The 56,505-nt window shown below is 51.1% G+C and carries 56 protein-coding genes (1 of these 56 only partly in view); 26 read left to right on the top strand and 30 right to left on the bottom strand.

What is annotated here, in order from left to right; genetic code table 11:
- The 3 genes from plsX to yceD form a co-directional block, all read right to left on the bottom strand.
- On the bottom strand, nt 1–49 hold the 5' end (the start) of the coding sequence (gene plsX, locus BS640_RS09065; RefSeq protein WP_084912421.1) for a phosphate acyltransferase PlsX. The gene continues 998 nt to the left of window position 1, outside the view; the window shows 49 of its 1,047 coding nt (coding positions 1–49); the start codon lies at nt 47–49; the stop codon falls past the left edge of the window.
- A 64-nt stretch (nt 50–113) separates the two neighbouring features.
- Nucleotides 114–281 (bottom strand): 50S ribosomal protein L32, encoded by a 168-nt coding sequence (gene rpmF / locus BS640_RS09060; RefSeq protein ID WP_002210931.1) that lies wholly within the window; start codon nt 279–281, stop codon nt 114–116.
- 12 nt (nt 282–293) lie between these two features.
- Complete coding sequence (gene yceD, locus BS640_RS09055) at nt 294–818, bottom strand: 23S rRNA accumulation protein YceD (protein ID WP_017493514.1); 525 nt, start codon at nt 816–818, stop codon at nt 294–296.
- Between the two features lie 141 nt (nt 819–959).
- On the opposite strand from yceD, the gene BS640_RS09050 reads away from it, so the two are divergent.
- Nucleotides 960–1,565, top strand: a complete 606-nt coding sequence (locus BS640_RS09050) for a Maf family protein (RefSeq protein ID WP_086005829.1) — start codon at nt 960–962, stop codon at nt 1,563–1,565.
- 45 nt (nt 1,566–1,610) lie between these two features.
- On the opposite strand, the gene rluC is transcribed toward BS640_RS09050, so the two are convergent.
- On the bottom strand, nt 1,611–2,567 hold the full coding sequence (gene rluC / locus BS640_RS09045; protein ID WP_017493516.1) for a 23S rRNA pseudouridine(955/2504/2580) synthase RluC: 957 nt from the start codon (nt 2,565–2,567) through the stop codon (nt 1,611–1,613).
- Nucleotides 2,568–3,173: 606 nt separating this feature from the next.
- On the opposite strand from rluC, the gene rne reads away from it, so the two are divergent.
- A complete protein-coding gene (rne, locus tag BS640_RS09040) occupies nt 3,174–6,716 on the top strand; it encodes a ribonuclease E (RefSeq protein WP_084912420.1) in 3,543 nt (1,180 codons plus the stop codon).
- A gap of 73 nt (nt 6,717–6,789) precedes the next feature.
- Here rne and BS640_RS09035 read toward each other — a convergent pair whose 3' ends face one another.
- Nucleotides 6,790–7,077, bottom strand: coding sequence for a putative quinol monooxygenase (locus tag BS640_RS09035; RefSeq protein ID WP_017493519.1), 288 nt, complete (start codon nt 7,075–7,077; stop codon nt 6,790–6,792).
- Between the two features lie 226 nt (nt 7,078–7,303).
- On the opposite strand from BS640_RS09035, the gene pyrC reads away from it, so the two are divergent.
- The 5 genes from pyrC (at nt 7,304) to BS640_RS09010 (ending at nt 11,402) form a co-directional block, all read left to right on the top strand.
- On the top strand, nt 7,304–8,353 hold the full coding sequence (pyrC, locus tag BS640_RS09030) for a dihydroorotase (protein WP_084912419.1): 1,050 nt from the start codon (nt 7,304–7,306) through the stop codon (nt 8,351–8,353).
- Between the two features lie 118 nt (nt 8,354–8,471).
- Nucleotides 8,472–8,729: a DNA damage-inducible protein I gene (gene dinI / locus BS640_RS09025; RefSeq protein ID WP_017493522.1), complete on the top strand. Its 258-nt coding sequence runs from the start codon at nt 8,472–8,474 to the stop codon at nt 8,727–8,729.
- A gap of 253 nt (nt 8,730–8,982) precedes the next feature.
- Nucleotides 8,983–9,237 carry a biofilm formation regulator BssS gene (gene bssS / locus BS640_RS09020; protein WP_017493523.1) on the top strand — a complete coding sequence of 85 codons (255 nt, stop codon included), beginning with the start codon at nt 8,983–8,985 and terminating at the stop codon, nt 9,235–9,237.
- 141 nt (nt 9,238–9,378) lie between these two features.
- Nucleotides 9,379–10,494: an N-methyl-L-tryptophan oxidase gene (gene solA / locus BS640_RS09015; RefSeq protein WP_017493524.1), complete on the top strand. Its 1,116-nt coding sequence runs from the start codon at nt 9,379–9,381 to the stop codon at nt 10,492–10,494.
- A gap of 248 nt (nt 10,495–10,742) precedes the next feature.
- The gene (locus BS640_RS09010; protein ID WP_017493525.1) at nt 10,743–11,402 is read left to right on the top strand and encodes a LuxR C-terminal-related transcriptional regulator; all 660 of its coding nucleotides are present in this window, start codon (nt 10,743–10,745) and stop codon (nt 11,400–11,402) included.
- A 131-nt stretch (nt 11,403–11,533) separates the two neighbouring features.
- On the opposite strand, the gene proP is transcribed toward BS640_RS09010, so the two are convergent.
- Complete coding sequence (proP, locus tag BS640_RS09005; protein ID WP_084912418.1) at nt 11,534–13,027, bottom strand: glycine betaine/L-proline transporter ProP; 1,494 nt, start codon at nt 13,025–13,027, stop codon at nt 11,534–11,536.
- A 653-nt stretch (nt 13,028–13,680) separates the two neighbouring features.
- On the bottom strand, nt 13,681–14,748 hold the full coding sequence (gene trhO / locus BS640_RS09000; RefSeq protein WP_084912417.1) for an oxygen-dependent tRNA uridine(34) hydroxylase TrhO: 1,068 nt from the start codon (nt 14,746–14,748) through the stop codon (nt 13,681–13,683).
- Between the two features lie 149 nt (nt 14,749–14,897).
- Here trhO and BS640_RS08995 point away from each other — a divergent pair, with 149 nt between their 5' ends.
- From BS640_RS08995 to mdtG, 4 genes are all read left to right on the top strand, one after another.
- Complete coding sequence (locus tag BS640_RS08995) at nt 14,898–15,995, top strand: NADH:flavin oxidoreductase/NADH oxidase (protein WP_017493528.1); 1,098 nt, start codon at nt 14,898–14,900, stop codon at nt 15,993–15,995.
- 522 nt (nt 15,996–16,517) lie between these two features.
- Nucleotides 16,518–17,438, top strand: coding sequence for a Kdo(2)-lipid IV(A) acyltransferase (locus BS640_RS08990; protein WP_017493159.1), 921 nt, complete (start codon nt 16,518–16,520; stop codon nt 17,436–17,438).
- A 231-nt stretch (nt 17,439–17,669) separates the two neighbouring features.
- On the top strand, nt 17,670–18,104 hold the full coding sequence (locus tag BS640_RS08985) for a DoxX family protein (protein ID WP_017493158.1): 435 nt from the start codon (nt 17,670–17,672) through the stop codon (nt 18,102–18,104).
- A 247-nt stretch (nt 18,105–18,351) separates the two neighbouring features.
- Nucleotides 18,352–19,590: a multidrug efflux MFS transporter MdtG gene (gene mdtG, locus BS640_RS08980; protein WP_017493157.1), complete on the top strand. Its 1,239-nt coding sequence runs from the start codon at nt 18,352–18,354 to the stop codon at nt 19,588–19,590.
- 41 nt (nt 19,591–19,631) lie between these two features.
- Here mdtG and BS640_RS08975 read toward each other — a convergent pair whose 3' ends face one another.
- Nucleotides 19,632–20,036 (bottom strand): hypothetical protein, encoded by a 405-nt coding sequence (locus BS640_RS08975; protein ID WP_017493156.1) that lies wholly within the window; start codon nt 20,034–20,036, stop codon nt 19,632–19,634.
- Nucleotides 20,037–20,265: 229 nt separating this feature from the next.
- Between BS640_RS08975 and BS640_RS08970 the strand changes: the two genes are divergently transcribed.
- The 3 genes from BS640_RS08970 to BS640_RS08960 all read left to right on the top strand — a co-directional run bounded on the left by BS640_RS08970 (nt 20,266) and on the right by BS640_RS08960 (nt 22,190).
- Nucleotides 20,266–20,871: a GNAT family N-acetyltransferase gene (locus BS640_RS08970; RefSeq protein WP_017493155.1), complete on the top strand. Its 606-nt coding sequence runs from the start codon at nt 20,266–20,268 to the stop codon at nt 20,869–20,871.
- 3 nt (nt 20,872–20,874) lie between these two features.
- Nucleotides 20,875–21,666, top strand: a complete 792-nt coding sequence (locus BS640_RS08965) for a hypothetical protein (RefSeq protein WP_017493154.1) — start codon at nt 20,875–20,877, stop codon at nt 21,664–21,666.
- A 119-nt stretch (nt 21,667–21,785) separates the two neighbouring features.
- Nucleotides 21,786–22,190: a MysB family protein gene (locus BS640_RS08960; protein ID WP_017493153.1), complete on the top strand. Its 405-nt coding sequence runs from the start codon at nt 21,786–21,788 to the stop codon at nt 22,188–22,190.
- 42 nt (nt 22,191–22,232) lie between these two features.
- Here the strand turns inward: BS640_RS08960 and BS640_RS08955 are convergent, their stop codons facing one another.
- A complete protein-coding gene (locus BS640_RS08955) occupies nt 22,233–22,478 on the bottom strand; it encodes a YceK/YidQ family lipoprotein (RefSeq protein ID WP_017493152.1) in 246 nt (81 codons plus the stop codon).
- 281 nt (nt 22,479–22,759) lie between these two features.
- Between BS640_RS08955 and opgB the strand changes: the two genes are divergently transcribed.
- Complete coding sequence (gene opgB / locus BS640_RS08950; RefSeq protein WP_017493151.1) at nt 22,760–24,643, top strand: phosphatidylglycerol--membrane-oligosaccharide glycerophosphotransferase; 1,884 nt, start codon at nt 22,760–22,762, stop codon at nt 24,641–24,643.
- A gap of 60 nt (nt 24,644–24,703) precedes the next feature.
- On the opposite strand, the gene mdoH is transcribed toward opgB, so the two are convergent.
- Nucleotides 24,704–27,289 carry a glucans biosynthesis glucosyltransferase MdoH gene (mdoH, locus tag BS640_RS08945; RefSeq protein ID WP_017493150.1) on the bottom strand — a complete coding sequence of 862 codons (2,586 nt, stop codon included), beginning with the start codon at nt 27,287–27,289 and terminating at the stop codon, nt 24,704–24,706.
- Nucleotides 27,282–28,817, bottom strand: coding sequence for a glucan biosynthesis protein G (locus BS640_RS08940; RefSeq protein WP_026110708.1), 1,536 nt, complete (start codon nt 28,815–28,817; stop codon nt 27,282–27,284). The genes mdoH and BS640_RS08940 overlap by 8 nt, the downstream gene beginning before the upstream one ends.
- 321 nt (nt 28,818–29,138) lie before the next feature.
- On the opposite strand from BS640_RS08940, the gene mdoC reads away from it, so the two are divergent.
- Nucleotides 29,139–30,326: a glucans biosynthesis protein MdoC gene (gene mdoC / locus BS640_RS08935; RefSeq protein ID WP_026110707.1), complete on the top strand. Its 1,188-nt coding sequence runs from the start codon at nt 29,139–29,141 to the stop codon at nt 30,324–30,326.
- 76 nt (nt 30,327–30,402) lie between these two features.
- Here mdoC and BS640_RS08930 read toward each other — a convergent pair whose 3' ends face one another.
- Nucleotides 30,403–31,437 (bottom strand): HlyD family secretion protein, encoded by a 1,035-nt coding sequence (locus BS640_RS08930; RefSeq protein ID WP_084912416.1) that lies wholly within the window; start codon nt 31,435–31,437, stop codon nt 30,403–30,405.
- A 56-nt stretch (nt 31,438–31,493) separates the two neighbouring features.
- Nucleotides 31,494–33,104: an MFS transporter gene (locus BS640_RS08925; protein WP_139802799.1), complete on the bottom strand. Its 1,611-nt coding sequence runs from the start codon at nt 33,102–33,104 to the stop codon at nt 31,494–31,496.
- Nucleotides 33,105–33,280: 176 nt separating this feature from the next.
- Between BS640_RS08925 and BS640_RS08920 the strand changes: the two genes are divergently transcribed.
- Nucleotides 33,281–34,060 (top strand): IclR family transcriptional regulator, encoded by a 780-nt coding sequence (locus BS640_RS08920; protein WP_084912415.1) that lies wholly within the window; start codon nt 33,281–33,283, stop codon nt 34,058–34,060.
- 38 nt (nt 34,061–34,098) lie between these two features.
- Nucleotides 34,099–34,545 (top strand): universal stress protein, encoded by a 447-nt coding sequence (locus tag BS640_RS08915; protein WP_017493144.1) that lies wholly within the window; start codon nt 34,099–34,101, stop codon nt 34,543–34,545.
- Between the two features lie 144 nt (nt 34,546–34,689).
- On the opposite strand, the gene BS640_RS08910 is transcribed toward BS640_RS08915, so the two are convergent.
- The gene (locus BS640_RS08910) at nt 34,690–35,043 is read right to left on the bottom strand and encodes a DUF2502 domain-containing protein (protein WP_017493143.1); all 354 of its coding nucleotides are present in this window, start codon (nt 35,041–35,043) and stop codon (nt 34,690–34,692) included.
- 329 nt (nt 35,044–35,372) lie between these two features.
- A complete protein-coding gene (locus BS640_RS22055; RefSeq protein WP_158086751.1) occupies nt 35,373–35,549 on the bottom strand; it encodes a hypothetical protein in 177 nt (58 codons plus the stop codon).
- 178 nt (nt 35,550–35,727) lie between these two features.
- Between BS640_RS22055 and BS640_RS08905 the strand changes: the two genes are divergently transcribed.
- Entirely contained in the window at nt 35,728–35,940 is a 213-nt protein-coding gene (locus BS640_RS08905) for a YccJ family protein (protein ID WP_009637785.1), read from the top strand.
- A gap of 32 nt (nt 35,941–35,972) precedes the next feature.
- On the opposite strand, the gene BS640_RS08900 is transcribed toward BS640_RS08905, so the two are convergent.
- The 3 genes from BS640_RS08900 to BS640_RS08890 all read right to left on the bottom strand — a co-directional run bounded on the left by BS640_RS08900 (nt 35,973) and on the right by BS640_RS08890 (nt 37,172).
- Nucleotides 35,973–36,233 carry a hypothetical protein gene (locus BS640_RS08900; protein WP_017493141.1) on the bottom strand — a complete coding sequence of 87 codons (261 nt, stop codon included), beginning with the start codon at nt 36,231–36,233 and terminating at the stop codon, nt 35,973–35,975.
- 35 nt (nt 36,234–36,268) lie between these two features.
- Nucleotides 36,269–36,547: a hypothetical protein gene (locus BS640_RS08895; RefSeq protein WP_017493140.1), complete on the bottom strand. Its 279-nt coding sequence runs from the start codon at nt 36,545–36,547 to the stop codon at nt 36,269–36,271.
- Nucleotides 36,548–36,665: 118 nt separating this feature from the next.
- A complete protein-coding gene (locus BS640_RS08890) occupies nt 36,666–37,172 on the bottom strand; it encodes a YlaC family protein (RefSeq protein ID WP_017493139.1) in 507 nt (168 codons plus the stop codon).
- Nucleotides 37,173–37,382: 210 nt separating this feature from the next.
- Here BS640_RS08890 and BS640_RS08885 point away from each other — a divergent pair, with 210 nt between their 5' ends.
- Nucleotides 37,383–37,853: a GyrI-like domain-containing protein gene (locus BS640_RS08885; protein ID WP_225741564.1), complete on the top strand. Its 471-nt coding sequence runs from the start codon at nt 37,383–37,385 to the stop codon at nt 37,851–37,853.
- Nucleotides 37,854–37,928: 75 nt separating this feature from the next.
- Here the strand turns inward: BS640_RS08885 and deoR are convergent, their stop codons facing one another.
- Both deoR and BS640_RS08875 read right to left on the bottom strand, forming a co-directional pair.
- Complete coding sequence (gene deoR / locus BS640_RS08880; protein ID WP_084912413.1) at nt 37,929–38,696, bottom strand: DNA-binding transcriptional repressor DeoR; 768 nt, start codon at nt 38,694–38,696, stop codon at nt 37,929–37,931.
- Between the two features lie 71 nt (nt 38,697–38,767).
- Nucleotides 38,768–39,427, bottom strand: a complete 660-nt coding sequence (locus tag BS640_RS08875; RefSeq protein ID WP_084912412.1) for a metallophosphoesterase — start codon at nt 39,425–39,427, stop codon at nt 38,768–38,770.
- A 289-nt stretch (nt 39,428–39,716) separates the two neighbouring features.
- Between BS640_RS08875 and BS640_RS08870 the strand changes: the two genes are divergently transcribed.
- The 6 genes from BS640_RS08870 to BS640_RS08845 all read left to right on the top strand — a co-directional run bounded on the left by BS640_RS08870 (nt 39,717) and on the right by BS640_RS08845 (nt 45,270).
- Nucleotides 39,717–40,211 carry a P-loop nucleotide/nucleoside kinase family protein gene (locus BS640_RS08870; RefSeq protein ID WP_084912411.1) on the top strand — a complete coding sequence of 165 codons (495 nt, stop codon included), beginning with the start codon at nt 39,717–39,719 and terminating at the stop codon, nt 40,209–40,211.
- 106 nt (nt 40,212–40,317) lie between these two features.
- A complete protein-coding gene (locus BS640_RS08865; protein ID WP_017494437.1) occupies nt 40,318–40,590 on the top strand; it encodes a hypothetical protein in 273 nt (90 codons plus the stop codon).
- Between the two features lie 204 nt (nt 40,591–40,794).
- On the top strand, nt 40,795–41,412 hold the full coding sequence (locus BS640_RS08860; protein ID WP_084912410.1) for a cupin domain-containing protein: 618 nt from the start codon (nt 40,795–40,797) through the stop codon (nt 41,410–41,412).
- Nucleotides 41,413–41,488: 76 nt separating this feature from the next.
- The gene (locus BS640_RS08855) at nt 41,489–42,238 is read left to right on the top strand and encodes an NADPH-dependent F420 reductase (RefSeq protein ID WP_017490456.1); all 750 of its coding nucleotides are present in this window, start codon (nt 41,489–41,491) and stop codon (nt 42,236–42,238) included.
- Nucleotides 42,239–42,268: 30 nt separating this feature from the next.
- On the top strand, nt 42,269–43,585 hold the full coding sequence (locus BS640_RS08850) for an NTP/NDP exchange transporter (RefSeq protein ID WP_084912409.1): 1,317 nt from the start codon (nt 42,269–42,271) through the stop codon (nt 43,583–43,585).
- Nucleotides 43,586–43,842: 257 nt separating this feature from the next.
- A complete protein-coding gene (locus BS640_RS08845) occupies nt 43,843–45,270 on the top strand; it encodes an MFS transporter (protein ID WP_017490458.1) in 1,428 nt (475 codons plus the stop codon).
- 62 nt (nt 45,271–45,332) lie between these two features.
- On the opposite strand, the gene BS640_RS08840 is transcribed toward BS640_RS08845, so the two are convergent.
- The 10 genes from BS640_RS08840 to BS640_RS08800 form a co-directional block, all read right to left on the bottom strand.
- Nucleotides 45,333–47,384: an FUSC family protein gene (locus BS640_RS08840; RefSeq protein ID WP_017490459.1), complete on the bottom strand. Its 2,052-nt coding sequence runs from the start codon at nt 47,382–47,384 to the stop codon at nt 45,333–45,335.
- A 221-nt stretch (nt 47,385–47,605) separates the two neighbouring features.
- Complete coding sequence (gene shiA, locus BS640_RS08835) at nt 47,606–48,922, bottom strand: shikimate transporter (RefSeq protein ID WP_017490460.1); 1,317 nt, start codon at nt 48,920–48,922, stop codon at nt 47,606–47,608.
- 231 nt (nt 48,923–49,153) lie between these two features.
- Nucleotides 49,154–51,223 (bottom strand): FUSC family protein, encoded by a 2,070-nt coding sequence (locus BS640_RS08830; protein WP_084912408.1) that lies wholly within the window; start codon nt 51,221–51,223, stop codon nt 49,154–49,156.
- A 180-nt stretch (nt 51,224–51,403) separates the two neighbouring features.
- Nucleotides 51,404–53,404: an Ig-like domain-containing protein gene (locus BS640_RS08825; RefSeq protein WP_020480213.1), complete on the bottom strand. Its 2,001-nt coding sequence runs from the start codon at nt 53,402–53,404 to the stop codon at nt 51,404–51,406.
- Between the two features lie 65 nt (nt 53,405–53,469).
- The gene (gene lysC, locus BS640_RS22190; protein ID WP_206600922.1) at nt 53,470–53,643 is read right to left on the bottom strand and encodes an Rz1-like lysis system protein LysC; all 174 of its coding nucleotides are present in this window, start codon (nt 53,641–53,643) and stop codon (nt 53,470–53,472) included.
- Nucleotides 53,644–53,650: 7 nt separating this feature from the next.
- Nucleotides 53,651–54,004, bottom strand: a complete 354-nt coding sequence (locus BS640_RS22185) for a hypothetical protein (protein ID WP_241528172.1) — start codon at nt 54,002–54,004, stop codon at nt 53,651–53,653.
- Nucleotides 54,001–54,495 (bottom strand): lysozyme, encoded by a 495-nt coding sequence (locus BS640_RS08815; RefSeq protein WP_017490463.1) that lies wholly within the window; start codon nt 54,493–54,495, stop codon nt 54,001–54,003. Before BS640_RS08815 ends, BS640_RS22185 begins: the two co-directional genes overlap by 4 nt.
- Nucleotides 54,495–54,800, bottom strand: a complete 306-nt coding sequence (locus tag BS640_RS08810) for a hypothetical protein (RefSeq protein ID WP_017490464.1) — start codon at nt 54,798–54,800, stop codon at nt 54,495–54,497. The genes BS640_RS08815 and BS640_RS08810 overlap by 1 nt, the downstream gene beginning before the upstream one ends.
- A gap of 354 nt (nt 54,801–55,154) precedes the next feature.
- The gene (locus BS640_RS08805; RefSeq protein ID WP_158086750.1) at nt 55,155–55,730 is read right to left on the bottom strand and encodes an Ig-like domain-containing protein; all 576 of its coding nucleotides are present in this window, start codon (nt 55,728–55,730) and stop codon (nt 55,155–55,157) included.
- Between the two features lie 213 nt (nt 55,731–55,943).
- Nucleotides 55,944–56,375 carry an antiterminator Q family protein gene (locus tag BS640_RS08800; RefSeq protein WP_017490465.1) on the bottom strand — a complete coding sequence of 144 codons (432 nt, stop codon included), beginning with the start codon at nt 56,373–56,375 and terminating at the stop codon, nt 55,944–55,946.
- Between the last annotated feature and the right edge of the window lie 130 nt (nt 56,376–56,505).

The raw sequence follows: 56,505 nt of genomic DNA, 5'->3' as shown, positions 1-56,505 counted from the left end.
GACCGAAGTCCCCGCCCATAACGTCTAACGCGATGGTCAAACGTTTCAAGGTATCGCCTTGCTATTACTTAACAAGTTTAAAGTTATCAAGTAAATAGTTAGCAAGTAAGAAATCAGCCGATAACCTTGCGACCGCGGTAGAAACCGTCGGCAGTGATATGGTGACGCAGGTGAGTCTCGCCAGAAGTTTTGTCCACAGACAAAGTGGCGGTGGTCAGAGCATCGTGTGAACGACGCATGCCACGTTTAGAACGGGTTGGTTTATTCTGTTGTACGGCCATGGACCTTACTCCTCAATTACTTTTCTTTAAACTCGCTAATACGGAAAACGGATTCGGTTTCTCGGCCTCAGGAGGCAATTTGCCAAATACCATTTCCGCGTCGGACACTTCACAGTGTTCAGATTCATGTACCGGAACGACAGGCAGTGAAAGAATAATTTCGTCTTCAATCATTGCCAGCAGATCAACTTCGCCAAAATCGTCGACTTCGATCGGCTCGTACGCTTCCGGTAATGCCTCAGCCTGCTCATCGTTCTTAACAGGACTAAAACAATATGTTGTGTGAACCTGATGCTCAAACGTCTTGCCACATCTCTGACATTCCAGAGTAACAGTAACATCTGAATGACCTTTAATTACGGCCAGACGTTGATTGTCGATATCAAACGACAAAGAGGTTTGTACATCTGAATCCACACTGACCACTGATGCGGCAACTCGCGTCACTTGTTCGGCGTCGTAGACTCCAATGTAGTCTAAACGCTTTTGGGCGGTACGAACGGCATCAACGGCCAGGGGTAATTTTACCTTTTGCATAGGGCGCGCATATTAACTTTGTAACGACGTAGAGTCAAAGAAAAAGGGCATTTTACTGCGCCTTTCACCAATATTCGCTTCCTCAGCGGCGGACAGTTTAAAATGTGTGATTCAATAACGCTATGCTTTGTGAAAAAAATTATGCAAACAATGCCACAAAAAAGGATCCTTCTGGCCTCCACCTCGGCCTATCGTCGCGCAATCCTTGAGAAAACTACGCTGAAATTCGACTGGGCGGCGCCAAACATCGACGAGACGCCGCTTGCCGGAGAGTCTGCCGTCTCTCTGGTGATGCGTCTTTCCGAGCAAAAAGCCCGTGCGCTGGCGGAAAAACATCCCGGTTACCTTATCATAGGATCGGATCAGGTCTGTGTTATCGAAGAAACGATCCTCGGTAAACCTCACAATTTTGACAATGCGTGTCGCCAGCTCAGCATGGCGAGCGGCAAAAAGGTGCGCTTTTATACCGGCCTGAGCCTGGTCGATGCCGACAGCGGTCAGGCTCAGACGCTGTGCGAAACTTTCGACGTGCATTTTCGCGCCCTTTCAGAACAGGAGATTGCCGGATACGTTCAGCTTGAACAACCTTATGACTGCGCGGGAAGCTTTAAATGTGAGGGGCTGGGGATTAGCCTGTTCGATAAGCTCGACGGCCGCGACCCGAATACCTTGATTGGCCTGCCGCTGATTACCCTGCTCGCCCTGCTGCGCGACCACGGCATCAATCCCCTGACCCCAACGGCATAAAAAAAGCGCCCGCAGGCGCTTAATTTTTTGAGCAGAAGGCGGTGATTACTTCACGCCTTTACGCAGCTTGGTCAACGCGTTGCGCAATTTAGGCTCCAGAGGGGCCTCAATTCTTACTGTTTCACCGGTTGCCGGATGCTCGAACCGCAGCGCGGCGGCATGCAGGAACAGGCGATTAATGCCGCTTCCTGCCAGCTGGGCGTCAAACTCGCGGTCACCGTAGCGGTCATCATAGGCGATGGGATGACCGGCATACTGAGTGTGCACGCGAATCTGGTGCGTACGGCCGGTGACCGGGCTGGCCTTCACCAGGGTGGCAAAGGCGTATTTTTCTTCAATCTTGAAGCGCGTCTCGGAAGGTTTGCCTTCGCTATTGACGCGAACGATACGCTCACCGCTCTGCAAGATGTTCTTTAATAAAGGGGCCTGTACAACTTTACAGTGTGACTGCCACTCGCCGCGCACCAGCGCCAGGTAATCCTTTTGCATGGTTTTCATGCGCAGCTGTTCGTGCAGGGAGCGCAGCGCCGAACGCTTTTTCGCGACCAGCAGCACGCCGGAGGTGTCACGGTCGAGGCGATGAACCAACTCCAGGAAACGCGCATCCGGACGCAGCGCGCGCAGTCCTTCAATCACGCCAAAGCTTAATCCACTGCCGCCGTGCACAGCGGTGCCGGAAGGCTTATTAAGGATAAGGAGGTGATCGTCTTCAAACAGAATGCAGTGCTCAAGCGCGGCAACCTTGTCCAGCTTGGCTGAAACCGGCGCCTCTTCTTTCTCGGCAACCCGCACCGGAGGAACGCGAACCTCGTCCCCGGCCAATAATTTATATTCCGGCTTGATTCGCTTCTTGTTCACACGAACTTCGCCTTTTCGCAAAATGCGATAAATCATGCTTTTCGGCACGCCTTTGAGGAAGGTGCGCAAAAAGTTATCAATTCTCTGACCGGCTTCTTCTTCGGTGATGGGGATTAATTGTACAGTTGGATTCTCAGTTTTCATTGGCCATGATTCTAGATGATTCTAAATATTGAGGGCGGGGTTCGCGCCGCTGATTTTTCTGTGCTTAACTCTAAGTTTACCAGCAACTGTGAAGGAATACTTAAAACAGGCAATTTAATCGGTGAATAAAGGCGGTGCTAAAGCGCACAAAGGTGCCAAATAACTTTAGCTTCCCCTAAAAGTCACCTTGCTATCTCAGTGCCAGCAATGGAATAATGGATTCACTTCCGCGTTGATTCTCTTGAACTTAGGGAAAACGCTGGAATTATAGATTTGCCTGATGACACAAAAACGCAGCAATGGCGTAAGACGTAATGTGAAATCAAGCAATTAGCGGGCTGCGGGTTGCAGCTTGGCCGGCAAATGGAATGAGATCTGGCTACATAAAATCAGAGGCTATTCCCCTACTAAAAGTACTGCTTTCACCACGCTGTGGTTATTAACCCGGCAAAAGCAGTCTTACCGAAAATAATGCGCCCCTATGCAGGCGACAACCGGGAGGTTGACGACTATGCGAGAAGACTCGGGGCCAACGGTTTAATCCGGCCATAGAGGTTATTTTGCCCGCAGTTCTGACAATAATGCAAAAATAACGAGTAAGTTAAGATGAAAAGAATGTTGATTAACGCAACTCAGCAAGAAGAGTTGCGCGTTGCTCTTGTAGATGGACAGCGGCTTTACGATCTGGATATTGAAAGTCCTGGACACGAGCAGAAAAAAGCCAATATTTACAAAGGTAAAATCACCCGCATAGAGCCAAGCCTTGAAGCAGCGTTTGTTGATTATGGTGCGGAAAGACATGGTTTTCTCCCTCTCAAAGAAATCGCCCGCGAATACTTCCCCAGCAATTATTCCTCTCATGGCCGTCCAAACATCAAAGATGTTCTGCGCGAAGGTCAGGAAGTTATTGTTCAGGTAGATAAAGAAGAACGTGGTAACAAAGGTGCAGCGCTGACGACTTTCATCAGCCTGGCCGGCAGCTATTTAGTGTTAATGCCTAATAATCCGCGCGCTGGGGGTATTTCCCGCCGGATTGAAGGCGATGACCGTACCGAACTGAAAGAAGCCCTCTCTTCACTGCAACTCCCTGACGGCATGGGCCTCATCGTGCGTACCGCCGGTGTAGGTAAATCCGCAGAGGCCCTGCAGTGGGACCTGAGCTTCCGCCTGAAACACTGGGATGCCATCAAGAAAGCCGCTGAAGGCCGCCCTGCTCCATTCCTGATCCACCAGGAAAGCAACGTGATTGTCCGCGCATTCCGCGACTATCTGCGTCCTGACATCGGCGAAATCCTGATCGACAACCCAAAGGTTCTCGAACTGGCGAAAGAGCACATTGCAGCACTGGGTCGTCCTGACTTCAGCAGCAAAATCAAGCCATACGTGGGCGAAATTCCGCTGTTCAGTCATTACCAGATTGAATCGCAGATTGAATCTGCCTTCCAGCGTGAAGTTCGTCTGCCTTCCGGCGGTTCAATCGTTATCGACACCACCGAAGCACTGACCGCTATCGACATCAACTCCGCACGTGCAACACGCGGGGGTGACATCGAAGAAACGGCGTTCAACACCAACCTTGAAGCAGCCGACGAAATTGCCCGTCAGCTGCGTCTGCGTGACCTCGGTGGCCTGATCGTTATCGACTACATCGATATGACCCCGGTTCGCCACCAGCGTGAAGTTGAAAACCGCCTGCGTGATGCTGTTCGCCAAGACCGTGCACGTATCCAGATTGGCCGTATTTCTCGTTTCGGTTTGCTGGAAATGTCGCGTCAGCGCCTCAGCCCGTCACTCGGTGAGTCTACGCACCACGTTTGCCCACGCTGTAGCGGTACCGGGACCATTCGTGACAACGAGTCGCTTTCACTGTCTATTCTTCGTTTGATCGAAGAAGAGGCGCTGAAAGAAAACACCAAAGAAGTTCACGCTATCGTGCCAGTGCCGATTGCCTCTTACCTGCTTAACGAAAAACGTGAGTCGGTGAATGCCATCGAGAAGCGTCAAGGCGGCGTGCGTGCGGTTATCGTGCCAAACGACCAGATGCATACCCCGCACTACCACGTAATGCGTGTGCGTAAGGGCGAAGAGTCTTCAACGCTGAGCTACCTGTTGCCTCAGCTGCATGAAGCCGAAATGCTGCAACCTTCCGAGGACCCACCTTCAGAGCGCAAGCGTCCTGAGCAACCTGCTCTGGCGACCTTCGCTCTGCCGGTAGAAGCACCTCCTGCTTACGAGCAGCCAGTGGCAGCACCGCAGCCTGTACAAACTCGCACCACGGCGGTTAACACGGCTCCTGTGGCAGCGGCTCCTGCGGCAAAAACCGGCTTTATGGGCAAACTGCTTGGCGGCCTGAAGAATCTGTTCGGTTCAACGCCAGAGCCTGAAGCTAAACCGGCTGTGGTTGAAGAAGTTAAAGCACAGCCAGAAGCTACCGAGACTGAAAATCGTCGTAACAACGATCGTCGTAATCAACGCCGTCAGGGCACCCGTCGCAATGGTGAACGCGGCGAGCGCAATGAGCGTAGCGGTGAACGTGGCGAGCGTAACGGTGAACGTAATAATCGTAATGAACGCAGCGATCGTAACGAACGTTCTGACCGCACCGAGGGTCGCACCGACCGTACCGAGCGCAATGACCGCAACGAAAGCCGCAGCGAGCCGCGTGAAGAGAATCGTCGTAACCGTCGTAATCAAGAGCCTGTTGCGGTTGAAGCCGTTGCTCAGGACGTTGAAAACGTCGTTAACCGCGAAGAACAGCAGCAGCCTCGTCGCGAACGTGGAGATCGCTCACGCCGTCGCAATGAAGACAAACGCAAAAATCAGCCGGAAGATAAAGCGGCTGAAAACATCGTCGTGGAAGAAGTTGCCGCAGCGCCAGCACCGGTTGCCGCCGTTGAAGACCAGGACGAGCGCATGCCGTCTCAGCGTCGCCAGCGTCGTCAACTGACCCAGAAGATTCGTTTCGAGTCTGAAGTGGATCAGGACGTTGAAGATGCAGCACAGATGCTTATCACCGGTGTTAAACCGGCCGAGCGTCCAGCTGAACCTAAAGCGGCCGAACCGGCACTGAATGATGCAGCGAACGACGTGGACTCCGAAGATGCGCAGGGTGATAACACCCGTGAAAACGGTATGCCACGCCGCTCTCGTCGTTCTCCTCGCCACCTGCGCGTCAGCGGTCAACGCCGTCGTCGCTACCGCGATGAGCGTTACCCGACTCAGTCCCCAATGCCATTGGCCGGTGCATTCGTGTCGCCAGAAATGGCTTCAGGCAAAGTGTGGATCTCCTATCCTGTCGTTCAAGCTGTCGATGCCGTTCAGAACGTTGAGCAGGAAGCAGCGGCAGCGGACGTTGCCGTCCAGGCCGCAGTATTGACCGAGCAGGTTGTTATCGCCCAGGAAAATACCCCAGCGCCTGCACAAGTGACCCCGGTTGCCGAAGTGAAGCCGACGCCGGTAGAATCTGCGCCAGCCGTTGAAACTCACGTTCCGACCTCTACCCTGACGTTTGCAGAAGCGCAGGAAGTGATCGAGCAAGAAGTCGAAGCGACTAAGGCCTTCGTTGCCGCTGAACCCCACGTCGTAGAACCGACGACCCTCGAAGCGACCGATGCAGAAGTCCCTGCACCGACGCCAACCGAGCCAGTGGTTGTTGAACCTGCCGCCGTGGAAGCCGCCGCCGAAGAGCCTGCCGTTGTTGAGCCAGCAAGGTCTGAGCCTGTTGCAACCGCAGAGGCAGAAGTCGTCAAGCCAGCCGCAGTAGAACCGGTTGCCGAACCTGTCGTAGAATCTGCGAAAGTTGAAGAAGCGCCGGTTGAAGCTGTTAAACCGCAGGTAGAAGACGCGGTTAAACTCGAAGTTGCAGGTATTGAAGCGACAGAAGCTCAGGCTCCTGCTATTGAGATTCCGGCAGCGCCAGCCTCTGTTGCACCGGTTCCAGCGTCAACCGCAGACGACCAGCCACGCTTTAAGCATCACGCCAGTGCGCCGATGACTAAAGCCCCTGCTGCCGCCTACGTTGCAGAGCCAGCACGCTTCAGCGATTGGGTTCGCCCGGCATACGATTTCGAAGGTAAAGGGTCTGCCGGTGGCCACGCCGCCGCCAGCACCTCGACGGCACCGGCTACCAAGCCGGAAATGCCGCAGTAATATCGCGTTATCGTTAACACTAAAAACCCGCCAATGGCGGGTTTTTTTATGTCTGAGGATTGCCGTTGACAGATCAGGCAAACAGTTTCAGTTTCTTGATTTCAATCTTCTCGAGTTTGCCTTCAATCTGGCTCACAAAGTGTTTGAAGTGCGCGCTCTGCTCGTGCTGAGCAATGGCCTCATCGGAGCGCCAGCGCTCATAGAAAACGAAATTGTTTGGGTTATCAATCTCTCGATGCAAATCGTACTGTAGGCACCCTAGCTCTTCGCGGCTGGCGCTGACGACGGCCAGCAGTGCGGTGGTAACCTCTTCAATAAATTCCGGTTTAACGGTCAGTGGGGCAACGATTCTGATTTCCATAGTTTCAACTCCTGTATGATAAATTTAGCTTCTTAGCGCGTAGCGAAGTGCAAGACTTCTAATAATTGAGGACCACTATGCTCCCCGGCCCCTACTGATTTCAATGTTAGCTTAACAAACTGATGCATCCTTAGCAGTTTGCGCTTATCCTTGTACCCCGCCGATAATGCTCCCATTACTGCACCTGTTTTGAACGTCCTGTCTCTCAATGCCGGAGTTTTGTAACATGACCGCAACACCGCAAGTTTTGAAAATACGCCGCCCAGATGACTGGCATATCCACCTGCGTGACGACGCTGTGCTGAATACGGTTCTGCCGTATACCAGTGAAGTTTTTGGTCGCGCGATAGTGATGCCAAACCTGACGCCGCCGATCACCACCGTCGACGCCGCTATTGCCTATCGCACTCGCATCGAAGCCGCTATTCCTGCCGGTCACGCGTTTACTCCACTCCTGACCTGCTACCTGACCGATTCTCTGGACCCGAACGAAGTTTCTCGTGGTTTCGAGGAAGGCGTATTTACCGCCGCGAAACTTTACCCAGCCAATGCCACCACTAACTCCAGCCACGGCGTGACCAACGTCAAAGGGATTTATCCGGTGCTGGAACGCATGCAGAAGATTGGCATGCCTCTGCTTATTCACGGCGAAGTGACCCATGCAGACGTTGACATCTTTGACCGTGAAGCGCGTTTCATCGATGAAGTGATGGATCCTATCCGTCGTCAGTTCCCGCAGCTGAAAGTGGTTTTTGAACACATCACCACCAAAGAAGCCGCGCAGTATGTAAAGGAAGGCAACGAGTTCCTGGGCGCGACCATCACGCCTCAGCACCTGATGTTTAACCGTAACCATATGCTGGTGGGCGGTATACGTCCTCACCTGTTCTGCCTGCCGATTCTGAAGCGTAACGTTCACCAACAGGCGCTGCGTGAAGTTATCGCCAGCGGTAACAAACGTTTCTTCCTGGGCACTGACTCTGCGCCTCACGCCAAGCATCTGAAAGAGTCCAGCTGTGGCTGCGCGGGCTGTTTCAACGCCCCGCTCGCGCTCTCTGCCTATGCGACCGTATTTGAAGAGATGAACGCCCTGCAACACTTTGAAGCCTTCTGCTCTGAGAACGGCCCTAACTTCTACGGCCTGCCGTTGAACGAAGGCACCGTTGAACTGACCCGCACACCCGTGACTCAACCGGAAACCATTCCGCTGGGCAATGATTCGATCGTGCCATTCCTTGCCGGTCAAACGCTTAACTGGAAAGTCACCGCCTGCTAAGCCTCGCGATACTCTTTTAACGGGGAGACTGACCTCTTCCCGTTTTTTATTCGCTCTCTATTGCTCTTCCAAAATTAACTGTATATATTCACAGTATAAATTATACGGAGGGAGTGTTATGCGTATTGAAGTCTGTATCGACAGGACAAAACCTTTGCCGGTTGGCGCTCTAGAAGCGCTATCAGCTGAACTGAGCAAGCGGGTCAATAAACAATTTTCCGAGACGGATAATAGCGTACACGTCCGCTATGCCGGGGCAAACAACCTGTCGGTACTGGGCGGCGCAAAGACCGATAAAGATATTATTGAAGAAATTCTGCAGGAAACCTGGGAGAGTGCCGACGACTGGTTCTCGGCCGAAGGCCAGGATTTCTAACCCTACAAATTAATAACAATCAGGCCGCACAGGCCAGTTAAGACTTTGCCGGGCGTCGCTGTCCGGCTTTTTTATTTGTCCCCTTCCTGAACAAAATGCCTACAAATTGTACTCAAATTTTTTTTACCTCTAAATAAGGGATTTCTATCGATAAAATCAAATATATGCTTATACTTATATTGCTCACTTGATAATGAGCCGCATTGATCCTCGTTAGTCACTCATGATAGTCACTACAAAATAAGGGGTCTATATGGACAGAAATGATGAAGTTATTCAGACACACCCGCTTGTTGGTTGGGACATTAGTACAGTAGATTCGTACGACGCCATGATGATACGTCTTCATTACCTGTCTTCTAAAGACCAAACGCCAGAGGATGCTCAGGTAGATAGAACCCTATGGTTAACTACCGACGTTGCAAGGCAACTGATCAATATCCTTGAAGCTGGCATAGAAAAGATCGAATCGCACGAGTATGAGTACATTGATCAACGTAAACATTAATCTTCACACCTTAGTCTAAGGCACCTGCGAGCTCTCTCGCGGTGCCTTTTTTAATGCCTGCTTCTGCCTTGCCATCCGCTAGCAAAACTCACTATCATGCCCTGTCCCCTATTTAATTTTTTGTCGAGGAACCGTCGTCTGATGGATTATGACTTAATTGTGGTTGGCAGTGGTTCAGTGGGCGCTGCCGCAGGTTTTTATGCAACGCGTGCCGGGCTGAAAGTACTGATGATCGACAGCGCCATGCCGCCGCATAAAGAAGGTAGCCACCACGGCGAAACGCGAATTATTCGTCACGCCTATGGCGAAGGTGCCCGCTATGTTCCCCTTGTGCTTCGTGCACAGGCACTGTGGAACGAACTCGCAATGCTGACCGGCGAAGAGATTTTTCGTTCCTGTGGCGTGATCAACATTGGTCCGCAGGGTTCAGAATTTATTGCCAACGTGAAAGCCAGCGCAGTAGAGTTCAACCTTAATACACAGTCTCTGAGCGCTGAACAGATCCGCCATAAATGGCCGCAGCTCAACGTTCCTGAAGGTTATAGCGGCGTTTTCGAACCTGATTCCGGCTACCTTTACTGTGAGAAAGCTATCGAAGGTTACATCAAGCTAGCGCGAGATGCCGGATGTGCCCAGCTGTTTAACTGCCCGGTAGACAGTATTCGCTACGAAGGTGATATGGCTATCGTCAGCACCCTCGACGGTGAATACCGGGCGCGTAAGCTGGCATTGACCGCAGGAACCTGGGTAAAAAAACTGCTGCCAGACCTGCCGATGACGCCAATGCGTAAAGTTTTCGCCTGGCATCAGGCCGACGGGCGCTACAGTGAAGAGAACAACTTTCCGGCGTTTACTGTGGAAACCGAGGCCGGCGATCAGTTTTACGGCTTCCCGGCGGTTAAAGACAGCCTGAAACTCGGCAAGCACAACGGCGGTCAGCCTATCGACTCACCCAAGCAACGCACGCCGTTTGGTGCGGTCGCAGAAGACGGTCCGGAAGTCTTTGGTTTCCTGCGTCAATTCTTACCGGGTGTCGGCGTCTGCCTTTATGGCGCATCATGCACCTATGATGTCACTGTCGACGAAGATTTCATCATTGATAACGTGCCGGGACACGACAATACGTTGGTAATTTCCGGACTCAGCGGCCACGGCTTCAAATTTGCCAGCGCGTTGGGTGAAACCGTATCGTTGTTTGCTCAAGGTCTCGCGCCTAAAGCCGATCTCACGCCGTTCTCCCTGTCACGTTTTAAATAATTATTCACTACAGACGAATTATTCGCCGAAGAGAACGTCGGCGAATAATGTCTCCAAGCTTCAGCATTTCTTTATGAAGTAATTCCCCAATCAATACAAATTAAGATACTCATATCCTTCGTCAATAATCTGTCTCTTTTTTATTCGCAAATTTGACAGCGGCTATTATAAAAACATATCCTCAGCGCTCAGGATCACATGGAGTGGTCGTTATATTTATTTAAAGAATAAAAACAAGGATGTTATTGATGAAAATATTGATTATAGAACCCTGCGGCTTTATGCGCCTCGGGATGCTTTCTGTTCTCGCGGACCATAAAGATATTAACGTCACTGGCGTTGAAAATATTGAAGAGGGATTAATTCAGGCCGAGAAGATTAAGCCAAATATAATATTGGTGAATATGACCAGCCACTGCCACTGTACGGAAACCGACAGCGTGGTCAGCAATTTCCTGAGACTAAGGGTAACGAGCAAGATCTATTGCTATCTGGATGCCAATTACCCCGATCACGATGAACCCATCATGATTGCCGAAAACTTCCTGATCCTTCGAAAACATCAGGTTAATGCCATACTGAACAAAATTATCTCTCATACTTTGTCAAAGACCCCCGCCACGCTGTGTACACAGCCTTTCTCCATCTTCAGCGATCAGGAAGTCCTGGTGATCGGCGACTGGATGGCAGAGATGCCCAACTATCGGATAGCCAGAAAACTCAATATCAGCGACAGAACGGTGTATGTCCACAAACGCCACATCACGCAAAAGATTAAGGTCAGAAATCGTCTTGAATTTTGCTTCGTATATAATCTCATCAAATATTTCCACTGGCCAATGAACCCCCTTGCGCTGCGCCCATTAAGCCGAAAAATTAAAGCCGATATTATGACACTGATGCGTTGAATATTAAGAAGACCGACAGCCCAGTTATTTATATATTCTTAACGAAACACATTTTTATGCAGAAAAAAAGAGGCCACCTTGTCGGTAGCCTCTTATTAAATTTCATCTAACTTATTGTGATCGCCAGATGATTATGACGTTGGGGTATTATTTCCCAGGTTTGCCTTTTCTTCTTCACGTTTCTTTTTACGCAAATGCAGTTTCTTAAGTAGCTTTTTCGCTTCTTCTTTAGTTTCAACCGCGGGTGCCGAACCAATCAGAGGCTTACGCGCCGTCTCTTTCAACGAGAACACGGTAATAGCGCCAATCAACGCCGCCCCCATCAGATAGTAAGCAGGAACCATAACATTGCCGGTTTCTGATACCAACCATGAGGTCACCAGCGGTGTCGTACCACCAAACAGTGAAACCGAAATGTTAAAGCCAATTGCCAATGCGCTGTAACGCGTGTTGGTGGTAAACAGTGCTGGCAACGCCGCAGGCATGGTGCCTGAGAAGAAGGTATGCAGAATACCCAGGAGCATCAGACCACAGAACACACCCACCATTCCGCCATGACCAATCAACATCAGCGAAGGAATAGACAGAACAATCAAACCAATGGCACCGGCCAGCAGCACAGGTTTACGACCCAGACGGTCATTCCAGAAGCCCAGAACCAGCGTCAGTGGCATCATGATAAACATTACCACCATGATAAGCATCAGGCCGCTCAACTCGCTCAGACCCAGTACGCTAGTCAGATAGCTCGGCATATAAGAGGTCAGCATGTAGTTTGACACGTTGAACAGCAGCACCAGACCAATACACTGAAGCATCGGGCGCCAGTATTTACGCAGCATCTCGAACAGTGTTTGTTGAGGTTTGTTGTGCTCGATCTCTTCCTGCTTCTCCATGTGTTTCTGGAACGCAGGGGTCTCTTCAAGTTTCAAACGAATATACAGACCAAACAGACCTAACGGCGCGGCGATGAAGAACGGGATGCGCCAGCCCCAGGCAAGCAGCTGATCGTTAGACATATAGGCCGTCAGACCAGTCACCAGACCCGCCCCCAGCAGATACCCCCCGAAGGTACCGAACTCCAGCCAGCTGCCCATAAAGCCACGGCGTTTATCCGTTGAATATTCAGCAATGAAGGTCGCAGCGCCGCCATACTCACCACCGGTCGAGAATCCCTGCACCAGTCGTGCCACCAGCAGCAATATAGGTGCAGCGATACCGATACTTGAGTAACCCGGTATCAGGCCGATACTAAAAGTACCGGCCGCCATCATGATCATGGTAAAGGCCAGTACCTTCTGACGACCGATTTTGTCGCCCAGCGGACCAAACACCATGCCGCCCAAAGGACGAACCAGGAAGGCCGCGGCGAAGGTCGCGAAGGTCGCGATAAGCTGTGCCGATGCACTGCCGCTTGGGAAGAAGACGTGCCCAATGGTCACCGCAAGGAAGCTGTACACCCCGAAGTCGAACCACTCCATGGCGTTACCTAATGCCGCAGCGCCCACTGCGCGGTTCAGCATTTTTCTGTCTACAATGGTGATATCGTCGAGCGTCAGCTCGGGCTTGTTGCGCTTACGCCAGAATTTGATGTGCGAAGTATGAGATTCTGTTGAATCTTTCATAAAATTACCTCAGATGTTGCCTAAATTATTATCAGTGCAGCACCATAGCTTTCGCTTCCCTGGTAGATTGGTCTGCTCATTCCTGATGAACAAACATGATGCGAGAGCTATGCAGCTGCGTTTATTATTCACTTTTTTTTATGCCATTTACGGCATTAAAATTCGTGCCACTATTAATAATAAAACGCTTATTTACTTATCTTTAACCTATACAAGATTTTGTTCTTGGTCAAGTTTACTGTATATACCGACATGTGATTGGGGTGTAAACCCAGGATGAAAATACAAAACAAATATCAATAACTCACTGATATAAATAAACAATAAAAACAATGTCTGCACATGCTTATGTCACTTTATGCTTTACTTACAGTCAAGTATAGAACAGCAAAATTCAGGTCTTAAAAAAAATTCATCCTGACAAAAAAATGACATTTCCCTGATTTTTTCGGCAGATAAAAACACTACCTCGATAGGTTTGATGAGGAGAAAATTTCGCTTATGTCAGCGATGATTGTTGGCAAAAGATAAGCAACAACGCAGGTATTAAAATGGAGCTAACAGCGTGGACATCAGGAAGATGATAAGGGGATATATCAGAAAGGCTAAGCCTGCGGCACAAGGCCAGCAGGCTTAAGGTCAAACCTCGTTAATCACTCTTGAGAGGCTGAGTCCTTTGGTTCGGGAATGTGCATGGTAGTCTGCAATAATCCTTTGGATTTATTGAAGATTTTGTTGCCATTCTCACGACCGGCACGCAGTGCACGCTGCTGCTCAGGCGGCAGCTTGAGCTCAGTTTGGCAGATTTCGCTACAGCAACCGTCAAACTTAGCGGCGCAGGCCGGGCATTGGATGAACAGCAAATGACAGCCGTCATTCAGGCAATTGGTGTGATTGTCACATTCAGCACCGCACTGATGGCAGTTGGCAATCACGTCATCGGAGATGCGTTCGCCCATGCGCTCATCGAAGACGAAGTTTTTGCCTTTGAACTTCACCGGCAAGCCCTGCTCTTTCGCACGGCGCGCGTATTCGATAATCCCGCCTTCGACGTGATAAACATTTTTAAAACCGTTATGCAGCATATAGGCGCTGGCCTTTTCACAGCGGATACCGCCGGTACAATACATAACAATTTTCTTTTCTTTATCTTCCTTCAGCATATCGACGGCCATTGGCAGCTGATCGCGGAAGGTATCGGAAGGAATTTCGATCGCGTTGTCAAAGTGACCCACTTCGTATTCGTAGTGGTTACGCATGTCGACAAACAGGGTGTCGGGATCGTCAATCATCGCGTTGACCTGTTCCGCCTTGAGGTATTCACCCACGTTGGAAGGGTCAAAGGTTTCATCATCAATACCGTCGGCCACAATGCGCTCACGCACTTTGAAACGCAGTACCCAGAATGATTTACCGTCGTCTTCAAGCGCGATATTCAGACGAATATTGTTGAACGCGGGATGACACTCAAACAAATGCTGTTTAAAAGCTTCAAACTGGCTTTGTGGAACGCTTATCTGCGCATTGATGCCTTCTTTAGCCACATAAATGCGGCCAAAAACATTTAATTTAACCAGTTCAAGGTAGAGCCGATCGCGAAATGCTTTAGGATCATCGAGATGGAAGTATTTATAAAAAGAAACTGTGGTACGCGGCTCGGTTTCAGCCAGCATGCGCGCCTTCAGTTCCTCGTTAGAAATTCGGTTATGTAACACTGGCATGGTGTACTTTCCTGTCTTTCGTTGAGGCTATTCTAAGCAGAGTAAAAATAAAACCGCACTATCATACATGAAACAGCTATCAGGATTAAAGCTTCGGTTAACGCCGGTTTCGCGCATACTACATTAACCTAATCTTACTCGAGGCAACTATGAGCAAGCTATTTGAGAGCATCACGCTGGGTTCACTGACGCTGGAAAACCGCATCGTCATTGCCCCTATGTGCCAGTATTCAGCAGAACACGGTAAGGCCACCTCGTGGCATCACGCCCATCTCGGTCAACTTTCGTTTTCCGGCGCGGGCCTGCTTATTCTCGAAGCCACTGCCGTTGAGGCCGTGGGCCGTATCTCTCCCCAGGATCTTGGCCTGTGGAACGATGAAACTGAAGAGGCGCTGGCGAGCCTGGTGACCTCTTTGCGAGACAACAGCGATATGCCGCTGGGTATTCAGCTCGGCCACGCCGGGCGCAAAGCTTCCTGCTACGCGCCATGGGAAGGCGGAAATCAAATCAGCGCCAAGCTGGGCGGCTGGCAGACTGTTGCCCCTTCTGCAGTAGGCTTCGCCGAGAGCGACGCTGCCCCAGAAGCGATGTCACTGGAAAGAATCGAGCAGTTCAAAAAGGCCTTCGTCGAGAGCGCCAAACGCGCGAATAAGCTGGGCTTTGACCTTATTGAACTGCACGGCGCGCACGGTTATCTGCTGCACCAGTTCCTCTCACCGCTTTCCAACAAACGCACCGACCAATACGGGGGTTCTCTGGAAAACCGCGTACGTCTGCTGCTGGAAATCTATCAGGAAGTGCGTAAGGTCTTCTCCAATGACAAACCGATTGGCGTGCGTATTTCTGCCAGCGACTGGGTTGAGGGCGGCTGGGACATCGAGCAGTCTATCGAGCTGGCAAAAGCGTTAGAAAAACTGGGCTGCGCCTACATCCACGTTTCCAGCGGTGGGCTGTCAACCCAGCAGAAGATTCCGGTGGGTCCGAACTATCAGGTGCCTTTCGCAGAAAGCATCAAGAAGGCCGTCAATATCCCGGTGATCGCCGTCGGTTTAATCACCGAAGCCGAACAGGCAGAAGCGATTATCGGCACCGGTCAGGCAGACATGATAGCTCTGGCACGTGGGATCCTCTATGACCCACGTTGGCCTTGGCATGCGGCGGCCAAACTGGGGGCCAAGGTAAGCGCGCCTAAACAGTACTGGCGCAGCGAACCTCACAGCGTTAAGGGTCTGTTCAACGCCAAATAAGATTTTGGTTAATCGAGGGACGCCATCGCGATGGCGTCCCTTTTAGTCACGATGGCGTCTCTCCCTTCGCTAAATCTGCCCTGTTACACTTTTATTACTGGTTAACATGCCAACAGAATTGACAAAGTCGGGTTCTCTATCAATATTCAATTCGCTAGTATCAGCGAGCTAAACCCCATTTGTTTAATGCGACTAAATCATCTGCTGTTCAGAAAAAATTAAGACTTCAAGCATAAAATTCAGACGTTTTAAGGAGATATCAGGGCTTAATCCTTCATAAATGAGGTTTTAATGCCGTCTTTTTTCACCTTGGTTAAAAAAAGTGTCACAATAAACGACTTTGTTTAGGAAATTTTATCCCCTGTAATCATGCCAATTTACTTAAGCAGGCGATTTCCTTAACTAGCGGCTAGCAGACTGTATCCCGTTATTAGGTCGTAGAATCTCTGGGATTCCTATTACCTGATACCGTCTGGACAGAGCTTATATTTTCCTACTTCAAAACTATGACGCAGAGATTTTATGACTCAGGTACCCACCTTTAACCGTTCGTTGTTGCATCCCCGTTACTGGCCTACCTGGATTGGTCTGGGACTGTTGTATTTACTGGTACTTTTGCCTTATCCACTGATTTATAAAATGGGATGTGGGATTGGCCGTTTTTCGATGCGTTTTGTAAAACGCCGCAGCTGTATCGCCCAGCGCAACCTCGAGTTGTGCTTCCCTGATATGCCGCAAAGCCAGCGCGACCAACTGGTGGTGAAAAACTTCGAATCCGTGGGTATGGGCCTGTTTGAGACCGGCATGGCCTGGTTCTGGCCGGACTGGCGCATCGAGCGCTGGTTTAAGGTCAGCGGGCTTGAGCACATCCAAAAGGCCCGTGATAACCAGCAGGGCGTACTGCTTATCGGCGTACACTTCCTGACACTTGAGCTTGGCGCACGCATCTTCGGGATCCATAACCCCGGCATCGGCGTTTATCGTCCGCACGACAACAAGCTGATGGATTGGGTACAAACCAAGGGCCGCATGCGCTCCAACAAAGCGATGCTGGATCGCAAAGATCTGAAAGGAATGATTCGTAGCCTGAAGCAGGGCGACATCATCTGGTATGCGCCTGACCACGACTATGGTCCGCGCGCCAGCGTGTTTGTGCCATTCTTCGCGGTGGACAAAGCGGCAACCACGACAGGCACCTATCTGTTGGCCCGCATGGGTAAACCGGCGATTATCCCTTTCACTCCGCGTCGTTTGCCGGGTGGAAAAGGCTACGAGCTGCTGCTGCATCCAGCGGTGGAAAACTTCCCACTGGAGGACGAAGTTGTCGCAGCAACCTACATGAATAAAGTCGTGGAAAACGAGATAAAACTCGCGCCAGAGCAGTACATGTGGCTGCACCGTCGCTTCAAGACGCGCCCCGAAGGCGAGCCTTCACTGTATTAATTAATTTTCATAATCTATCTCCACTCTCTGGCATCACTCTTGATGCCAGAGAGCAAACCTCTTCAACCAACCTGATTTGTTTAAACAGTTTTTTTGAAAGACTCCATCAATCTTATCTGATTTCCTCGTGCCGTAATTCAGCGAATACTTAAGCATAATTTCCAACCGTGATTAATTCCCTACGCTTTCTTCACGGCTAACCACTACGTTAATTATCTTAAGGACATTGCTATGTTGGCTAAATTAAACGCTTCTTTTACTCGCGTTACCGATCACCCTGATTTTGGTAAGCTATTGTTGAGACTAACTTTTGGCATCCTTATTCTGTTCCACGGCGTGGCAAAGATGGAAAATGGCGTAGGCTGGATTGCCAAAATGCTTGAAGCGCACGGTCTGCCGGGCTTCATTGCCTACGGTGCCTACATCGGTGAAGTGATTGCGCCCGTCCTGATCATTTTGGGCATTTTCACCCGTCCCGCAGCGCTGGTGATGTCTTTCAATCTGGTTATTGCCGTTCTGCTCGTGGTGGGTGGTAAGTTCTTTACCGTGACAGAGGTGGGTGCATGGGGCCTGGAAGGTGAAGCAATGTATTTCTTCGGCGGTCTGGTGATTATGTTCCTCGGCAGCGGTCGTTATTCCGTGGTCAGCAACCCCGCTCTGCGTTAATCAGAACCTTAAAAGTTGGGCGGCATACTCCCGCCGCCCGGCTATTTTCTCCGCAATTTGTCCCTACCTTTCAACGCTTGTGCTGCGGTTAATTCCTTTCTACGTTCTTATTTAATTTTTCGTAATAAGTCTGCAACATGATTGAAGTGGGTAATAATTCGGCGCATAATTATCGAGCTAATTCATTATTGTTGCGCTCTGTTTCGCCCTCTTCACAGAGTAAATGGACCTCACTCATTGGTAATTTATGACTTCGGCACCTGCATCGGATAAAGCACCAGAACCCATTAATTGGAAACGCAATCTGTTCGTTGCCTGGATCGGCTGTTTTCTTACCGGTGCGGCATTCAGCCTTATCATGCCCTTCCTTCCCCTTTATATAGAAACACTCGGCGTTACCGGCCATGAGTCTCTCAACATGTGGTCAGGCCTGGTGTTTAGCATCACCTTCCTGTTTTCTGCCATTGCCTCCCCCTTCTGGGGCGGATTAGCCGACCGCAAAGGCCGAAAAATCATGCTGCTGCGTTCTGCCCTCGGTATGGCTATCGTGATGGTGCTGATGGGAATGGCGCAAAATATCTGGCAGTTTCTGGTACTGCGTGCACTGCTTGGTCTGCTTGGCGGCTTTGTGCCTAACGCGAATGCCTTAATTGCCACTCAGATCCCACGCAATAAAAGCGGCTGGGCGCTGGGTACGCTATCGACAGGCGCGGTGAGTGGCGCACTGATTGGCCCGCTGGTCGGCGGAATCCTTGCTGACACCTACGGACTGCGCCCGGTGTTCTTTATTACCGCCAGCGTGCTGTTTGTCTGCTTCCTCATGACGCTGTATATGATTCGCGAACAGTTTGTGCCGATCAACAAGAAAGACATGCTCAACAGAAAGCAGGTCTTTGCTTCGCTAAAAGATCCCAAACTGGTGCTGTGCCTGTTTATTACCACCATGATTATTCAGATTGCCACCGGCTCCATCGCCCCAATTTTGACGCTCTACGTGCGAGAACTCGCAGGCAATACCCAGAATCTGGCATTCATCAGCGGCATGATTGCTTCCGTACCGGGCGTGGCGGCACTGATAAGCGCGCCCAGACTGGGTAAGTTGGGTGACAGAATTGGTCCGGAAAGGATACTGGTCGCCATGCTGGCGATGTCTGTGCTGCTGCTGATTCCTATGGCGTTTGTGCATAATCCACTGCAACTGGGCATTCTCAGATTTTTACTGGGCGCCTGTGATGGTGCGCTGCTTCCCGCCGTGCAAACACTGCTTATCTATAACTGTACCAACCAGGTGGCAGGACGCGTATTTAGCTATAACCAGTCGTTTCGTGACGTAGGGAATGTGACGGGACCCTTGCTGGGCGCATCGGTGTCGGCAGGCTATGGTTTCCGCGCAGTATTCTGCGTGACGGCCTGCGTGGTGTTGTTTAATGCCTGTTACTCATACTGGAGTTTACAGCGCCGCCCGAGTCAGGCAACGGTCGAATAAACCGCCTTTCCCTTTGCGAAACGGCGCTGAATCAATGCCGGTTATTTTCCGTTATTGCTCTGCGGGTCGCGTGGACCATGCTCGTGACGCGGGAAGTCAGGAACTTCAACCACGGACACACGCACTTCATAGTGTTTGCCTGCGGTCGCGGCCGGAATAACGCCGTTCAGCTTCTGCAGCGTGTCAGTCGGGTTATCGCTGGCAACGGACGCACAGAACAGTTCACCGCCGTGGCAGAATCCGTGCATTGGCGGAGGCGGCATCATCATTCCCATCGGCGGGAAGTGTGGCATACCTTCACCGTGGAATGGCGGTTCGTCCTGAGGTTGAGTCATCGGCGCGCCCTGAGGGGCTTTATCAGTTGACTCGGCAGCCTGACTGCCAACGCTGATTAACGCGGCGATACCACAAAGTGGAAGTAAGAGAGTGCGGGTAGAAATTTTCATAGCAACGGCCTTTTCTATGGAGTTCCCGCTTACTTTGAGCCAAGAAAATCGGCGAAGAAACCCTGTTTGCTAAACCTTTACCCTACCGCACCATGCCCTTTGCAAAGCTGAATTTGCGTTGACAATTACGACGATAAATTCGCCATTATTCTCCCTAAAATCAATTGGCAAAACCCTCTTTGGGATATAGGGTATAGGAAAGGTCTAATTAAAGGAAAAATAAAGGATTATGGCTACTGAAAATGGGTTGCATGAAATCACCCTGCGCGGCGATACGGTCACCTTAATCCCACTGCGTGCCGAACACGCGCAAGATCTATTGAAGGCTGCCGCCGACGGTGAACTGTGGAATCTATGGTATACCTCTGTCCCCAATGAAGAGCGGATCGACGCCTATATTACCACTGCACTGAATGAGCAACGGGCGGGCGTCTCTCTGCCATTTGCGGTGGTGCTCAACGCCACGCGGCAGATAGTTGGTACCACGCGCTTCTGCCGGGCCGATGTTCAACACCGTCGCGTTGAGATTGGCTTTACCTGGTATGCGAAGAGCGTGCAAAAAACAGCGGTGAACACCGAATGCAAATATCTTCTGCTTAAGCACGCTTTTGAAGAGCTGAAAGCTATCGCAGTCGAATTCAGAACGCACTGGCATAACCAGACTTCCAGAGCCGCTATCGCCCGTCTTGGCGCCAAACAGGACGGCGTACTGCGTAACATGCAGCAAGACGCCGACGGAAGCTACCGCGATACGGTTATTTTCTCCATCATCGACAGCGAATGGCCGACGGTGAAAAAAAGCCTGAGCTACAAGATGAGCCAGAACAGGAAATAACCCGTGAACCTTATTTCCCTTAACGACCTACAGCCTGCCGATGTTCATGCCATTTGGGCGCTTACCGAAAGCCCGATGGCAGCGCTAACCAAGCGGGCAGCCTGGTCATTTGAAGGAAACGGTATCAGAACGCGAACCACCTTTATTCAGGCCTTTAAAGAACTCGGCATCGCTTATATCGAGCTGCCGAATTTGCTAAAAACCGGCGAAAGGGTTGAGGATTTGGCCGGGTATCTTGACGCCTTTTACGACATTTATGTGATACGTGAATCTAATCATCAGCGGCTTGCCCAGTTTGCCGAGAAGTCATCCAGGCCTGTTATCAATGCTATGTCCAGTCTGGGGCATCCTTGTGAGGTGTTGACCGATGCCTATTGGATAAACAAAACCCTCGGCGCTATCCAGGACCTGCATATTTGCCTATGGGGCCCAACGACCAACGTTTTTCGCAGCTGGCATCAGCTTGCTGTGCTGATGGGTCTTCAGGTCACTCACGTTTGCGGGAAAGAACTTCACGATGGCACTCCCGGCGTAAATTTCACTGACCTGGCTAAGGTGACCGCCGACGTGGTTATCACTGACGGCTGGCCGAAAGACAGCGGGCGACCGACGTCTCTTACGACCTCACACCTGCAAAGCATGGGCACCCCGCTGCTGCTGCCTACCCCACCCTTTACCCTCGGCCAGGAGCTGGATTTCGATCCTTTAGGCTATCCTCGCTTTGCCGGTTATGAACAGAAATCGTGGCTACTGCCGGTGCAAAAAGCGATTGTTGCCCACATCTTAACCAAGTAATTCAACATGCTGCACCCAGAGTTTTCAAATTTAAACTTTTTTACATCCAAAGCCCTTTCCCTGCTGAATCTTCAACTATCCTTTCCTAAAACCACCGCAATCTGGGCAAAGGAGGAAATATGTCACTGTATGCAACGCTGGAAGAGGCTGTAGATGCAGCACGCGAAGAGTTTCTGGAGAAAATCGCTGAAACCTCATCAGATGATGAGTCACCTTCCGTCAGCCAGTTTACTCTGCAGAAATACATCATGCAGGACGGAGACGCCATGTGGGAGGCCGAGTTTTCCGCAGAGGAAGGCGAGGAAACCGAAGGCCTGAGCTTTCTGAGCGGTGAGGCGGCGCAGGCGATTTTTGATGACGACTTCGACAAGCAAGAGTTGCTAGAAGAGTGGCAGGACGAAAATACGCTGTACGAGTGGGATGAAGGTGAATATCTGCTTGAGCCTCCGCTAGACACGGAAGAGGGTGCCGCCGCAGCCGAAGAATGGGATGACGAAGACGAGTTCCCGGGACGCGAAGACTAATTCTTTTTCGGAGTGATGTGTCAGGCGCAGACAGCCTGATGCTTACTTGTAGGGACCGTGGCGGGCATCAATGGGCAGCATAAAAGTGTCGACTATCATTGAAAGCGGCACATCGATGACAGTAACGTAACGCCACGGCCCGTCTCTCAGGTCCCACTGTACCCCAGGGTAATACTGATTTTCATGGCCCTGTCCCGGCACCGTGCGGCTAATAATACTGCCGCAGCCCGAGAGGGTTGCCATTGCGATACCCACCACTGCCGTTCTTACGAGTAAACCTTTATTCACGCCGAACCTACCCCTTTTAAGCCCTTTCAGCGGTAAAGTTTACCACAGCCTCCCCGGTCAACCGCGTTAAGCTAACGTAAAATAGGCCTTTTCCTTACTCTCACTTAACCGCATCAAACGCTATAAAATGCTGTGTAATCATCACGTATATGAATTGTTTATTGTGTTTATATTATGATGACCCGAAGGGTTTTATGCGCACAAAATAAGATGGCGAAAACTTACTGATTATTATCATAAGGTTACGCAATTATTGGTCACTGGTCATACAAGGAAAGTGCATGGCACTAGAATTCATTTCTGTTTTGTTTTTTATCGCCTCGGTTATCGTTTGCATGCTCAAGGCGAAACGAAACTCATTTTGGATTACTCTCACGCTGTTGCTCTCGGCGCTCTTCCTGCTGCTGAGTGCCATTTGGATTGCCAGTAATTACTTTACCGGTGAAGGTGTTAACGACGAGGTGATCTTTACTATCACCAGTAGCCTAACCGGTGTCGGCGTCGGAAAATATGTGCTGCCTGCACTCGGGCTTTTCGCCTTTATTTTGCTGATTTTTGCCCTGCTGTCCTGGCTGATTTTACGTAACAAGAACACCAACAGAAAAATTAGCTATAACTTTGCGGCACTCTTTCTGTCGCTGCTGGCCATTGCTACCGCCCCCGCCACGGCTCAACTTTATCGCCTGACCTCAACACAGTATGGTGATGATAAATCGGACTTTGCCGATAATTACCGCGACGCCAACAAGACGATTAACGGCAGCAAACCGAACCTGGTCTACATCTTTGGTGAGAGTCTGGAACGCACCTATTTTGATAACAATGTTTTCCCGGATCTGGTGCCGGAACTGGGTGCTATCAAGAAAGAATCGATAGATTTCAGTAATACTATTCAGATCCCTGGTGCAGAAAACACGATTTCCGGCATGGTTTCGGCACTGTGTGGGATCCCCCTCTTCGCGCCTTTTGACAACAATGCCTCAAGCTCGCTTTCAACTTTTTATCCACGCAGCATCTGTCTTGGTGACGTGTTAAAAGCTTCGGGCTACACAAACTATTTCTATCAGGGCGCCAATCTGGCCTTCGCCGGTAAAGAGCTTCTGCTCTCATCCCACGGTATTGACCACCTCTATGGTTACGAAGAACTGAAGCCTTACGTCAAAGATCCCAACTATAAAAATGAGTGGGGCTGGTATGACGACACCACGCTCGACTTCGTTTACAACAAGTTTGTCGAACTGTCTAAAGAGGGCAAACCTTTCTCGCTGTTTGCATTAACCGTCGATACTCACCACCCTGACGGCTATATCGATGCAACCTGTAATAGAAAGGACTATTTGTATAATAATAAGCGCAATCAGTCATTAAGCGCCGTTGCCTGTAGTCAGGAGCAGGTCGCGAAGCTGATTAACAAAATCAAAGCGTCACCGTATTTCAAGAATACGGTCATCGTGGTGTCGTCTGACCATCTGGCAATGAACAATACCGCCTACTCGATTCTCACCAGGCAGGACCGACGAGACCTGTTCTTTATTCTGCGTGGCACCGGTGAAAATAATCAGGTCATCGACCAGAAGAGAACCACTATGGACAACGGTGCTACGGTGCTCGACGTGCTTGGCGGCAGTAACTTTATCGGGTTGGGCCGCAGCAGCCTGTCGAGTGAGTCGCTGGCCAACAACTACCGCGACATCCGCAAGCATACTCTGCGCTGGAAGCAGGCTATCATCAAAATGTGGGACTTCCCGAAAACCATTAGCGACTTCGCGTTGAATACCGACAGCAAAATGCTGACCTTCTCGGGCGTATCGTTCAAATTCCCGCTGATTTTGCGGGTGAATGACGGCAGAATCGACCCGATGTTTGACGTTTACCTGTCAGACTCGCTTGAGAAACAGCTCTCACAGCTGGATCCTAACGAGAAATTCGTGTGGGTCGATAGCTGTAGCAAGATGGGCAATATCTGGGACCCAAGCCTGCAAAAGGTGAATAACGTCTGCGTGGCAACCGGTAGCCTGAACACCAAACCCCACATTGTCGAGGCCGACCGTGACCTCTATCGAGGCAAAGTGGTGTTCGACGGACTGCCTAAGCTTGACGAGGATACCTATCACACCACCGTCGAGAAGCTGAGCGCCGTTAAAGACGTTGCTGCGGCACAGTAAATCGCGAACATAAAAAAGGGCAGCCTGCGGGCTGCCCTTTTTATTTATTTTCTCAGACGGTTACGCCGTTTTTGCTTCCAGAGTTTGCGTCTCAGGGAAGGCCTGAACGTTGCGCGGCAGCTCAGCGTAATACGCTTTCCACTCGTGCAAGTCTGGGTTGGTCCACACCGCCGAATGCAGACGCGCCAGGATAACCGGGTCGCTTAGCAGCATCAGGCGATCGGCCTTACCAAGATTCTTCGGACCGCTTTGCAGGGCTTTCTCAAGCATTTGCTGACGACCATTTTCAATCGACTGGCGCAGCAGGTGACGAGAAGTCGCCATACCGGTTGCCAATGCGTTGAAGGTCGGGTTAAACACGGCATGCATAAAGCCGTTTTTCAGCATACGTTCGCGGTTCAGCTTCAGATACTCTTCCGTTGCTACCAGCTCACGCGGCGGGTCGTACTCTTCCGGGATCAGGAACAGTTTCGCCGCCTTGCTCTTCATCCCCAGCGTCGCACGGCTAGAAAGCACAGAAACGATCGGCGAGAGGATCAGTGAGAAGACGATTGGCGCCAACCACCACAGGAAACGCAGGTCAAGCCATGCCATACCGCTGGCCCAGACCACGCCAAGTGCCAGCTGTGAACCGTGACGGCGGAACGCTTCACCCCAAGGGGTATCGTCATCGTCACGCTGCGGAGAGTTCCATACCACTTCCCAACCGAGGAACGCGCTGACCACGAACACGGTGTGGAACAGCATACGTACCGGCGCAAGCAGCACGGAGAACAGCATCTCCAGCAGCATCGACACCAGCAGGCGCAGCCCACCGCCGTACTGTTTCGCGCCTTTGGCCCAAATCAGCACCACGCTAAGAAGCTTAGGCAGGAACAGCAGCACCATGGTCGTTGAGAACAGCGCAATCGCCAGCTCAGGACGCCACTGCGGCCACACTGGGAACAGCTGCCGCGGCTGTAGGAAGTACTGCGGTTCCATCAGCGTATGCACCACCTGTAGGGCCGTTGAAAGCGCCAGGAACATAAACCACAGCGGTGCCGACAGATAAGACATAACACCGGTCAGGAACACGGCACGGTGAACAGGGTGCATGCCCTTAACCAGGAACAGACGGAAGTTCATCAGGTTACCGTGACACCAGCGACGGTCGCGTTTCAACTCGTCGAGCAGGTTCGGCGGCAGCTCTTCGTAGCTTCCCGGCAGATCATAGGCAATCCACACGCCCCAGCCAGCACGACGCATCAACGCAGCTTCTACGAAGTCGTGCGACAGAATCGAACCGGCAAAAGAGCCCTCGCCCGGCAGCGGTGCCAGCGCACAGTGCTCAATGAACGGCTTGACGCGGATAATCGCGTTGTGGCCCCAGTAGTGGGACTCACCCAACTGCCAGAAGTGCAGACCGGCGGTGAACAGCGGACCATAAACGCGAGTCGCAAACTGCTGGCAGCGCGCATACAGCGTATCCATACCCGACGCTTTTGGCGCAGACTGGATGATACCGGCGTTCGGGTTGGCGTCCATCAAGCGCGCCAGACCGGTGAGGCACTCACCGCTCATCACGCTGTCGGCGTCGAGAATAACCATATAGGCATATTCCCCACCCCAACGGCGACACCAGTCATCGATGTTGCCGCTTTTACGCTTCACGCGACGACGGCGGCGGCGATAGAAAATACGACCATGACCGTCTACGTCGCGGCACACTTCCATCCAGGCCTTTTGCTCCGCCACGCAGATATCCGGATCGTAGCTGTCGCTCAATACGTAGATATCGAACTGATCCAGATCGCCGGTGGCTTTGACAGATTCGTAGGTCGCACGCAAACCGGCAAACACCCGCTCAACGTCTTCATTACAAATCGGCATGATAAGCGCGGTACGATTTTTCGGGTTCAGCGGCTCGTTGCCGGTGGTTGAGGCGGTAATACTGTATTTATCGCGCCCAATCATCAGCTGCAGGAAGCCCATTAGCGCAGTCCAGAAACCGGCCGAGACCCAACAGAACAGGATGGCAAACAGCACCAGGATCCCTGTCTGCAACACGTAAGGCAGCAGCTGCAGCACCGATTGCAGCAGATCCTGATTCAGCATGTCGGAAGGGTCGATCAGCGCCCAGCCCTGATAAGGCAGAATGGTTTTCATATACCAGGTGGCAATGGCGGTTTGCACCAGCATCAGTGCCAGCAGGATATAGCGACGAATAGAGCCAGCGGCACGCCATCTCTTCTCAGACTCGGGCATTTGAGAAGAGGTGTAGCGGCGCGCAATGGCGGTACGGCCCATCAGTGAATCCCAGAAACGGCCTACCGGGTTGGTACGCCAAATCTCAGGGAACATGCTGGAACGCTTGACCGGTGGCATGGCTTTCACCACGTCGCGACCTTCATTATCTTTGGCAGATAATGTGCCGTGCTCCTCGGCGTCAGGCCAGGCGTCAGCGACACGTGCCTTTACCGAAATCAGCGGAGCCTGTGGGTCAACCACGTCGTTTGACGTCGAAGTATCACCGCCCAGACGGTGATGCAGAGACGTGAAGGCTACGTCCTCAGCAGCCGGAAGCTGCTGAGTAAGATTCCCTTTCTGAGTCTCAGTCAGGGGCAATGCCTCTACGTACTCTTGGATAGAATGCGTTTTTTTATTCATTGGCAGGTAACTGATTGCTCCAGGTTTCGCTCAACGTTTTGTCGCCATTGACCAAAGCAGCGCGCATTTCAACGGGCTTCTTGGGATCCTTCACTTTCAGGCGCAGCGTTAAACGCCATCCTTTGGTGACTGAATTATAGCGGACAGAGTTCTCAAGCAGATCGGCGTTGTCGCCCATGCTGACCTGAGACGCAACCGGGGTATCCGGTTTAAGAGACTTAAGCGCAGGACCAACGAAATCAACAATGTAAGCGATGCTGCCGTCTTGCTCACGCACCAGATTAGACTGCTTCACGTCACCGGCTGAACGCAGGGTCTGAGAAACCCATGAGGAGTCAGGTGAGTGCAGCTTGTCTTCATCACGCGTGAAGTGCAGACGATAGCTGATATCGATTGGCGTTCCGGTTGCCGGCAGCTGATCCGGCGTCCAGAAGGCAACGATGTTGTCATTGGTTTCGTCGGCTGTCGGGATCTCGACCAGCTCAACCTTGCCTTTACCCCAGTCGCCTTTCGGCTCTACCCAGGCGCTTGGACGCAGGTCGTAGCGATCGTCGAGATCTTCGTATTGATGGAAATTACGGCCACGCTGTAGCAGACCGAAACCTTTCGGGTTTTCCATGGTGAACTGGCTAACCGACAGGTGCTTAGGATTATTCAGCGGACGCCAGATCCACTCACCGTTACCGGCGTGGATAGACAGACCGTCTGAGTCATGCAGAGCAGGACGGTAGTTCATGACCGTTGAAGGCTGGTTTGGCCCAAACAGGAACATGCTGGTCAGTGGCGCCAGTCCCAGTTTGCCCACTTTGTCACGCAGGTAAACTTTCGCCTGCACGTCTACGCTGGCTTCTTTGCCTGGATAAACGTCGAGACGGTAGGCTCCGGTGGCGCGCGGTGAATCGAGCAGCGCATAAATGATCAGATGCTTCTCGTCAGGATTAGGACGTTCAATCCAGAATTCGCGGAAACGCGGGAACTCTTCGCCTGAAGAAAGCGCAGTATCGATAGCCAAACCGCGCGCGGACAGGCCATAAACCTGACCTTTGCCGATCAGACGGAAGTAGCTCGCCCCCAGCACGCTCATAATTTCATCATCTTTATCTGCTTTATTGATCGGATAAAGAACTTTGAAACCGGCGAAACCGAGGTTTTTGACGGAGTCGGCATCGTGTTTTACGTTACCGAAATTAAAGTAGTCCGGGCTGTATTTGATCTCTTTGACACTGTTCGCGGTCACTTCATTAATTTTAACCGGTGTGTCGAAGTACATTCCCTGGTGATAAAACTCAAGCTTGAAAGGCGTGTTCAGATTATTCCAATACGCTTTGTCGTGATTGAATTGTATTTGTTGGTAGTCCGCAAATTTCATGTCGCGGAATTGAGATGGCAGATTACTTTTTGGTGCTTCGTAACCTTTATCAGCGAGCGCTTTAGCTTGCTTGGCAACATCATCAATTGAAAAAGCCCATGCGGATGAAGTGAACAAGGTCATCAACACAGCGGCACTAAGCAAACGGACTTTAGTCATATCTGGCCCTTTGGAAAAATTTTTACCCGGCACGTCCCCTCCTTTAAATGTGCTCAACTCATTAGTCCATTTTAAGGAATAGTCGGAAATCCGACAACATGAGGGTGATGTGTTCATCACATTGATGAACCGTTTAAGCACATAGCGATACAAGGATATCAATTCGGAGAAAGTCCCGCTATGGAAAGTTGTCTGAGTCTATAGTAGGGTTGCGGCCCGCTGCTCTTGTCGCTTTACAAAAAGCAGACAGTTCTTATCCGAGAGAAATCCGATGGGAATTTTGGCAGTGGAAGGTAGGAAAATTTGCTAAAATGGATCTCTATGAAACCACAAACTCAACCAAGAGAGTTCTTTTTGGACTCGATCCGAGCCTACCTCATGTTGCTCGGTATTCCATTCCATATATCGTTGATTTATTCCAGCCATATCTGGGCGGTAAATAGCGTGACGCCGTCCGATGGTCTGACAATATTCAACGATACTATCCATGCCTTCCGTATGCAGGTTTTCTTTGTCATTTCAGGCTATTTCTCGTACATGCTGTACGAACGCTACGAGCGTCAGAAGTGGCTAAAAGTCCGGCTTGAGCGTGTGGCAATCCCGCTGGCGGCGGCCTTCCCGCTGATCACCATCCCGCAGCTGTTCTTCCTGGCCAATTTTACCGACAAGTTCTCCAACTGGAGTTCGATGGACTTCTACCAGAAACTCAATATTACCGTCTGGGAACTTGTCTCGCATTTATGGTTCCTGTTAACGCTGGTTATATTAACCAGTATTTCTTTCTATTTATTCCGTGCATTAAAAGAAAATAAGAAAAGTCGGATTTTAAATATTATTCGCGATGCAGATTCGCTCGGAAAAATCTCAATATTATTTTTATTTTTCGGATTAATTTACGCTGCATTTAACCGCACCCTGTATCTTTTTGCTCCACAGCTGTTGGGTAATGGTGCATTTAATTTTATTGTCATGCAGACTTTGTTTTATCTGCCGTTCTTCTTTATTGGTGCCTGTACCTATAAATTCGCCAATCTGAAGAGCATGTTCCTGAAGCCATCGGTGCCGGGTTGTATCATTTGTATCCTGTTGTTTGCGGCCTACATGATAAACCAGCACGTCAATACGCCTGAGCTGTACTCGATGGAGCTGGACGCGATCATCACCAGCCTGCTGGGTATCCTGATGGTGAACGTGGTGTTCTCGTTCAGCCACTATGTGCTGAACTTCCAGTCGCCGTTTGTGACCTATCTGGTGAATGCGTCGCTGTTTGTTTACCTGATTCACCACCCGTTGACCTTGATTTACGGCGCCTTTATTACGCCACTGATCAAAAGCGACTGGGTCGGTTTCTGGCTGGGTCTGGTGTTTGTTTTCGGTATTGCCTTCTTCCTTTATGAGGTGCATAAACGCATCCCTCTGCTGCGCTTCCTGTTCTCAGGTAAATGGCAGTTTATGAAGAAAGAAGAAAATGAGGCTCCGGCAGCGAACAGCCGCCAGCAGCAGAACTAGGTAGGATAAGTCGTAGGCCTCTGCGTGACGTGACCGGTTGAGCCGTCACGCAGAGGAAATTAGGGCGATAAATGTATTAATGGCTTTCAGTATCAATCGTCGGTACGACCGACATCCCCACCCTCAAACGTGATAAATCCTTCTGATTTTTCTCCAGTAAAATCTTCACCGCCAGTCGCTGCGTCACCTTGGTGTAGTTACCGGTGGCGTTATCTGGCGTGATCGGCGAGAAGGTCACGCCAGTCGCTGGCGCAATGCTGTCCACCCTGCCCCTCAGCGTCACGCCAGGTAAAGCATCAACCTTGATACTGACCGCCTGATGCGGCTGCACATGTGCCAGCTGCGTTTCGAGATAGTTTGCCACAACGTAAGCTTTATCGACCGGCACCAGCGCCAGTACACGCGTTCCCGCGCTAACGTAAGCTCCGACACGCAGTGAACGCACACCCACTTGACCATCAATCGGCGCTTTGATTTCGGTATAAGACAGGTTCAACTTCGCCTGCTGAAGCGCGGTGGTTGCAGAGTCGATGGCGGCGCTGGCTTCGGCCTGCTCGGCTTTCAACACCTCGAGCTGCTTCTCTGCGGCCTGCACGGCGGCAACATCACTCTGCTGCGATGCCAGCTTTTGACGATAATTCGCATCGGAATCATCACGTTGGTCCAGCGAGGTTGAGCCGTTAAGCGACAGACGCTTGTAGCGTTCGGCGCTTTGACGGGCATAAACCAGTCCTGCCGCATCGGCAGCTACCACGGCGCGCGCCTGGTCGATAGTTGGTCGCTGTTTGGCAGTCTGCGCCACCAGACTCTGCATTTGTGCCTGTGCGGTTTCGAGTGAGGCCTGGGCGGTTTGTACCGCATTTACGTAGTCGCGGTCATCGATTTTAGCCAGCAGCTGCCCGGCCTTGACCTGCTGGTTATCTTCGACCAGAACATCCTGAATGGTGCCGGAAATACGCGGCGCGACTAGCGTAGAGTCGGCAGAAATCACCGCGTCATCGGTCGTTGGCGAGGTTTCGCCCGCAAGCAGATGCCAGCCCACAATGAAAAGCAGGAGGATAATGACGGCAACGGCCAGCCAGATGGGACGAAATGAGGATGTCTTGGACATAATACTGTTCTCTCGATTGTTCTTATTAATAGTCTGTGTCAGGAAACCGGCGTGGCTCAATCGGCTTTTTTCACCAGCGACTGCGGCGGGTAGGCGCGTTTGGGCAGTAGAACCGTCAGCAAAGCCAGTGCGATCGCGACGCCGATAATCATCAAATAGCTGTCGGACAGCCCTAACACCGTGGCCTGTCTTTTAACCAGCGATGAAAAGGCGCTGAGTGCTTCTGTCGATACCGCTGAACCCTCGGGATTCAGCGGGGCGAGATAGGTGCCATCGCCGTCGTAAGGCTGAGAAAGTAGCGCACTGACGCTGCCCGCGTGATTGAGCAATACGTTGGAGTGGAACTGTTCACGCTGGCTGGAAAATTCCCCGACCACTGCCGTGCCGAGAACGCTACCCAGCCCGCGAACGGTATTAAACATCGCCGATGCAAAAGGCCCTTCAGGCGGCTGCACCACGCCGGTCGCGCCCATCAGTACCGGCAAGATGGCCATCGGCTGGCCGAAAGCCTGCATGATTTGCAGCCAATAGAAATTCTCTCTGGCCCAGCTTTCGGTGAGATGACTGCCGCCGTAGCAGGAGACGCCGATAAGACCGAGACCGCCGAGTAAGATATAGCGGCTGTCTATCCAGCGGAAATTCAGCACCGTTGCTACGAGCGGCGCTAACAGTAGCTGCGGCAGGCCAATGGTCAACGACAGCGGGCCAACCTGAACGGCGCGAAATCCCTGCACGCTTTCCATATAGCTTGAGGGTAACGCCGAACCGGAAAGCACCAACGTCATCAGCCCGCCGAGGGTCAACAAACCGTGGCTGAGGTTGTGCCTCTTTAGCATCTGCAGTTTAAACAGCGGCAGCGGATGCGACCATTCATTGACGAAAAATACGCTAAGCAGGCCGACCGAAGACAGCAGCATCACCACAATCAGCGGCGAACTCAGCCAGTCGAGCCGCTCGCCCTGCTGTAAGACCAGTACCAGCAGCGCGATACCGCTGCTGCCCGTGAGCATGCCGACCACGTCCATCTGTTTGAAGCGTTCGAAGCGGGAGGGATCCTGCGGAATACCGTAGCTCACCATGCTCGCAGCAAGAAGACACGGCGGGATCACCTGCCAGAACACCCACTGCCAACCGACCACGTCGGTCCAATATGCCGCCAGCGTTGTCGCGATATTCGGCCCAAAGGTTGCGGTCAAGGCATAGGCGCTGAGGCCATATAATTTGATGCCCGGAGGCAGAAAACGCAGTGCGGCGGTCATCAGCAGCGGCGGAAGCGCGCCGCCAAAGATGCCCTGCACGATGCGTAAGGCAATAAACACCGAGATATTCGGCGAGTACGGCAGTACGGCGGCCACCAGCGAAAAACCGCTCGCGACGCCGATGGCAAAACGGCGCAGCGAGAAGGTCATCGCGAACCAGGGTGCCAGCATCATGGCGGCGACTTCGGCGGCCTGATAGGCACCGATCGCCCAGGATCCGGGATCGCTGCTGATATTAAGCGCACCGCGCACGTCGGCCAGCGCAATGTCTGACACGCGATCGTTGAGGCCTGAAAAAAGTGAGGCGATGAGAATACCGATCAACCCAATCACCAGCCTAAGCGTAAAAGGCTGCGGGGGAGGCGGAGCAGGTATGGCAGGGCTGACCTGGGTCGTTTGCTGAATCATAAATGTGCTCTTATTATAATGATGCAATGCACCGCTATACGGTACACCGAGCCGATACTATAATACGGTGCAGTGTATTGCAATGTGGTGGGTGATTGTTTTTCGCACCGCCTGACATTACATTGGGCGGGTGTTAATAAGATAAGGAAGGAAATAATCATGGATAAATCAATGCTATGAATACTGAATACTCGGTCGAGGAAGAGCGCAGCGGCGGAATACAGGTCATCTCGCGCGCGGCGGCCATTCTTAACGCATTGGGAAGTCACCCCGCAGGACTCAGCCTCGGGGCTATCGCCAATGAGGTCCAGCTGCCACGCTCGACGGTACAGCGCATTGTTGCCGCTTTGGGTGAAGAAGGGATCGTGCGCACCGAGGGTGCAGGTGGCGTAAGATTAGGCCCGATGCTGCTGCGTCTGGTTTCCACTATCCATACCGACGTGGTCGCGATCGCCTCGCCCTACCTGCAGCAGCTTTGCAATGAAACCGAGGAAACCGTCGCTCTGGGTCGCGCCAGCGGCAGACAAATTGCCAACATTCACTACATCGTCGCCGAACGCGAGCTGCGCGTGGTGCCAAAATTTGGCTTAAACTTGCCGATTTATAGCACCTCGGCCGGCCGCGCCCTGCTCTCGCTAAAGAGCGACCTGGAAATTCGCCAGCTGGTCGGTGAGACGCTGGAACCGGCGACGGAAAATACCGTCAAGGATATCGATGCGCTGATGCAGAAAGTGGCCCAGGTGCGCGCCACCGGCATCTCGATGGAAAGTGGCGAAACGGTGCTCGGGATCTCCACCTTAGCCATCGCCATCGACACCATTCTTGGACATTATTCTATCTCGGTACTGATGCCGACAGAGAGGCATGCCGCTAAGCTCGAGAGCGTACAGCAGGCCGTGCTGCGCTGCAAAGAGGCTCTGATTGGAGAGATTGGCAAACTGGGCATCGGCAAATAGCCGGCGCATTTCTTCATCTCGCACAAAAGGAAGACTGTATGTTTGATGTCATTCTCGTTGCCGTCGACGGTTCTACACAAACGCCACAGGTGATTAAATTAGCGAGTCAAATCGCACGTTACGGTAAACCGGACGTGTATGTCACCTGCTGTATCGACGAGTCTTACGCCTTGGCTAATCAACATGAACAGCCGGGGGACATTCTCGAATATCCTGCTGCGGCGGCCGAGCAGGATAGCGCGACGGCAGTGGTTGAAAATGCGCTGCGCCAGTTGGCGGAAGCCGGTATTACGGCGCGCGGTAATCTGGTCGTTGGCTCGGCGGGAGAAACGCTGGTCTCTGAGGCAAAAAGCAAAAAGGCGTCGGTTATCGTGATGGGCCATCGCCAGCTTACGGCGTTCGGCAGGATCTTAAAGGGATCGGTCAGCGCAGAAGTGGTTGCCAATGCGCACTGCCCAGTTTTAGTCGAGGTTCGCGGAAATTAAGTGAAAGGATGCAGAAACTAAAAAGTACAGAATTGACGTTGGGGATGCTTTCGCATAGCCAGCGCCAACCCTGTACTCAAAATCTTTTACTCGTTAATCAATCGGACTTTACTTCGTTACCACGCTTGGGTCGCTACTGACCGATTACCAACGACCAGGGGGTGGACCATCATGCCAGTGACCCGGCGGTGGACCTTCATGCCAGCGGCCTGGAGGTGGACCCTCGTGCCAGCGTGGCGGACCTTCACGCCAGTAATAGCGCGGTGGCGGTGGCGGCGCCTCATAATAAACCCAATGGCCACGGTCATAGCGGTGATGATCCCACCAGCCCGGCGGACGCCAACCGCCCCCGTCCCAGTAGTAACCGCGTGGATCGCGGTCACCGATGTTAAGCGATAAACCAGGGGTGTTAATCCCAATCGAAACATTTGCATGTGCTACGGCGGGTATGCCTGAAAGGGCTGACAACGCCGCGAGCACTAATAATATTTTTTTCATGTCTAACTCCAGGATCTGTCCGATCTGATGCTGCTAAGTTAACCCTGGCTATCTTGCTGTTCTATAGGAATTTATCCCATTTACTCACGCCTCACGATTTCCTCACAGTTGCGTCAAATCGCTTACAATTGTTGCGGATTCGTAAGGCCATGGCGGAAAACATAAATTTTTCTGCCAGGCGAAAAAGGCGTCGATTTGCTGTTCGAATCATGGTTGAAAGCTGCGCATAAAAAAATGCTTGCGATGTGGCAGTTCTGCGTTTCAGAAACAAAAAAACCGCCGAAGCGGTTCCTTTTAACAATATTCAGTCGGTGCAAACGGGTGCTGACTTAGATTTTGCAGCCTTCGCAGTCTGCTTCATCTTCCAGAATTTCCGGTAAGGCAGACGCTTTTTCAGCCGCTTTCTCTTCGGCAGTTTCCAACGCAGCATCTATATCGAAATCAAAAATATCGTCACTCATGTTTTTCACCTTGTCGTCGCGCACTGCGTGTTTTGATAATTTCACTGCCTCGCCCTACGATAAAGCAGGCAGTCAGCGTTGAAAGAGTATAAACGACAGCGGACCGCAGATACCATTAATCTGTGCTGTGCCCCGCCCGTCTGTGCAAGCTTCCAGCATTTGAATTTGCGTCTCCCCACTCTAGCGCTCATAGTTAAGGGGTGCCAAAACTAAGGAGAAACACATGACAAGTTCAAACATCAAAGCTTGGGCCAACGTGCGTGAAACCTCTCACGAGATTGCTGAAGCTATTTTCGAACTGGCAGATAACGATGAAGTTCTGGCCCAGAAAATCTGGGAAGAAGGCAACGATGAAGTGCTACCGGTGGCTTTCGCCAAAACCAAAGAGGATTACTTGTTCTGGGGCGAAGAAAAGATAGATCGTAAAAACGTCTAATCAGGACGTGTGCCCTGGAGCGATTCCAGGGCTCAGCTGTCGAAACCAAATCCCATCTGATGCGCCCACTCGAAAACCTGCTCTTTGTAAACAAAGCGCGGCTCGCACACGCCCGGCTGACCCGGCGTCTGGATCATTACGGCAATACAGGGATAGGCGACAGGACGCGCATCAAAGATAAAATCCTCAATCTCCTGGTCAGCAAATTCCGAGGACTCACCCACTGCGGTGACCTGGAAGATTTCATGCATGATCCAGTTTCGGTATTCAAATTCATTATTCAGAAATTTCATTTCTCGCTCCTGAAACAACGTATTCACGTTAGCGCTTAAACGTGCAGACTCTCATCGCCACCACAGCATGAACACACTTCAACGCGGGAGACGTCCATGCTGGCCTCACCGTCACAGTCCCACTCCACGCGCAGCGGCTGACCGTTATCATCAGTGGCATGAATAAATCGGTCATACCAGACGGCTTGGCCCTGCATATTTTCTACCAGAATGAGCTTATCACCGGCATAAATTCGTGCCGTTGCCTGAGCATCCTGCTTTTCGCCCGCAACATATTTATGTAAGTGATGAATTGAGAGTTTGATACGTTCCACGGCGGCTCCTGTACTGAGGCAGCAAAGTCAATTTATCATTTCTTTGCGCATGATATAACCATCAGTTTATCAGAGCCGCCAGTGAAGAGTCATAGCGGGAACAAATGTTGTTGCACTTTTACAAAGCGATTTGTGCGGTATGCGTGAAATCTGGCGATGTTTGATATCGGCGTGCCAGGTCATACACATCATAAAAATCAATTGCGCCTTTGTGCTGCACGATGGATTGAACGTGTGATTTAAAACGACCATCGACTGCACTGCTGTTGAGCAGCGTGTTAACCGCATCGGAAGAGATTTCGCGGCTAAAGAACCATTCGCCGTTGTAACAGACGCGCAAATCCAATACCCCAATGTCTTCGTAGCGATAGGTGGGCTTGATTTCCAGCAGCAGCATAGCCGCCATAAAGATTAAAAACGCGGTAAAACCGGCAAACCAGCCGAGTCCCATATAGGGCGACGCGTACATCACAATACCAACGGCAATGTATCCGACAAACATCGCCAGACACAGCCATGGGTGATTGATGAAGAACTCACTGTTGATTCTCGGCTTGCCATCTCGACCTTCGGCACGGTTAATGCGTTCGATCTCACTATTCAGAATACTTTTAACGACATCCATTGATAACCTCACTACAGTCAGGACTATACTGCAATTTGATAGCAAGATTTTAACATGGCAACTGTTATAGCAAGTAGAGCAGTTCATCGAAAATTTCTCGCCATCTGTTATACATCCGACACTTCCTGACCAACGGAAAGCGTTCGGAATCAAGGAGAATACGCAGTTATCACTTAACTCACTGAAGATGAGGAATGCACCGTGGCATTTATGATTCTGGAAAAACCTGCAAAATTCGTTGCCAGTTACCGCGTTACCGGCCCCTATGAAACCAGCATCAAAAAGGGATTCGACGCGTTGACCCCGTGGGCAAAACAGCATGAGCTCATGGAAGGAGAATGGTTGACGGTATTTTGGGACAATCCGAACATCACCGCGCCCGAGGCCTGTCGCGCCGATCCTTCGGTCAGCGTCAAAGAAGGTTTTCAGCTCGATAACGAGAGTCAGGGCATTGCGCTTCAAACCCTACCCGCAGGGACTTACGCGGCGTTTCATACCACCATTGATGACGACAACTTTGCTCAGGCGTGGACCGACTTTTTCAACGTTCATATCGCCAACAGCGGCTATCGTCCCGACGGTAAAGCCTGCTACGAGCAATACCTCAACGACGGTACAAAGACGGGCATGTTTGAAGTGGTGCTCTATCAGTCAGTCGAGAAGATTGCCGTAATACGCTAAGCGGCAGAGGGGTGAGTAATTCGGGCGTCTCGTATTGCAGCCGCCCAAAGAGTTTCTATAAGCTGGGTTAAATTGCTAATAGTAAAGTTGGATATCTGACTCGCGGCAATAATCGATATAGGACTGCTGCGGCGCGCTGTCGGTTACCAGCGTGTTGAATTTGCTCAACGGCGCGATAGCCGCAGGACGCACCTGACCGAACTTACTGCTGTCGACCACCAGTATTTTTTCACGCGAGCGCTGCATCGCCTGATGCTTTACCAAGAGCTCATCGAAATTAAAACAGCTGACGCCATATTCGATGCTGATACCCGCCGCAGAAATAAAGGCCTTGTCCGGTAAGGTGTTATCCAGTTCGCTGCTGCTCTTACCGAAGGGAATGAAGATGCTGTTGCTGGGCCGATACATGCCGCCACACATCATGACCTCACAGTTAGGCTTATCCTGCAGTGCTAAAAACGTGTTAAACGAATAGCAAATTGCGCTAAACACCCGTTCATCAGGGATCTGCTCAATGATATATGGCGTGGTTGTCCCGCAGTCGAAAAACACCACGTCATCATCATTGATAAGCATTGCCGCCTGTTTCCCCAACCGCTGTTTCTCTGCCACCTGCCGCATTTTTTGTTCGCTGACGAAGTAGTGTGTCGCCGGACTGTTTTTAGGATCGATAACAATGTATCCCCCGAGCAATATGAGTGGCGACACGCTGTCACCCAAGTCTCGCCGCACGGTCATCTCCGAGACATCAAGCAGGAGGGCGGCATCTTTAAGGTGGATTTTGTCAGTTTTTTTTAACGCCACCAGCAACCTTTGTAGCCGGTCTTCTCGCTTATTTTCCATTATCAACTCTCGGGGAGACAAAAAATCAGAACCTGAAATCAGTGATACCGTTCCGTGTTAAACCAATAATATCATTGAATTTGCAGGAGGGTCAGCCTGCCTCCAAATACCACGCCAGTATCAATATAATACTGATTGGCAAATTGCTGTAGATTCTCCACCGGCGTATGGCCAAAGAAAAAGCTTTCCGCACCGGTAATTGGCTTCACGTGACCGGCGTTAGAATCGGCAATTCGCTGGCGACTCCACACGACCTCGTTGGCATCTACCGGCTGACCATACTCATAGCGATTTAACGGATAATCAGCGTGGGCAATCACCATCAGGACATTGTTGCTTTGAATTTCAATGATATGGGGCAATGTGTCGGCCAGCGCAATCAGTTCACGAGCGATCGACTCTTTGGCTGAATCGAGCTTGTAAAACCAGTCGCCGCCGTTCTTCAACCAGCGTGGCACGTTGAGCCCCTTAAGGGCATCTATCGCCATTTGTTCATGATTGCCACGCACAGAGGCAAACCAGGGTTGTTCAATCAATGACAGGCAGCTAATGCTATGCTCGCCGCGATCGATTAAGTCACCAACGGAAACCAGTAAGTCCTCATGTTTCTGGAAATGCTGGGCCGACAGGGCGCGATTCAATTGTTGCAGGCAGCCATGGACGTCACCCACCACAAATATACGCCGATATTTTGACCCATCAATTTGCTTGTATTGCGCAAAATCAGACATTTTTGCCCCATTTTTACGGCAGCCTCGACCCCATTTTGCTCAGTCTTTTACTGCACTCATTTTATAACGTTAAAAGTAAACGATCTTTTACGAAGAATTTTGACAAACATTCCTTAGCACGTTATCAATATTACTATGAAAAATGAAAACCGACCTGTGGCACGAATTATTATCACCTTGATTATCGGGGTGGGATAACGGCTGCACATTTGTCGCATTCAATCCACCCGACGGGTGGGGAGAAAACTCACCGGCGGGACAATCAACCACGGTAGAGGAAGGCAAAATCATGGAAAAAGTCATCAACCCGGCACGGCTTTATTTATTGTGCGGAAAGATAGGGTCAGGGAAATCTACGCTGGCGCACCAACTGGCAGAACGCCATAATGCGCTGCTGATTTCTGAAGATGACTGGCTATCGACGCTGTTCGCAGGGCGGCAAAATACCCTCGAACAGTACATCGAAAACTCCGCTCGTCTGCGTCAAGTCCTGCAATCGCACATTGAAAACTTACTCGGCAAAGGCGTGAACGTGGTGCTCGATTTCCCGCTTAATACCCCAACATTGCGCGCCTGGGGGAAAAGTATTGCCGAAAATGCCGACAGAGAACACCAACTCCACTTTCCCAATGTTCCAGATGATGTTTGCCTCCAGCGCCTAAAACTGCGCAATGAATCAGGCTCACACGCCTTTCAAACCACTGAACAACAATACTTTCTTATCTCGAGTTACTTCGTACCGCCTCATGAACAGGAAGGCTTAAAGGTGATCGAGTACGTATAAAATTGGGCTTAAATCAAAATTGGTAGCCTTTTACTCAATTAGCGCTAAGGGCTTGACCGCTTTTTGCGCTATACTGCTCGCTGGCCCAAATAAAACCGGAGGTTTTATGAGTTCCACCGCTGTTCACACTCCTGACGAGTGTCCATTATGCCAAAGTACAATCAAGACCAAGACTTCACTTAATCTGACCGAAAAAGTGCTCAACGTCACCTGCACCAGCTGTGGTCGTTACAGTATTTTCCGTAAGACAGTGCAAGAGATTTCCATTGACCGAAGCAAGCGCGTTGCCCTGCAGGCCTTCTTCTCAAGTCAGCCAAATTATCATTTGCCCCTTTCTCTCAAGGCTATTGATAATCCGGAACCAGCGGGTGATTTCTAACCCTATAACTGCCCTTCGGGGCTGTTTTATCCTCCTTTGTCACACTCTTCCACATTTTCATTTCCCCCATTGCCTTGACAAAATTGCGATCTGACTCACATATTTTAACGGTGAGTTCGCGACATCCTGTGGCCTTCGGTCCGGGCTGCCTGCGTTCAAAAAGCCTTCCTCGGCAATGATTTAACCAAAGCACAGGAGCGCGCCATGAAGATATTAAGTCCCCGACAATTCTCTCGCAGAGACTTCTGTCAGCTTCTGTTAGTGGCTTCTGCCCTACCGCTGACGGGGTATGCACAAGACAGACGGCCGAACATCAATATCCGTTCACTGCTGCTAAATAAAACGGTGAACGGCGTGCCTAACGACCGTCTCCCCCTGCTGATTTACCAGCAGGCTGTCCCGAAAGGGACTAACAATACGGATGCATACCTCACCGATCTTTTTTCCCGTAACGGTTGGCCAGTACAGTGGCGTTACCAGATATTCACTTTCACCCACTATCATTCCAATACCCATGAACTGCTGGGCGTCAGCAGCGGCAATGCAACCGTGCAGCTGGGCGGCGAGACTGGCCCTACGGCGACGCTGCAAAAAGGCGATGTTATTCTGATCCCCGCAGGCGTGGGCCATAAGCAGCTCTCGGCAAGTGCAGACTTTGAGGTGCTTGGCGCGTATCCACAGGGACTAAGTCCTGATCTGTATCACGACGATATACACAAATTGCCAGAGGCACGGCGCAATATTTCACAGGTCGCGATACCCGTGACCGACCCGGTAACGGGTTCCCAAGGAGGGTTCAAACAGCTTTGGCAGCAAACCTAGCCCATAGCCAGATATTAAAAAGCACAAATGGAATCGATACCATTCACTGTCGCGACGGAAGATTAAGGATAAAATCATGTTTTTAAGGGGAATATCAGACAAGTTTCACCGACTAGGACGCCTCGCTTTTGCCGTGCCCTTATTGGCGGCGTTCGCCATTATCGCTGCCCCCACCGCCCTGGCAGCCGCAACGCCGGTGCATAAAATCGGTATTATTGGCGCGGGTCAAATGGGCTCGACGCTTGGCAAGCTGTGGGTCAATGCCGGTTATCAGGTAATGTTTGCCTCACGCCATCCGGATGAACTCAAGCCGCTGGCGGCCTCTTTGGGGCACGATACGCAGGTTGGAACAGTGCAACAGGCCACACAGTTTGGTGACGTGGTAGTGATGGCGGTGCCCTACGGCGCCCTGCCAGGCCTTGGGAAAACCCTCGGAGGCGCATTGAAAAATAAAATCGTGCTCGATGTCGGCAACCCTTATCCCGGCCGTGACGGCCAAACAGCCGAGACAGCGCTGAAGATAGGCAGTGGACGTGCCACTGCGCAGTTCCTGCCGGGAGCTCAGGTAGTCAGAGCCTTCAACTCGATTGCGGCCAGCACCCTTGCTTCAGATGCCCATCAATCGCCATCGATTGCCGTCCCGCTTGCCGGAGACAGCCAGGCTGCCGTTGACGCCGTATCAGCACTCATAACCCAGGCAGGGTTCGTGCCTGTCGTGACCGGTAATCTCGACAGCGCCAGACTTTTCCAGCCAGGATCCTCGCTATTCCTGCAGGCCCTGAGCGAAAAAGATCTGCGTGCCGAACTGGCTAATGGCCATTCATGAGCCTGAATCCATCGAAAAAGAACGCCTGAAATGACCCAACCTGCCATGATTTCACTGCACCGCAGGATGAGCAAAGTGGTACGCATTCGCCGTGAGGAAATCGCCCCGCTGCTGTGGGGCTGGCTGTATATTTTCTCGCTGCTGGGTGCCTATTACATGATCAGACCCATTCGCGACACGATAAGTACCCTGACCGGCGCTCATTCACTGCCGTGGCTGTTTAGCGCCGTGTTAGTCACTATGCTGTTGTTGCAATGGCCTTACAACAAATTGACGCAATGCCTGCCGCGCGAGCGTTTCATCAGCTATAGCTATCAGTTCTGCGCCGCCATACTGCTGCTGTTTGCCGCACTGTTTACACTACCGGGTGGACTGAACAATCCCTGGGTAGGGCGACTCTTTTTTATATGGGTCTCGGTTTTCAACCTGTTTGCCGTCTCAGTATTCTGGGCATTAATCGTTGATGTCTTTGATACCCGACGCGGCAAACGGCTCTTTGGGCTGCTCGCCGCGGCGGCCACGGTGGGCGCAATTGCTGGCTCCTCGATAACCGCCCTGCTCGCTCGTCATCTTTCAACGTCAATGCTGTTGATACTCTCCGTAGTGCTGATTCAGATTTCGGTCTTCAGCGCGGTAAAACTTTCGCGCAGCGGCCAGCGACTGAAAAAGCCCCCATCGCAAGGCGAGAAAGTGCGGGACACTCTGCAAGGGAAAGGCGCATTGGCCCCGCTGTTCACGGGGATAAGCCAGACAATGCGCTCCCCCTATCTGCTGGGAATTTGCGGATATATCCTGTTTTACTCCATCACCTCGACGCTGCTTTACTTTCAGCAGGCCAGCATCGTCAGGCAGGCATTTAGCGATGAGAGCCAGCGTACGGCGTTTTTCGCCAGCGTTGACCTGACCATCAATGTGCTCACACTTATCTGCCAACTGACCGCCAGCGGCAGAATCATCTCTCGCTTCGGCACGCCCTATACGCTAATGCTGTTGCCGCTGGTCAGTATTATTGGCTTCGCTTGGCTAGGATGGGCGCCCTCTCTCGCCGTTTTAGTGGGGTTCACTATTCTACGTCGGGCAATAAACTTCGCGCTTTCCAGACCGAGCCGCGAAATCCTCTTCACCGTGGTCAGCAAAGAGGAGAAATATCACGCCAAAGTATTTATCGACACGCTGGTGTATCGCGCCGGCGACCAAATGGGCGCATGGTCCTATCAGGCAATCAGTCTTCTGGGCTTGGCGCTCGGCCCACTGACGTTATTTAGCGTCGCGCTGGCCTGCGGCTGGGCGGCACTCAGCTTTGCATTAGGTAAAAATCAGGAAAAAATCAGTCGCCATCGTGCCTGAAAAGACACTCGGCGTGGCATAGTGTTTGGCAGAATTACCTGCTGTTTGGCTATAAACTTTATTTTAATAATTACTGAATAAGTTTTGCGCAAAATGCGGATAAATATCTGCAAGCATTGGAATAGCAGCGAGAAGCGATTAATCTTATCAGATTAAAGATATCAGTGAATTCCGCTATTTTTTTACATCTTGAAATCTTATTCCGAATTTAAATCCGGTGATAAAAACTTAGCATGATGAGGTTTTTTTAACGGGTAATGGTAATTATGGAATTTGCACACGCTTCGTCTTTATCGAATCAGCCAGCGGCCATGACGGCCCCTGAACTGATCACCAGGATAGACGCCCTGCCCTCATCACCGGGACTGTGGCGCTTTATAATATTATTAGCCATTGGTGGTTTTTTTGAGCTTTACGATCTATTCCAAACGGCTTATATCAGCCCGGGGTTAATTGCCGAAGGCATTTTTCACACCGGCAGTGCGGGCGTGTTTGGTATTTCCGATCAGGCCGCGTTCGCTTCCTCGACTTTCCTTGGCCTGTTTATAGGCACCAGCCTGCTCAGCCCTTTGGCCGACAAGTTTGGCCGTCGCCTGACCTTTATGTTTGCCCTGCTGTGGTACAGCTTTTTTACCCTGCTTATTGTGTTCCAGCATCAGGCTGAGTGGATCATTTTTCTGCGCTTTCTGGTCGGTGTCGGTCTGGGTATAGAGCTTGTCACCATCGACACCTATCTGGTAGAGATGGTCCCGACACGCCTGCGCAGTAAGGCCTTCGCATTCTCTTTCTTTATCCAGTTCATGTCGGTTCCCGTCGTCGCACTCATCTCATGGTGGTTCGTTCCCCACATGTGGTTTGGCCTGACGGGCTGGCGCTACGTATTGCTGGTCAGCGTGGTGTTTTCATTGTTTATCTGGATTGTACGCAAAAAACTGCCTGAATCGCCGCGTTGGCTGATGCAGCAGGGTCAGGCGGACAAAGCGCAGGAAGTGCTTGAGAATCTTGAAAAACAGTGCGGAATGGGCAAAGTCGAGCGCGTCACCCATCTGGTTACGTTACAGGATGAAGCCCAGTTTGAACGCCGCGGCAGGTTCCGTGAAATTTGGACGCCTCAGTTCCGGTCACGCACTATCATGCTGATGATTTTCAATATATTTCAGGCTATCGGCTTCTTCGGCTTCGGCAACTGGCTTCCCGCTCTCCTCACCGGGCAAGGCAGCAGCTTCACCCATAGCCTGTCATATTCGATTATTATCACCCTTGGATTCCCGCTGGGATGTCTGATTTCTGCGCTGTATGCCGACAAGTTCGAAATAAAATGGCAGGTGGTTGCAGGCGCATTGGGCGTGGTTATTTTTGGAGCACTGTTTGGTTTTCAGCGTAGCCCGTTGGGCATGATTCTTTGCGGATTCATGGTTAGCTATTGCAATGCCTGGATGACCTACAGCTTCCACTCTTACCAGACCGAGATTTTCCCGACACGCATTCGAGTGACGGCCGTCGGTTTCTGTTACTCCTTCAGCCGCCTCTCGACGGTGTTCAGCAGCATTATTATCGGTCTATTTTTGCAATACACCGGCAATATTGGCGTACTGGCTTTTATCGTCGCGAGCATGGCGATAGTGGTATTGGTGATTTCAGTGCTGGGTCCTAAAACCAAGGACATTGAGCTCGAAAACATCTGATAGGGCTTTAGCGCTGCGGGCCGTTTATTCGGCAAGGCCCGCAGCAGCGTCTTTCACATGGATCAGGCGGGTAGCGTCGGCCAACGCTCGGAGGAATAAAGCCACATACGTATATTAAAGAGATAAAACAGTGGCATAAACAGATGCATATCCGTGCGGCACACCGGCTCAAGCTTGAGCAGCAGCAGGTTGAGTTCCGTCAGCAGCGACTGCGGCGGCGCAGCATAAATGTTCTTCAGACGTTGCTTGATATAGTTATTAATCTCAAACAGCAGCGCATCGGTATCGATACCGTTACTGCGTAACAACTCTTCGTGTCGGGCGTAGAAGTCGAATACGCTCACCCCCAACCAGATCTCGGTAATCAAATTGCCGCCCAGCGCCACGTTGGGAATAGGATCAACTTTAATGCGCGGCAAAATAATATTGACCTTGTCTAGCATCCCCGCCACGTATTGCTGACGGCCAAGCAGTGAAGATTTGTTCATCTTGACGGCCTGCGTAAACTGCAACAGATCTTTGATACCCTTACGCAATGCGCGCTTGGCGGTCCATGACGGTCGCTTGTTACGAATAATCGCGGTGACCAGCACTGCAATCAGAATCCCCACCACCGTCGAAATCGCCGAGTTGATGATGGAGAGCGGGTCGGGCCTGAAGTCATGACTCATGCCCATAAAGCTCGGGATTTGTGTCGCGATGATCAGGCCAAAGATATTGCTCGCGGGCTTGGCAATCACCATGCCCAACGCCAGCAGTCCCGGCGCAAGGCAGATAACCAGCGCTTCAAAGCTCGTCGCCCAAGGAATAAGCACCAGCGTATAAATCAGGCTAGCGGCGATGGCAATAATGACCGCTTTTAGAAACACCTGAAGCGAGGCTATTGGACTATCATGCGCCGCAAAGAAAGAGCAGGCGATAGCCGCCATCACCGGCGCCGTTCCGCCGTGCTTCCATCCCGTGCCTATCCAGAACAGGCAGCAGAGCATAGTCACAATAAAAATAGTCAGCGATGACAGGAAAATCAGCCCCTTGTCGGCGTGTTTCTTAAACAGCGTAAACTTGGCCGGATTTCTTTCATCGTTCAGCGCGTTTACTTTCTCTTTTACCCCCAGATAGGCGTGCGCGATACGGATAAAGTTTTGCAGTCGTTCGACCAGGCCGGTTAACAGCAGCCCTTCCTCGGCGTTCATCTCCCCGCTTGCATAGAGCGCTTTTATTCGCTCCTGCGAGGCAACCATTTCTTCAACCAAAACGTCTGTGCTGCCAAACTGCTCAGGATTGTTCACCCATACCAGGAAATGACTGAAGGTTTCCGCGATAAAATCAGGGAAGGAAACGCCGTGTTCACTGAGCAGGATCAGCCGTTTTTCAATCGCGGTCAGCGTCGGGATCAGGTAGGACAAATGCTGATATTGCACCGTGACCATGCGAATGAGCGTGCGGGCCGAGTCTCCTTCATAGACACAGTGGGTGATCAACGCTTCGACATTGAGCGGATAGTTCGCCATCTGAATCATAATGTGCTCGTTCTCCAGCGACTTTTCTTTCGACACGCGTGTCAGCATTTCGCTGCAGAGTTTTTTGGCACTTTCGAACCAGTTATTGACGCTCATTTCCAGCAGCGTGCTCATTCGCACCGGGAAAATAATCATGTGAACCAGGGTGCTACAGACGATGGCGACCGTTATCTCCTCAATACGTGAAATCACGGTATAGGTGATTTCCAACGGCGAATCGACGTCAGCAAACCCCATGATTGCCGCGCTGTATCCTGCCAGCATAAACACGTAGCTTTTCGGCGTGCGGTCGTGCAACGAGAGATAGAGGCAGAAGGCAATCCACAGCGATACGCTCACGCTGAACAGCAGGGGATAGAGTACGGTGATTGGATAGATAAAAAAGATAAAAGCTCCGCCCAATAGCGTTCCCATGAGGCGGAACACCGATTTCGAGAGCGTCGAAGCTGAATAAAGCTGTGAGATGATAAAAACGGAGGTAAGTGACCAGGCGGGTTTATCAAGATTAAGTTTTAATGCGATGTATAAAGCCAAAAATGCAGCAATACAGGTTTTTACCGAGAACAAAAAAGCATTTTTTGTTAGCCACTTCATTTCTATTTAAACAAATCACGTAGATTTTAAAGCATTATTTTATACCCCCACGAAACTTGTTATCTTCTTTTGTTTGTAACAAAGATATTCACAATTATGTCTAAATAAAACAAAAAATCAGCATTAACTGACGTTAATAGGCCTTCTGGCGCTAACGTTAATAAAATGGGTATGACTGCAAAGCAAAAAGCCCGTTTAAGATACCTCAAACGGGCTATCCTTTAGCGCGCCCCTTTCATCATCAGGGCAGTGACGGCAGAGAGCAGACAGCCCGCCAGCAGGTAGACAGCAACGCTGTGCCAGTCGCCGCCCGAAAAGGTGACCAATCCGGCAGCAATCAATGGCGTAAATCCCCCACCCACTACGCTGGCGACCTGATAACCGACGCCTGCACCGCTGTAGCGGTAGCTCGCACCAAACATTTCAGTAAACATCGGCTGCTGTACGCAAACCACCATGTCATGGGCAACATTGGCCAGCATAATCGCGAAGAAGATGATCCAGAAAATTGAGTGTGCTTCCAGCGCCATAAAGAATGGGAAGGCGCTAAAAGCACCGATTAGCGCGCCGGTAATATAAATGCACCGACGGCCAAAGCGGTCAGCCAGCCAGGCAAAGCATGGGATGGTCAGGCAGCTCAGGCCGCCAACTAACAAACCTATATTCAGGAACAGGTCGCGGGGCAAACCCAAATTCTGGGTAGAGTAGCTCAGCGCGAAGGTGGTGACGATATACATTGTCAGCAGTTCACTCAGGCGCAGGGCGATAATTTTTAAAAATGCGCTGGGGTGGCGTATCAATGCCTCCACAACCGGCAAACGCCGTTTAGCCTGTACGGCCGGTTTATGCTGACTCTGCTGTTCAAATTCGGCGGACTCAACGATGCCATTACGTACCCACAGCGCCGCCACCACCAATAACGTGCTGAACAGGAACGGAATACGCCAGCCCCAGCTCAGAAACTGTTCATCGCTGGTGAAATGGCTGATAAGCGAGACCAATCCGGTCGAGAGAAGAAGCCCGACGCCATAGCCAATCTGAACTCCACTGCTATAGAAAGCCTTTTTCTTCTCGGGCGCGCTTTCGACTGAAAGCACGGCTGCGCCTCCCCATTCGCCCCCCACGGCAAAGCCTTGTATTGCGCGCAGCGTCACTAATAACACCGGTGCCCACCAACCCATCACGCTAAAGCTCGGCAACAGACCAATCAGTGCAGTGGCCAACCCCATCATCCACACGGTCATCATCAGCATGCGTTTGCGGCCAAGACGATCGCCAAAATGGCCGAAAATTATCCCACCTAACGGTCGGAACAGAAAACCGACGCCAAAGGTCGCCAACGCGGCAATGGTTCCCATAGCCGGGCTTATCTGCGGGAAAAATTCACGGTTAAACACCAGGGCGGCGGTGATGCCATAGAGCAGAAAGTCATACCAGTCTACAACGGCGCCTGCGAAGCTACCCCAGGCAGCACGACGGGCACGGTTGAGTGAAGACGTCTCCTTACCAGGGGTAATCGAAATGAGGGTGGAGTCCATACTTGTCCTGTTTACACTTATTTTTTATTACGAGTATTGGTCGAGGATGATTTACGTTACGTCCGATATTTTGCGACGGCCCATGAGACTACCCTGACAACAGGTGCGAGGAAACATAAATTTGAGAAAAATACGCGAAGAGTTTAGCGCTAAGTCGGGTTTCATCCCAGGGGCCATAAAAAAAGCCCCTTTGTCAGAGGCTTTTAAATAATTATCTTATAGATTATGAGGTTATTGAGTTAACGGCAGAGTATTTTCTTCGGCTGGCCAACGCAGCGCCGGATAGAGCGCCATGCGAATGTTAAACAGATAAAACAGCGGCGCGAAGAGCTGCATGTCTGAGCGGCAAAGTGTTTCGGTGCGCAGCAGCAGTTTATCCAGTTCATCAAGCAGCGACTGCGGCGGCGCGATGTAGATATTCCTCAACCGCTTTTTAAAATAGCCGGTAATCTCAGCCATCAGCGCATCGCTGTCGAGAGTATTGTCTTTGAGCAACTGGTGATGACGCGCATAAAAGTCGTAGCAGTTTACGCCGAGCCAGATTTCAGTGATCAGATTGCCGCCCAACGCCACACCTGGGATAGGATCGACCTTATTTCGCGGCAGAATGATGTTTATCTTGTCTATCATGCTGGCGACATACTGCTGACGCGACAGCAACGACGACGCGTTCATCTTGATCTCGGAGGTAAACTGCAGCAGCTCTTTGACGCCTCTGCGCAGCACGCGACGGGCAGTCCACGCAGGCCTTTTATTACGCAAAACGGCTGTAATGACTACGGCTATCACAATGCCCACGACGGTGGAAATAGCGGCATTGATAATCGACAGTAAATCAGGTTTGAGATTGTGCGTCATACCGATAAAACCGGGGATCTGGGTCGCAATAATCAGCCCGATAAAGTTGGTCGACGGATTGGCGATGACCAGCCCCAAAGCAATCAGGCCCGGTGCCAGAACGATTATCAGCGATTCGAAGGTAACGGTACCGGGAATAAAAATCCCGACATATATGATACTGACCGCGATAGCCACCAGTACGCCCTTCAGAAAGACTTTCATCGAGCCAATAGGACTGTCGAGTGAGGCAAAGAATGAGCATACGACCGCCCCCATCATCGGCGCCGTTGATCCGTCTTTCCAGCCGGTGCCAATCCAGAACAGGCAGCCGACCATGGTCGCAAAGAAGGCGGTAAAGCAGGAAAGCAGGATCATCCCGCGGTCAGCATGCCTTCTGATTAACTTGTCTTTATTGCGTTTTCGCTGCTGCCCCATCAAGTTCACACGCTCTTTAGCACCCAGATAGGATTCGGAAAGACGAATGAAATTCAACAAACGTTCCATCAGGCCAATGAGCAGCAGACTTTCCTCTGCGCTGATATTACCGCTGGCATAAAGCGTTTTTATCCTTTCCTGCGACGCGCCGATGTCGTCCTGAATCCGCTGCGCATTGCCGCTTTCCTCCGGGCTGTTGAGCCACTGAAGAAAATGGCTAAACGACTCGGCGACAAAATCGGGGAAGCTTATCCCCTGCTCTGCCAGCAGGCTCAGGCGCTTTTCAATCGCGGTCAGGGTCGGGATAAGATAAGAGAGATGTTGATACTGTGCCCCCACCAGCCGAATGAGCTTTCTGGCCGAATCCCCTTCGTAAACCAGGTGAGTTATCAAGGTTTCAACGTTGAGCGGATAGTTAGCCATCTGCACCAGAATCTGGTCACGCTCCGGGGTGCTGTCTTTGGATTCTGCGGTCAGCAGCTCATTACAGAGGCTTTTGGCGCTGTTGTACCAGTTGTTGACGGTGCTTTCCAACAGATTGCGCATTCGCACCGGAAACACCAGCATGTGGATTAGGCTACTACAGATAATGGCGACGGTAATCTCTTCTACCCGCGAAATCACCGTATAGGTAATGCTCAGCGGCGTAGTCACATCGGCAAAGCCCATGATTGCGGCGCTGTACCCGGCCAGCATAAACACATAGCTTTTCGGCGTGCGATCGTGAAGAGAAAGAAACAGACAGACAGCGACCCACAGCGACACACTGAGGCTGAAAAGCAGGGGGTGCTGTACGGTGAGAGGATAAATGATAAAAATGAATATCCCGCCCAGTACGGTGCCTAAAAAGCGAAACAGCGCTTTCGACAGCGTGGAGGCCGAATAGAGTTGAGAGATAACGTAAACCGAGACCATGGCCCATGCGGGCTTATCGAGATTCAGCTTAAGTGCAATATATAACGCTAAAAAAGCCGCTATGCAGGTTTTTACCGCAAACAAAAGCGCACTTTTTGTTAACCATTTCATATTTTTATCAACAGTTCACAATTTTCTAAAACAGCATTTTATACCGATCGAGATAATAGTGCTGCGTTCTGCAAATATTAAGTTTGTAACAAATTGCTTACAAATACACCATTAGCAGAGAATAACGGGCAGCGAGGGGCTGCTGCCCGTGGATAGGTTAATTTTCTGAGGCAAATAACCTTAAATCCTGATGGCGTTGACGGCCACAGCCATCGACGTTTGCGCTTCCTGACGGAAGTTCATCTGCACGCCAGACGTCGTATCCGTGAAGGTAACAGCAATCGCGTCCCCACTGTAGGTCGAAACAACAACGTGAGAGTACGATCCGCCTGAGGAAATAACGAATACGCGGTATGAACCACAGGTGCCCGCGTAGTTGGTTTTGAGGGTAATATCATACATAGTCCCCTCGGCGTAATATTTGTCGGTGCTCTGATCCACTAAGGTTAATAGCGCCGATGTTGTGCTGGACGAGGCGGCAATCTGACTGGCAAAAGCGCCCCCTTCAATCAGACGATACGCTGTAGACAACTTCGAAGGGAAGTTCACGTAGCTGGACGTGAAGTTCGCTATAGGCGTGCTAGCCAGCGCATAGTTGTAAAACGACAGTGCCGTACCCGAGTTGGAAATGCCGAAGCCCCGGAAACTGTCGGTGGTGCCTGAGAACGAGTTTTGATACTGGAAACTTGAGGTATACAAGTTGCCGCCAATGATGCCGGAGATGTAACCTGCAACAACCTGAATTCGACCAAAAGGTGCACGTTCGAAGTCATGCAGAATGTCGAAGTAGTTACTGCCGCTAGCGTTATCCCCTGCGATTTCCGAGGTGCTAAATACCAGTGATACGCCGGTTACTGTGGTACAGCTGATAGTTGAGCCTGCAGTCCAGGGTACCGCACCCGTGCCGCTGGCTTTGGAGATATTGCTGGAAGCCGCCACAACAATGTAGGTCGTACCCTGATAGGTATAGTAGAATAGGAACTCCATCTGGGTCGTGCCATCGGTGAGTTTCAGCCCCGTCTGGCCGGCAATGGAAGACAGCCCAGTGGTGGTGCTCAGACCGAGAACAGCGAGGTAGGTCCCGTTATAATCCCAGTCGCCGCGAATCTGACCGTACTGACCGGCATCAAAGTACCACATGCCGCCCCAGCGGTTATTGGCGATAAATTTGACGTCGATGATCCAGGCTTCAACAATCGGACTGGTTCCGCTGGTACCGTTGGCCAGATAGACGCCCATCCAGTTGCCTACCCAGTTATCACCGGTTATCCAGTTAGTCGCACTGGTGTAGTCATGCTGCCCCATACGCATGACCGCAATACAGTTCGTCGCATAGCCGATATGAACGTGAGAGGTACCGTAACCGTAAGAAACACCAGTAATACCGTCTGCCTTGCTGCCACCATCCAGATAGTTGATGAACAGGTTCAATCCAACGATGTTGCCGGTAGTATCACCAATTGAAATTACCGGTGTCGCATCCCAGAAAGTGGTATTGCTTGGAAATGCACTCAGGGTCGTGATTTTGTAAATCGCGATATTCAGGCCTGAAGACGGCACATTGCGAATTTTTACCGTGCTGCTCACGGCATAAGAACCCGTGCCTCGCACGTTATAGATTCCAAGGGTGTTGGTCGCGTCAATCGCTGCCTGAATCGCCGTGGTCCAGTCACCGGCTGCGGAATTGGTATCAGCGTAATCTTCGATATCAATCCAACGCGCCTGTTTTGAAGTGAGCGAGCTTAGCTGTGTGGTACCTGAATTGAACGCTGCGCCCAGCGTGCCTGCGCTATAGCTGACGCTGCTGTTCCAGCCAACATAGTTAGCGCCACCGGTCCCTGCCAATGCGGTTTGCATGGTACTTAACACGCGGTTTGCTGCCGCAGTCTCATAGCCGTCGGTAAAGATAACGGCACAGGGTACAGAGGTCGCTCCGCTTGACGCTGCGGTTACGGTAAATGTGCCTTTGGTAGTGCTTGTTGCGTAAGCAGAAGCCACACCGGTGGAGTCAGTTGTCACCGAGGTCGCGCTCAGGGTGACTCCTGTCGTTGCAGTAAGAGTAATAACTTGCCCGGACACCGCTTTGCCACTTGAATCAACACAGGTCATTGCCAATACATCTTGAGAGCTACCGTCAGCCGCAGCGCCATTGCTTGGGCAAATCAGGGTAATAGTCGTCATGGGTATATCCTTTTGGGTTGGGTGGAGTCGTGGTTGTTTGCGTAAAATTCACGCAGTAGCGCAGGCTATTTCTGCCTGGCCTGTTCTATTTGGCGGATGCCATCGAGCTGGGTATTACAGTTTTGCAGGTCGGTCAGTAACAGCTCATTCCATAGAACGGAGGAGCCATAGGTAAGAGGGTTATCGGGTGGAGGTGAGGGGTCGCACTGCGCCAGCAGATTGGCCGGTATTGGCGTCACGGGTGTCTTAACGTACTGCGTTGTAGTGGTTGAGCAGGCTGTCATTAGCGGCAGCAGGCACAGACACCACAGCGCAAGGTGCCGTTTCAAGCAGCGTTTTAATAACGGTCTGGCGTTGCTGGCTAGCGGCCTGATTATTTTTTTGTTCATTCAGCGTCGCTCCTGAAATCTGATTGAATATGCCCACGCTTAAGGCCTGTGACTGAGTGATAAACTCAGCCTCATTTTTCTGTTCGGTAAGAGAAGAGAGTGCTTTCTCCTGTGAAACCGTCTTACCGTAAAAATGAAAGGCGATAGCCATCAACAGGCCGATGCAGGCCAGAATCAGCAGGGTAGTTATCACGGCGATTTTGTTGATCATGTTTGCCCCATTAGACAGACTTGCCGGTCAATTTCACGGCGGTTTATCAGGCCACGATTACGCTGTTTATTGACATAAACCCATTTTCGCAGGCCGTCGCAGGCCTGCTGCGTATCACCGGCATTGAGGTTTCTTAGCAACGAAGAGTGCTGGAATGCGCTGATGCCCACGTTGTAGGCGAAAGAATAAAGGGCGGCTCGGGTATAGTTATCAACAGGCACTTTTACCGCCGCATCGACCGCTTTCTTGACCGGAGCCAAATGTTTGACCAACAGTTCCTCACACTCTTTGTCCGAGTAGTACTTCCCGGGAATGACGTCTGGCCCTGTGATGCCACTGCACACCGTCCATACGCCACCAACATCGCGGTACGGCGTACTTTTCTGCCCTTCAATGCCTTCTGGCCCACCGAGTAAAGCGATCACAATCGTTAGCGCGGTTGCCCCGCTCAACTTCACTAATTTGCTTTTTAAAACAGGTGACATCACCATCAGGTACCTACCTTGTTCATGACATCTTTTACCTCTTCAGCAACGTTTGCCGGCACGACTTCGGCATTATTTTTCCTGCCAGCGAGATAGGAGCGTAGGATCTCCGTTCTTTTTTCATCTTCGTTCTGCCTTTCTTTCAAGGCACGTTTGTTGTTGAGGTAGGAATTGAAAGAAAGCAATGCGCCAAAAATGGCACAAAACACATAAATCCATTGCTCGGTAGTCAGACCCGCCGCACTAAAGAGTGCGGTGATCGTCGCCCAGAAATGCGTCCAGAATCCGTCACTTTGTGGGTTCATTTTCATCGTCTCCACCTCCAACTGTCGTTGGTTGTGCTCTATGGTCTCGGGGAATAGCGTTAAAGCATCCTAGGCTACGTTGTGTTACACCAGGCGCTCGAAGGCCCTTCATGGTCTGTAGAAAGGAATCAATAGAAAGGGGTTGATAGAAAGGCCAATAAAAAAGGGCCACCTCAGTGACCCTTCTGAAAGTATGACCCGCCAAAAAGACAAAACCCCGCCAGGGCGAGGTTTTAAAATTTTTACAGTTACCGAACTCAGCAACCACTTTTAACAGAGTAGAGGATGATTTTCGGACCGCGTGAGTTTTTTTAATTTTTTAATATTAAGCGAGCCCAGAATATGGGCTCCATAGTGGCTCTACAGGTATTTTTCTTTCAACGCCACCAACTCCGCTTCTGCATCCTTCCCAAGGACCTTAATGCCCTGTTCGACAAAGGCAAAGAACGCTTCGCTCTTGGTTTTTAGCTCCGCAAGCGGTGACAAGGTCGTCGTATCCGTATTAGTCTTGCTCGCAGTCGTTGTATCGGTGGAGGTCACAGCGGCTTCGACAGCAGATGTTGTCGTGGCATCAGAGGCTGAGTTTGAAGAGGCAGCCATCACCTCGGTAACAACGGGAGATGCAGTAGTTGCAACCAAAGATGTCGTCGCGCTGAAATTGACGACAACAGCAGCAGCCGTTCCATCCGTTAGTGTAGCGGTCACGGTGGCGCTACCCGCGGTCAAACTGATAACGCTTGCGGTAATTTGGCCCTTCTCATCGGTAGACGTTGACACTGCGGTGACTTTTGCACCGTTATCTGCGCTAAAAGTGACACTTACGCCCGAGACGGCAGCACCGGTGTCGTCGACGACCGTGGCCTGTACGCTGTCTGCAGCGACCGCATCGGCAAGCTGATTATCCAGTACGGCTACAAGTGTTAATGTCGTCATCATATTCTCCTGAGTTATGTATGTTTCTGCGGGATTATTCGAGGTGTAATAAAGACCTTTCAGCCAGACAAGGAAGCACTTAATCATTTTGCCTGTCCTCGTGGAGGGTAAAATTGAATCCAATAAAAAAGGGCCACCGAAGTGGCCCTTTAGAACGTAAAAACCCCGCCGAAGCGAGGTTTTATGGGATAGGGCTACGTGACTCAGTAACCACTTTTAATAGAATAAACGGCTTTTTGCGGACCGCGTGAGCACTTTTTTTGGTTCTTTATAAATTTCAACCATCGGGTCCATGTCCAGCCGGGTATCGAGCGTAGCCAGGCAGCCCTCCACAAATCCTTCTGCCATTTGCAGCATAATGCGTACCAGTTTCTCATCCCTCTTCATTGCACGAGCGATCGCTCGCTTAGGCTGATTCATCACATAATGAAGAATCAGAATCTGGTATTCCTCTGGTTTAAGGTTTTTTAGTCGGGTTACGCAGCCGTCAATCAGCAGACCATCATCATCGCAGCATGAAAGTCGTGACTTATAGGTATCGGGGAGCAGGCTTCTGAAACCGGCGGCCGTTTTCTGCCAGTCAAGTTGACTGTTGTTTGCAGCTGCCCAGCCGCCCCAGCGCTCTAAAACTTGTGGTATATCTCTCATAAGATGTCCTCCAAAGGTCGCTTTTCTGCTCTGCCGCTGCGCAGTCCGATGAGATTGTGCATCGCTCTCCTAAGCTTTGTTAGCCATCAGGCTTCACAAGCTAAGTTAAGTTAGATAATATATTCAAGGT

The sequence above is a fragment of the Rouxiella badensis genome, from assembly GCF_002093665.1.
Taxonomy (GTDB): domain Bacteria; phylum Pseudomonadota; class Gammaproteobacteria; order Enterobacterales; family Enterobacteriaceae; genus Rouxiella; species Rouxiella badensis.
The sequence above is the reverse complement of the archived record's forward strand: the minus strand, read 5'-3'. Positions and strand labels throughout refer to the sequence as shown.

What these genes read in the sequence shown, in the direction of transcription:
- deoR (WP_084912413.1), bottom strand. Translation starts at nt 38,696, where the DNA reads ATGGAAAATAAGCGAGAAGACCGGCTACAAAGGTTGCTGGTGGCGTTA.
- proP (WP_084912418.1), bottom strand. Translation starts at nt 13,027, where the DNA reads ATGAAAGATTCAACAGAATCTCATACTTCGCACATCAAATTCTGGCGT.
- BS640_RS09035 (WP_017493519.1), bottom strand. Translation starts at nt 7,077, where the DNA reads ATGGAAATCAGAATCGTTGCCCCACTGACCGTTAAACCGGAATTTATT.
- mdtG (WP_017493157.1), top strand. Translation starts at nt 18,352, where the DNA reads ATGACTTCGGCACCTGCATCGGATAAAGCACCAGAACCCATTAATTGG.
- BS640_RS08910 (WP_017493143.1), bottom strand. Translation starts at nt 35,043, where the DNA reads ATGAAAAAAATATTATTAGTGCTCGCGGCGTTGTCAGCCCTTTCAGGC.
- bssS (WP_017493523.1), top strand. Translation starts at nt 8,983, where the DNA reads ATGGACAGAAATGATGAAGTTATTCAGACACACCCGCTTGTTGGTTGG.
- BS640_RS08865 (WP_017494437.1), top strand. Translation starts at nt 40,318, where the DNA reads ATGAGTTCCACCGCTGTTCACACTCCTGACGAGTGTCCATTATGCCAA.
- BS640_RS08925 (WP_139802799.1), bottom strand. Translation starts at nt 33,104, where the DNA reads ATGATTCAGCAAACGACCCAGGTCAGCCCTGCCATACCTGCTCCGCCT.
- mdoC (WP_026110707.1), top strand. Translation starts at nt 29,139, where the DNA reads ATGAAACCACAAACTCAACCAAGAGAGTTCTTTTTGGACTCGATCCGA.
- BS640_RS08810 (WP_017490464.1), bottom strand. Translation starts at nt 54,800, where the DNA reads ATGAAAATGAACCCACAAAGTGACGGATTCTGGACGCATTTCTGGGCG.
- BS640_RS08915 (WP_017493144.1), top strand. Translation starts at nt 34,099, where the DNA reads ATGTTTGATGTCATTCTCGTTGCCGTCGACGGTTCTACACAAACGCCA.
- mdoH (WP_017493150.1), bottom strand. Translation starts at nt 27,289, where the DNA reads ATGAATAAAAAAACGCATTCTATCCAAGAGTACGTAGAGGCATTGCCC.
- BS640_RS08800 (WP_017490465.1), bottom strand. Translation starts at nt 56,375, where the DNA reads ATGAGAGATATACCACAAGTTTTAGAGCGCTGGGGCGGCTGGGCAGCT.
- BS640_RS08850 (WP_084912409.1), top strand. Translation starts at nt 42,269, where the DNA reads ATGACCCAACCTGCCATGATTTCACTGCACCGCAGGATGAGCAAAGTG.
- BS640_RS08855 (WP_017490456.1), top strand. Translation starts at nt 41,489, where the DNA reads ATGTTTTTAAGGGGAATATCAGACAAGTTTCACCGACTAGGACGCCTC.
- yceD (WP_017493514.1), bottom strand. Translation starts at nt 818, where the DNA reads ATGCAAAAGGTAAAATTACCCCTGGCCGTTGATGCCGTTCGTACCGCC.
- BS640_RS08975 (WP_017493156.1), bottom strand. Translation starts at nt 20,036, where the DNA reads ATGAAAATTTCTACCCGCACTCTCTTACTTCCACTTTGTGGTATCGCC.
- BS640_RS08900 (WP_017493141.1), bottom strand. Translation starts at nt 36,233, where the DNA reads ATGAAATTTCTGAATAATGAATTTGAATACCGAAACTGGATCATGCAT.
- BS640_RS09050 (WP_086005829.1), top strand. Translation starts at nt 960, where the DNA reads ATGCAAACAATGCCACAAAAAAGGATCCTTCTGGCCTCCACCTCGGCC.
- BS640_RS08905 (WP_009637785.1), top strand. Translation starts at nt 35,728, where the DNA reads ATGACAAGTTCAAACATCAAAGCTTGGGCCAACGTGCGTGAAACCTCT.
- BS640_RS08985 (WP_017493158.1), top strand. Translation starts at nt 17,670, where the DNA reads ATGTTGGCTAAATTAAACGCTTCTTTTACTCGCGTTACCGATCACCCT.
- BS640_RS08990 (WP_017493159.1), top strand. Translation starts at nt 16,518, where the DNA reads ATGACTCAGGTACCCACCTTTAACCGTTCGTTGTTGCATCCCCGTTAC.
- BS640_RS08960 (WP_017493153.1), top strand. Translation starts at nt 21,786, where the DNA reads ATGTCACTGTATGCAACGCTGGAAGAGGCTGTAGATGCAGCACGCGAA.
- BS640_RS08940 (WP_026110708.1), bottom strand. Translation starts at nt 28,817, where the DNA reads ATGACTAAAGTCCGTTTGCTTAGTGCCGCTGTGTTGATGACCTTGTTC.
- BS640_RS22185 (WP_241528172.1), bottom strand. Translation starts at nt 54,004, where the DNA reads ATGATCAACAAAATCGCCGTGATAACTACCCTGCTGATTCTGGCCTGC.
- rluC (WP_017493516.1), bottom strand. Translation starts at nt 2,567, where the DNA reads ATGAAAACTGAGAATCCAACTGTACAATTAATCCCCATCACCGAAGAA.
- BS640_RS08920 (WP_084912415.1), top strand. Translation starts at nt 33,281, where the DNA reads ATGAATACTGAATACTCGGTCGAGGAAGAGCGCAGCGGCGGAATACAG.
- BS640_RS08970 (WP_017493155.1), top strand. Translation starts at nt 20,266, where the DNA reads ATGGCTACTGAAAATGGGTTGCATGAAATCACCCTGCGCGGCGATACG.
- dinI (WP_017493522.1), top strand. Translation starts at nt 8,472, where the DNA reads ATGCGTATTGAAGTCTGTATCGACAGGACAAAACCTTTGCCGGTTGGC.
- opgB (WP_017493151.1), top strand. Translation starts at nt 22,760, where the DNA reads ATGGCACTAGAATTCATTTCTGTTTTGTTTTTTATCGCCTCGGTTATC.
- rpmF (WP_002210931.1), bottom strand. Translation starts at nt 281, where the DNA reads ATGGCCGTACAACAGAATAAACCAACCCGTTCTAAACGTGGCATGCGT.
- BS640_RS08845 (WP_017490458.1), top strand. Translation starts at nt 43,843, where the DNA reads ATGGTAATTATGGAATTTGCACACGCTTCGTCTTTATCGAATCAGCCA.
- BS640_RS08930 (WP_084912416.1), bottom strand. Translation starts at nt 31,437, where the DNA reads ATGTCCAAGACATCCTCATTTCGTCCCATCTGGCTGGCCGTTGCCGTC.
- shiA (WP_017490460.1), bottom strand. Translation starts at nt 48,922, where the DNA reads ATGGACTCCACCCTCATTTCGATTACCCCTGGTAAGGAGACGTCTTCA.
- pyrC (WP_084912419.1), top strand. Translation starts at nt 7,304, where the DNA reads ATGACCGCAACACCGCAAGTTTTGAAAATACGCCGCCCAGATGACTGG.
- BS640_RS08805 (WP_158086750.1), bottom strand. Translation starts at nt 55,730, where the DNA reads ATGATGACGACATTAACACTTGTAGCCGTACTGGATAATCAGCTTGCC.
- BS640_RS08875 (WP_084912412.1), bottom strand. Translation starts at nt 39,427, where the DNA reads ATGTCTGATTTTGCGCAATACAAGCAAATTGATGGGTCAAAATATCGG.
- BS640_RS08830 (WP_084912408.1), bottom strand. Translation starts at nt 51,223, where the DNA reads ATGAAATGGTTAACAAAAAGTGCGCTTTTGTTTGCGGTAAAAACCTGC.
- BS640_RS08890 (WP_017493139.1), bottom strand. Translation starts at nt 37,172, where the DNA reads ATGGATGTCGTTAAAAGTATTCTGAATAGTGAGATCGAACGCATTAAC.
- rne (WP_084912420.1), top strand. Translation starts at nt 3,174, where the DNA reads ATGAAAAGAATGTTGATTAACGCAACTCAGCAAGAAGAGTTGCGCGTT.
- BS640_RS08825 (WP_020480213.1), bottom strand. Translation starts at nt 53,404, where the DNA reads ATGACGACTATTACCCTGATTTGCCCAAGCAATGGCGCTGCGGCTGAC.
- BS640_RS08995 (WP_017493528.1), top strand. Translation starts at nt 14,898, where the DNA reads ATGAGCAAGCTATTTGAGAGCATCACGCTGGGTTCACTGACGCTGGAA.
- trhO (WP_084912417.1), bottom strand. Translation starts at nt 14,748, where the DNA reads ATGCCAGTGTTACATAACCGAATTTCTAACGAGGAACTGAAGGCGCGC.
- BS640_RS08870 (WP_084912411.1), top strand. Translation starts at nt 39,717, where the DNA reads ATGGAAAAAGTCATCAACCCGGCACGGCTTTATTTATTGTGCGGAAAG.
- BS640_RS08840 (WP_017490459.1), bottom strand. Translation starts at nt 47,384, where the DNA reads ATGAAGTGGCTAACAAAAAATGCTTTTTTGTTCTCGGTAAAAACCTGT.
- BS640_RS08815 (WP_017490463.1), bottom strand. Translation starts at nt 54,495, where the DNA reads ATGGTGATGTCACCTGTTTTAAAAAGCAAATTAGTGAAGTTGAGCGGG.
- BS640_RS08885 (WP_225741564.1), top strand. Translation starts at nt 37,383, where the DNA reads ATGATTCTGGAAAAACCTGCAAAATTCGTTGCCAGTTACCGCGTTACC.
- BS640_RS09010 (WP_017493525.1), top strand. Translation starts at nt 10,743, where the DNA reads ATGAAAATATTGATTATAGAACCCTGCGGCTTTATGCGCCTCGGGATG.
- solA (WP_017493524.1), top strand. Translation starts at nt 9,379, where the DNA reads ATGGATTATGACTTAATTGTGGTTGGCAGTGGTTCAGTGGGCGCTGCC.
- BS640_RS08860 (WP_084912410.1), top strand. Translation starts at nt 40,795, where the DNA reads ATGAAGATATTAAGTCCCCGACAATTCTCTCGCAGAGACTTCTGTCAG.